At 50.4% G+C, this 57,671-nt stretch carries 52 protein-coding genes and 1 other RNA gene (1 of these 53 running past the window's edge); 34 read left to right on the top strand and 19 right to left on the bottom strand.

Annotated elements, in window-relative coordinates; all coding sequences use genetic code 11:
• On the top strand, positions 1 to 198 hold a 198-nt coding region (locus tag K3G39_RS12650; RefSeq protein ID WP_220626542.1), incomplete at its 5' end, for a hypothetical protein.
• Positions 199 to 211: 13 nt separating this feature from the next.
• Here the strand turns inward: K3G39_RS12650 and K3G39_RS12655 are convergent.
• A complete protein-coding gene (locus K3G39_RS12655) occupies positions 212 to 406 on the bottom strand; it encodes a hypothetical protein (protein ID WP_220626543.1) in 195 nt (64 codons plus the stop codon).
• Positions 407 to 812: 406 nt separating this feature from the next.
• Between K3G39_RS12655 and K3G39_RS12660 the strand changes: the two genes are divergently transcribed.
• From K3G39_RS12660 to K3G39_RS12670, 3 genes are all read left to right on the top strand, one after another.
• Complete coding sequence (locus tag K3G39_RS12660) at positions 813 to 1,085, top strand: helix-turn-helix domain-containing protein (protein WP_220626544.1); 273 nt, start codon at positions 813 to 815, stop codon at positions 1,083 to 1,085.
• Entirely contained in the window at positions 1,082 to 1,429 is a 348-nt protein-coding gene (locus K3G39_RS12665) for a hypothetical protein (RefSeq protein WP_220626545.1), read from the top strand. Before K3G39_RS12660 ends, K3G39_RS12665 begins: the two co-directional genes overlap by 4 nt.
• 265 nt (positions 1,430 to 1,694) lie before the next feature.
• Positions 1,695 to 2,168, top strand: coding sequence for a helix-turn-helix domain-containing protein (locus tag K3G39_RS12670; protein ID WP_370627259.1), 474 nt, complete (start codon positions 1,695 to 1,697; stop codon positions 2,166 to 2,168).
• Here the strand turns inward: K3G39_RS12670 and K3G39_RS12675 are convergent.
• The 6 genes from K3G39_RS12675 to ssrA all read right to left on the bottom strand — a co-directional run bounded on the left by K3G39_RS12675 (position 2,149) and on the right by ssrA (position 6,539).
• A complete protein-coding gene (locus tag K3G39_RS12675; RefSeq protein WP_220626546.1) occupies positions 2,149 to 2,325 on the bottom strand; it encodes a hypothetical protein in 177 nt (58 codons plus the stop codon). The genes K3G39_RS12670 and K3G39_RS12675 overlap by 20 nt on opposite strands.
• Before the next feature lie 20 nt (positions 2,326 to 2,345).
• Positions 2,346 to 3,221, bottom strand: a complete 876-nt coding sequence (locus K3G39_RS20890) for an ATP-binding protein (protein ID WP_255594290.1) — start codon at positions 3,219 to 3,221, stop codon at positions 2,346 to 2,348.
• Between the two features lie 8 nt (positions 3,222 to 3,229).
• A complete protein-coding gene (locus tag K3G39_RS20895) occupies positions 3,230 to 3,475 on the bottom strand; it encodes a hypothetical protein (protein ID WP_255594291.1) in 246 nt (81 codons plus the stop codon).
• Positions 3,476 to 3,507: 32 nt separating this feature from the next.
• Complete coding sequence (locus tag K3G39_RS20900; protein WP_255594292.1) at positions 3,508 to 4,155, bottom strand: helix-turn-helix domain-containing protein; 648 nt, start codon at positions 4,153 to 4,155, stop codon at positions 3,508 to 3,510.
• Positions 4,156 to 4,709: 554 nt separating this feature from the next.
• Entirely contained in the window at positions 4,710 to 5,924 is a 1,215-nt protein-coding gene (locus K3G39_RS12685; RefSeq protein WP_220626547.1) for a site-specific integrase, read from the bottom strand.
• A 245-nt stretch (positions 5,925 to 6,169) separates the two neighbouring features.
• Positions 6,170 to 6,539, bottom strand: a transfer-messenger RNA (tmRNA) gene (ssrA, locus tag K3G39_RS12690).
• Between the two features lie 305 nt (positions 6,540 to 6,844).
• On the opposite strand from ssrA, the gene cfa reads away from it, so the two are divergent.
• A complete protein-coding gene (gene cfa / locus K3G39_RS12695; protein WP_220626548.1) occupies positions 6,845 to 7,966 on the top strand; it encodes a cyclopropane fatty acyl phospholipid synthase in 1,122 nt (373 codons plus the stop codon).
• Between the two features lie 93 nt (positions 7,967 to 8,059).
• On the opposite strand, the gene K3G39_RS12700 is transcribed toward cfa, so the two are convergent.
• Positions 8,060 to 11,170: a T9SS-dependent M36 family metallopeptidase gene (locus K3G39_RS12700; protein WP_220626549.1), complete on the bottom strand. Its 3,111-nt coding sequence runs from the start codon at positions 11,168 to 11,170 to the stop codon at positions 8,060 to 8,062.
• A gap of 411 nt (positions 11,171 to 11,581) precedes the next feature.
• Positions 11,582 to 14,386: a T9SS-dependent M36 family metallopeptidase gene (locus tag K3G39_RS12705; protein ID WP_220626550.1), complete on the bottom strand. Its 2,805-nt coding sequence runs from the start codon at positions 14,384 to 14,386 to the stop codon at positions 11,582 to 11,584.
• 313 nt (positions 14,387 to 14,699) lie between these two features.
• Here K3G39_RS12705 and K3G39_RS12710 point away from each other — a divergent pair, with 313 nt between their 5' ends.
• The 5 genes from K3G39_RS12710 to K3G39_RS12730 all read left to right on the top strand — a co-directional run bounded on the left by K3G39_RS12710 (position 14,700) and on the right by K3G39_RS12730 (position 23,296).
• Positions 14,700 to 16,571, top strand: coding sequence for a DNA polymerase III subunit gamma/tau (locus K3G39_RS12710; protein ID WP_220626551.1), 1,872 nt, complete (start codon positions 14,700 to 14,702; stop codon positions 16,569 to 16,571).
• Between the two features lie 132 nt (positions 16,572 to 16,703).
• Positions 16,704 to 19,661 carry a pitrilysin family protein gene (locus K3G39_RS12715; protein ID WP_220626552.1) on the top strand — a complete coding sequence of 986 codons (2,958 nt, stop codon included), beginning with the start codon at positions 16,704 to 16,706 and terminating at the stop codon, positions 19,659 to 19,661.
• A gap of 386 nt (positions 19,662 to 20,047) precedes the next feature.
• Positions 20,048 to 21,022 carry an IS110 family transposase gene (locus K3G39_RS12720; protein ID WP_220626553.1) on the top strand — a complete coding sequence of 325 codons (975 nt, stop codon included), beginning with the start codon at positions 20,048 to 20,050 and terminating at the stop codon, positions 21,020 to 21,022.
• Between the two features lie 414 nt (positions 21,023 to 21,436).
• The gene (locus K3G39_RS12725) at positions 21,437 to 22,867 is read left to right on the top strand and encodes a DASS family sodium-coupled anion symporter (protein ID WP_220626554.1); all 1,431 of its coding nucleotides are present in this window, start codon (positions 21,437 to 21,439) and stop codon (positions 22,865 to 22,867) included.
• A gap of 219 nt (positions 22,868 to 23,086) precedes the next feature.
• Positions 23,087 to 23,296: a hypothetical protein gene (locus tag K3G39_RS12730; protein WP_220626555.1), complete on the top strand. Its 210-nt coding sequence runs from the start codon at positions 23,087 to 23,089 to the stop codon at positions 23,294 to 23,296.
• A 63-nt stretch (positions 23,297 to 23,359) separates the two neighbouring features.
• Here K3G39_RS12730 and K3G39_RS12735 read toward each other — a convergent pair whose 3' ends face one another.
• From K3G39_RS12735 to K3G39_RS12745, 3 genes are all read right to left on the bottom strand, one after another.
• The gene (locus K3G39_RS12735; RefSeq protein ID WP_220626556.1) at positions 23,360 to 24,004 is read right to left on the bottom strand and encodes a hypothetical protein; all 645 of its coding nucleotides are present in this window, start codon (positions 24,002 to 24,004) and stop codon (positions 23,360 to 23,362) included.
• A gap of 94 nt (positions 24,005 to 24,098) precedes the next feature.
• Positions 24,099 to 27,023 (bottom strand): DEAD/DEAH box helicase, encoded by a 2,925-nt coding sequence (locus K3G39_RS12740; RefSeq protein ID WP_220626557.1) that lies wholly within the window; start codon positions 27,021 to 27,023, stop codon positions 24,099 to 24,101.
• A gap of 127 nt (positions 27,024 to 27,150) precedes the next feature.
• On the bottom strand, positions 27,151 to 29,352 hold the full coding sequence (locus K3G39_RS12745; protein ID WP_220626558.1) for an NADP-dependent isocitrate dehydrogenase: 2,202 nt from the start codon (positions 29,350 to 29,352) through the stop codon (positions 27,151 to 27,153).
• Between the two features lie 398 nt (positions 29,353 to 29,750).
• On the opposite strand from K3G39_RS12745, the gene K3G39_RS12750 reads away from it, so the two are divergent.
• Positions 29,751 to 30,512 carry an SGNH/GDSL hydrolase family protein gene (locus tag K3G39_RS12750; protein WP_220626559.1) on the top strand — a complete coding sequence of 254 codons (762 nt, stop codon included), beginning with the start codon at positions 29,751 to 29,753 and terminating at the stop codon, positions 30,510 to 30,512.
• 6 nt (positions 30,513 to 30,518) lie between these two features.
• A complete protein-coding gene (locus K3G39_RS12755; protein ID WP_255594293.1) occupies positions 30,519 to 31,910 on the top strand; it encodes a GDSL-type esterase/lipase family protein in 1,392 nt (463 codons plus the stop codon).
• Between the two features lie 5 nt (positions 31,911 to 31,915).
• Here K3G39_RS12755 and K3G39_RS12760 read toward each other — a convergent pair whose 3' ends face one another.
• Positions 31,916 to 32,548 carry a phosphoribosyltransferase gene (locus tag K3G39_RS12760; RefSeq protein ID WP_220626560.1) on the bottom strand — a complete coding sequence of 211 codons (633 nt, stop codon included), beginning with the start codon at positions 32,546 to 32,548 and terminating at the stop codon, positions 31,916 to 31,918.
• A gap of 107 nt (positions 32,549 to 32,655) precedes the next feature.
• On the bottom strand, positions 32,656 to 33,333 hold the full coding sequence (locus tag K3G39_RS12765) for a dienelactone hydrolase family protein (protein ID WP_220626561.1): 678 nt from the start codon (positions 33,331 to 33,333) through the stop codon (positions 32,656 to 32,658).
• A gap of 147 nt (positions 33,334 to 33,480) precedes the next feature.
• On the opposite strand from K3G39_RS12765, the gene K3G39_RS20905 reads away from it, so the two are divergent.
• The 4 genes from K3G39_RS20905 to K3G39_RS12780 all read left to right on the top strand — a co-directional run bounded on the left by K3G39_RS20905 (position 33,481) and on the right by K3G39_RS12780 (position 36,086).
• Positions 33,481 to 33,762 carry a hypothetical protein gene (locus K3G39_RS20905; protein ID WP_255594294.1) on the top strand — a complete coding sequence of 94 codons (282 nt, stop codon included), beginning with the start codon at positions 33,481 to 33,483 and terminating at the stop codon, positions 33,760 to 33,762.
• Between the two features lie 23 nt (positions 33,763 to 33,785).
• Positions 33,786 to 34,169 carry a hypothetical protein gene (locus tag K3G39_RS20910; protein WP_255594295.1) on the top strand — a complete coding sequence of 128 codons (384 nt, stop codon included), beginning with the start codon at positions 33,786 to 33,788 and terminating at the stop codon, positions 34,167 to 34,169.
• Positions 34,170 to 34,358: 189 nt separating this feature from the next.
• Positions 34,359 to 35,045 carry a deoxyribonuclease V gene (gene nfi, locus K3G39_RS12775; protein WP_220626562.1) on the top strand — a complete coding sequence of 229 codons (687 nt, stop codon included), beginning with the start codon at positions 34,359 to 34,361 and terminating at the stop codon, positions 35,043 to 35,045.
• A gap of 66 nt (positions 35,046 to 35,111) precedes the next feature.
• Positions 35,112 to 36,086, top strand: coding sequence for a hypothetical protein (locus K3G39_RS12780; protein WP_220626563.1), 975 nt, complete (start codon positions 35,112 to 35,114; stop codon positions 36,084 to 36,086).
• Here K3G39_RS12780 and K3G39_RS12785 read toward each other — a convergent pair.
• Positions 36,083 to 36,223: a hypothetical protein gene (locus tag K3G39_RS12785; RefSeq protein ID WP_220626564.1), complete on the bottom strand. Its 141-nt coding sequence runs from the start codon at positions 36,221 to 36,223 to the stop codon at positions 36,083 to 36,085. The genes K3G39_RS12780 and K3G39_RS12785 overlap by 4 nt on opposite strands.
• 61 nt (positions 36,224 to 36,284) lie before the next feature.
• On the opposite strand from K3G39_RS12785, the gene clpB reads away from it, so the two are divergent.
• Positions 36,285 to 38,903, top strand: coding sequence for an ATP-dependent chaperone ClpB (gene clpB / locus K3G39_RS12790; RefSeq protein ID WP_220626565.1), 2,619 nt, complete (start codon positions 36,285 to 36,287; stop codon positions 38,901 to 38,903).
• A gap of 143 nt (positions 38,904 to 39,046) precedes the next feature.
• Complete coding sequence (locus K3G39_RS12795) at positions 39,047 to 39,484, top strand: nucleoside deaminase (protein ID WP_220626566.1); 438 nt, start codon at positions 39,047 to 39,049, stop codon at positions 39,482 to 39,484.
• Positions 39,485 to 39,602: 118 nt separating this feature from the next.
• On the opposite strand, the gene K3G39_RS12800 is transcribed toward K3G39_RS12795, so the two are convergent.
• Positions 39,603 to 39,971, bottom strand: a complete 369-nt coding sequence (locus K3G39_RS12800) for an STAS/SEC14 domain-containing protein (RefSeq protein WP_255594296.1) — start codon at positions 39,969 to 39,971, stop codon at positions 39,603 to 39,605.
• A 144-nt stretch (positions 39,972 to 40,115) separates the two neighbouring features.
• On the opposite strand from K3G39_RS12800, the gene K3G39_RS12805 reads away from it, so the two are divergent.
• Both K3G39_RS12805 and K3G39_RS12810 read left to right on the top strand, forming a co-directional pair.
• Positions 40,116 to 40,955, top strand: a complete 840-nt coding sequence (locus K3G39_RS12805) for an alpha/beta hydrolase family protein (RefSeq protein WP_220626567.1) — start codon at positions 40,116 to 40,118, stop codon at positions 40,953 to 40,955.
• 229 nt (positions 40,956 to 41,184) lie between these two features.
• Complete coding sequence (locus K3G39_RS12810; protein WP_220626568.1) at positions 41,185 to 41,979, top strand: IS5 family transposase; 795 nt, start codon at positions 41,185 to 41,187, stop codon at positions 41,977 to 41,979.
• A gap of 14 nt (positions 41,980 to 41,993) precedes the next feature.
• Here K3G39_RS12810 and K3G39_RS12815 read toward each other — a convergent pair whose 3' ends face one another.
• Positions 41,994 to 43,340 carry an NAD(P)/FAD-dependent oxidoreductase gene (locus K3G39_RS12815; protein WP_220626569.1) on the bottom strand — a complete coding sequence of 449 codons (1,347 nt, stop codon included), beginning with the start codon at positions 43,338 to 43,340 and terminating at the stop codon, positions 41,994 to 41,996.
• A gap of 213 nt (positions 43,341 to 43,553) precedes the next feature.
• A complete protein-coding gene (locus K3G39_RS12820; RefSeq protein ID WP_255594297.1) occupies positions 43,554 to 44,228 on the bottom strand; it encodes a carboxypeptidase-like regulatory domain-containing protein in 675 nt (224 codons plus the stop codon).
• A 73-nt stretch (positions 44,229 to 44,301) separates the two neighbouring features.
• Between K3G39_RS12820 and K3G39_RS12825 the strand changes: the two genes are divergently transcribed.
• The 13 genes from K3G39_RS12825 to K3G39_RS12885 all read left to right on the top strand — a co-directional run bounded on the left by K3G39_RS12825 (position 44,302) and on the right by K3G39_RS12885 (position 55,585).
• Positions 44,302 to 44,688, top strand: coding sequence for a metalloregulator ArsR/SmtB family transcription factor (locus tag K3G39_RS12825; protein ID WP_220626570.1), 387 nt, complete (start codon positions 44,302 to 44,304; stop codon positions 44,686 to 44,688).
• A 139-nt stretch (positions 44,689 to 44,827) separates the two neighbouring features.
• A complete protein-coding gene (locus tag K3G39_RS12830) occupies positions 44,828 to 45,529 on the top strand; it encodes a YjjG family noncanonical pyrimidine nucleotidase (protein ID WP_220626571.1) in 702 nt (233 codons plus the stop codon).
• 116 nt (positions 45,530 to 45,645) lie between these two features.
• Complete coding sequence (gene pruA / locus K3G39_RS12835; protein WP_220626572.1) at positions 45,646 to 47,280, top strand: L-glutamate gamma-semialdehyde dehydrogenase; 1,635 nt, start codon at positions 45,646 to 45,648, stop codon at positions 47,278 to 47,280.
• A 310-nt stretch (positions 47,281 to 47,590) separates the two neighbouring features.
• Complete coding sequence (locus tag K3G39_RS12840; RefSeq protein WP_188502241.1) at positions 47,591 to 47,965, top strand: NADH-quinone oxidoreductase subunit A; 375 nt, start codon at positions 47,591 to 47,593, stop codon at positions 47,963 to 47,965.
• An 80-nt stretch (positions 47,966 to 48,045) separates the two neighbouring features.
• Positions 48,046 to 48,600, top strand: coding sequence for an NADH-quinone oxidoreductase subunit B (locus K3G39_RS12845; protein ID WP_116545117.1), 555 nt, complete (start codon positions 48,046 to 48,048; stop codon positions 48,598 to 48,600).
• A 5-nt stretch (positions 48,601 to 48,605) separates the two neighbouring features.
• On the top strand, positions 48,606 to 49,112 hold the full coding sequence (locus K3G39_RS12850; RefSeq protein ID WP_220626573.1) for an NADH-quinone oxidoreductase subunit C: 507 nt from the start codon (positions 48,606 to 48,608) through the stop codon (positions 49,110 to 49,112).
• Between the two features lie 15 nt (positions 49,113 to 49,127).
• Entirely contained in the window at positions 49,128 to 50,378 is a 1,251-nt protein-coding gene (gene nuoD / locus K3G39_RS12855; protein ID WP_220626574.1) for an NADH dehydrogenase (quinone) subunit D, read from the top strand.
• 53 nt (positions 50,379 to 50,431) lie between these two features.
• Positions 50,432 to 50,965, top strand: a complete 534-nt coding sequence (nuoE, locus tag K3G39_RS12860; protein WP_220626575.1) for an NADH-quinone oxidoreductase subunit NuoE — start codon at positions 50,432 to 50,434, stop codon at positions 50,963 to 50,965.
• Between the two features lie 63 nt (positions 50,966 to 51,028).
• Positions 51,029 to 52,375 carry an NADH-quinone oxidoreductase subunit NuoF gene (nuoF, locus tag K3G39_RS12865; protein WP_220626576.1) on the top strand — a complete coding sequence of 449 codons (1,347 nt, stop codon included), beginning with the start codon at positions 51,029 to 51,031 and terminating at the stop codon, positions 52,373 to 52,375.
• Positions 52,376 to 52,433: 58 nt separating this feature from the next.
• Entirely contained in the window at positions 52,434 to 53,414 is a 981-nt protein-coding gene (locus tag K3G39_RS12870) for a 2Fe-2S iron-sulfur cluster-binding protein (protein ID WP_220626577.1), read from the top strand.
• Between the two features lie 3 nt (positions 53,415 to 53,417).
• Positions 53,418 to 54,479 (top strand): NADH-quinone oxidoreductase subunit NuoH, encoded by a 1,062-nt coding sequence (nuoH, locus tag K3G39_RS12875; protein ID WP_220626578.1) that lies wholly within the window; start codon positions 53,418 to 53,420, stop codon positions 54,477 to 54,479.
• Positions 54,480 to 54,552: 73 nt separating this feature from the next.
• Positions 54,553 to 55,062 (top strand): NADH-quinone oxidoreductase subunit I, encoded by a 510-nt coding sequence (locus tag K3G39_RS12880; protein ID WP_255594298.1) that lies wholly within the window; start codon positions 54,553 to 54,555, stop codon positions 55,060 to 55,062.
• 4 nt (positions 55,063 to 55,066) lie between these two features.
• Positions 55,067 to 55,585 (top strand): NADH-quinone oxidoreductase subunit J, encoded by a 519-nt coding sequence (locus tag K3G39_RS12885; RefSeq protein WP_220626579.1) that lies wholly within the window; start codon positions 55,067 to 55,069, stop codon positions 55,583 to 55,585.
• Between the two features lie 531 nt (positions 55,586 to 56,116).
• On the opposite strand, the gene K3G39_RS12890 is transcribed toward K3G39_RS12885, so the two are convergent.
• Complete coding sequence (locus K3G39_RS12890; RefSeq protein ID WP_255594299.1) at positions 56,117 to 57,169, bottom strand: hypothetical protein; 1,053 nt, start codon at positions 57,167 to 57,169, stop codon at positions 56,117 to 56,119.
• A 329-nt stretch (positions 57,170 to 57,498) separates the two neighbouring features.
• On the opposite strand from K3G39_RS12890, the gene nuoK reads away from it, so the two are divergent.
• Positions 57,499 to 57,671, top strand: the 5' portion of a protein-coding gene (nuoK, locus tag K3G39_RS12895) for an NADH-quinone oxidoreductase subunit NuoK (protein ID WP_188502252.1). 157 nt of this gene lie beyond the right edge of the window; 173 of the gene's 330 nt are visible here — the first part of the coding sequence; the start codon lies at positions 57,499 to 57,501; the stop codon falls past the right edge of the window.

Consider the following 57,671-nt stretch of genomic DNA (forward strand, 5'->3'; position numbering starts at 1 on the left):
GGCCTGGCGCAGCTATGCCCTTACCAGAGCAAATACCCTGAAAAGAGCGGCAATCCTCTCCCGGAAACAGCAGAAAGTATCGTTCAATACCCTTCCAGGCTCACCTCCGTTGGGCCAGCCCGCTACCTGAAAGCCCAAACAAGTAGTTCAGGGGCCAGCCTCTTCCGACTTAAAACCCATAACGGGTCGCACGGTTAGTGCAACCACGGCTTCATTGTCGGCACTCCGTACCCAACGAAGCCTTAGTTGTTGCTGCGCTGCTGAACATGCCTGCCTCGGGGACATGTTCCGAGAAGTGCAGCCGCCCGGCCTCATCGCGGAACAAGTAATACGTTTCTCTTTCCTCGTGTTCAGGGTTTTCGCCCTTGCCTTTCGGGGCATTCGATGCATTTGGATTGTTCTTCATTATAGGTGATTATTTATAGTTGAAAATCAGATAGGACGGCAAACAGGTAAACTTTAACTAGCATCCTTGCCGGTGGCAAAAGCCTGCAGTCCTTTGGCTTTGCTGGCGGCTTTTGCCTTGCTGGGTTCCTTTCAAAGGTGGGGAACAAAGACCGGGGGTATTCACAAGGCGGGGCCACTTGGGGAAATTATACCCAGGGAGCTCTGGGCGGGCCAGGGAGGCCGGGTAGCTGCTCTTGACGCGAAAACAGTCCGTTTACGGCGACTCCGATGGGCTGCGGGGCCTGAAGTGGGACATCCTGCTTGTTTTTTACCCGGAAAATTGTTTTTCACAAGTTGGGTTCAGCTTGTGAAAAGGGTGAAAGAAAACAGCGGATATTCGCTCTGCAACCATACAAGACAAGACAATGGCTGTAGAAATCATCACCAAGCAAGACCTGTTCGCTTTCCACCGGCAGCTGCTCGAGGACCTTTCCAAACTGATCGGCAAGCGGCAGGCCGAGGCGCCGAAAAAAGTACTCAAGTCGGCCGAGGTGCGGCGCCTGCTGCACATCTCCCCCTCCACGCTGCAGAAGCTGCGGGTGGAGGGCACGCTGCCCTCTGTCAAGGTGGGCGGCACGCACTACTACCGCGCCGAGGATATCGCCAGGCTGCTCAACGGAAAGGAGGTGCGGTCATGAACCTAAGTGTGCACCTGAAGGGCTTTTACAGGAAAGCGGGCCGTGACGGGCGCCTGAGACGCCCGCACCTGAGCCTCTACCTGGCCCTGCTGGTCCAGAGCCAGGGCGGCGGGGCCTTCCGGGTAAACAGGAGTGAGGCGATGGCCTGGGCGCGCATCGCCTCCCGCCCCACCTACCATCGTTGCATCTGGGAGCTGGACAAATGGGGCTACCTCTACTACCTGCCCTCCCACGACCCCGCCTCCAGAAGCCGGGTGTACATCAGGCCCCTGGCAAAGGAGGAAGCAGCCTCTGAACCTACAGAAAACGCTACTGCAATGAAACTGGGCTTTGCCAGCACCTGAACCAGGAACGGGCTAGCACCTCGTATTAAAATGCCTGCCTGAGGGATGAATGGAAGTTACCGCCTCCCTCTTCCAGAAAAAGGAAAGATTGAAAGCACCTTTTCTGGAAGAGGGAGGATTGGCAGGGATTGCCTTTTTGATATGCTCTGAATACCTCCTATCTTTATAGCGGTTGTTTAATACTGTGAGATCAGATCGGTTAGAGGTCAAGCTGAATTACGCCGACAGGTAAGGTGGTGCACTTGTGATAAACAATCTTTTGCTTGTGAAAAACAAGATTTTATCAATTGGTATTTTAAGAAGATATTCGTATATTAACCATATGGAAACAGCAGCCAGAAAACGACCGATCCACCTGGGCGACCACGTCCGCAGAATGCGCACCGCTTTGGGAGTGAAGCAAGCCGCTCTTGCCAGTGAACTGGGCACAACCCAACAGAACATCTCCCGCATTGAACAGGAAGAGGAGGTGGATGATGCGACTCTAGAGAAAATTGCGAATGTGCTGGGGGTACCGGCAGAAGCCATTAGGAATTTTACAGAAGAGGGTGCAGTTTTTCATATTCAAAATATGCAGGACCATGCTTCAGCGGGTAATTTTAATCAATGCTCCTTTAATCCACTCGATAAATTAATGGAGGTGGTGGACGAAAATAAGAAGCTATATGAGCGGATTTTACTTGCTGAACGTGAGAAAGTGGAATTATTAGAGAGAATGCTCAAGAACCAAAATCTGTAGAAACAGACCTATCCCATTGCCCGTTCAGGATCAGTGACAGGTGCTTGCGGCTGGTATCGGGTCCACAGGCAACTTCTGTTACAGTTTTGCCAATGCCGTAGATGTATTCGCAAAGTATCTCGCCGGGGTGGGGCGAGTTATACATCTCCTTGTTCAAAGCTTTGAGTTCTCAAATGATTAATCCGCCCTGTAAGCCTGCTCCGGGTGGTTTGGCATAGCTGGTTCCGTATACTGTAGCCTGCCTGCTTTCCGTAAGGGAGTAATATAATTTCTTAGTAAGTGTTTTTCATCTCTGTTCAGGATTGCAGCCAACTCTTTACTGTTTAAAGGCTTCCATTGGCAAAGATGAATGATTAGCCTATTGATCGCCTCTTTTGTATGCGTTCTTCTGCCTAGATCTTTGATCTCCCTTGCCAACTTTTCTGGTAACTCGTTTATGGAGGCATTCCCAACTGGTGCTATACTGTCCTGAGGTAGTGTGTTAAGCCCGCTAACTGGTGTGTTAAGCCTGGCAGGCAGGGTATTTCCGGAGATATAATAAGTTGCCCGCCCTTTGCCTTTCAGTTCAAGCAGCTTGTTGTCTCTAAGCGCTCTGAGTTCTGCACTTGCCTTGTTCCCATCAAGGCCGCCCAGTTGCCTAAAGGTAGCATTATCTATAGCGCCAACTTCCCTGACAAAGATCAAGGCTTTCTTTTGGTTTTCACTTAAATCAAATTGTTTGAACTGCTGCAGCCAGCGAAGATCCTCCTCGCTTAAAAAATGATGCAAAAGCAGTCTGGCGGTAAATTGGTTACTGCTATGGTTGGACTCATACGTGGGAGGCACCATCCCAGCTTGATCCATTAATTTCCGCATGGTCCTGATGCCGCTTCCCTTTGTCTCTGCCAGGTTAGTTTCATGGAAGATGGCGGCAATAAAAGGGTTTCGCTGCTCCGATCCGGGCTCCCCCAGGTGATCTTCTGGTTTAAGGGAAAAGCCAGGGTTGATGATCTCTATACGATTGCCATACCTGATAATCTGGGTGGGCTGGTTTACTCGGTATGAGCGGTGCATCAACGCATTTACCAGGGCCTCACGCAGTACGCGTCCGGGTAATCCGATAGACTCGGCCTGAAGCTGCCCTTCAGGAAGCAGGAAGCCTTTGGGCAGATCATCGGCATGGCATTGTAGGCTCGCTGTAGTAGTATAAGCAAGGGGCCACGCATGTCTATGGTGGTAAAACGATTGTCAGGGTCAGCCACCCATTCGTTACCAGGCACGCGGATATAATCCAAACGGACAGCAGGCAATAGCCTTCTTTGGGCCATCCTGCTTCCGAACACCAGCAATCCGGCATACGTCAGATGTGCTGTGCCCGCATTTTTTTTATACAACCCAAGGAAATCAGCAGCTCCTCATCTGCAAAGGTTAGTTCCTCGGCATAAGGGTTTACCCTGGCTCTCAGCGTCCTGTATGCCCTAATTGCATCTTCGTCGACATCTTCCCAGGTAGCATCTGTAACCAGAGCACTGTCAAATGTCTCGTTATGGTTAAAGAAGAGCAGCAAGTCATCTTCCGTGCAACGTTGGTCAGTTGGGCCTATTCTTCTGAAAGCTCCCCTGGGAAGGCCTTCATGCTTAAAATAAACCGGTTTCTGGGAGGCAGGGAGTTCAGGGACATAAATCTTGAGAACATTTAATCCACCAATGCTTTCCACAATAATCTCTGGTCTGATGGCCTGGTTAAAGCTCCCCGCACATTGAGAAGCCAGATCTGATTGTAGTTTGTCAGGGTTAGCGACACCAGTTACCTCGTAGGAAGGAAAGAGCGCACGTTCATCTCGCTCAACACCCAATACAATATAGCCACCATCCAGACCAGGCTCGTTAGAGAAGGCGCATACAGTTTCCATGATAGAACGGTCAATGGCGCTTCCTTTCTTGGCCTCTATCCGGGAGGTTTCATCTGAAGTATTCAACCGTTCAACTAGCTCCTTTCCTGAATTCATGATATGTGTCAAGTTCTCTATACTTTAAATTAGCTGAGCTTACAACCCAAGCACAGCCCCTCCAGTTTCACCCGAAACCGCTTCCTCCGGCTGGGCGCTTTCCTTACACTTAAACGGTCAGCAGCTTACTTTCTCTTCAAACGGAACACCGTTGTCTTCTTTGGCTTCGGAGCCCACATAGCAACCCGGCAAAAGCTGCATGGAGCTTTACAACCAGCCTACAATATAGGGATTCTGCTAAGCTATTTTAGCTTTTTCTCTATATCCTGCAGCACAGCATCGAAACGGCCGACTGCACTAACCCGTTTCGGTAAATTAAGATTAAGCCAGCCATCATCAGCATGATTCCTTCATGCGCGTTAAGCCAACTGTGCATCCTGTCGATTTGAGAATCGCTCCAAATATTGCTCATGTCCGGAATTGCTTGCATATTTGCTGATGCAGTCCCGGTCCTTCCTCTCCCAGATACATGATGCTGGTGAAGAAGCCGGGTTTTTTCTTTTACAGGCATTCTTCAAATCACCCTCTCTGGCAAAGCATCCCCTTGCCGTTGATCACTGCTTGAGTCGCTCTCTGAGCAGGCGCATGTCCTCCCCCACTTTCACATCCAGTATTTTGGCGTACTGCTGGGTGGTTCTCAGGCTGGTGTGGCCGAGCATTTTAGAGACGCTTTCCATTGGCACTCCGTTCAGAAGCGTTACAGTGGTGGCAAAAGTGTGGCGGGCAATATGGAAGGTGATAGGTTTTTCAATCCCGCACACATCGGCTATTTCCTTCAGGTAGGCGTTCATCTTTTGGTTGCTGAGCACAGGCAGCAACCTGTCCTCATACAGGCACTGTGGGTGATCCTGGTAACGCTCCAGAATAGTGAGAGCCTTCGGCAAGAGCGGTATGCGGGAAGGGGTGTCTGTCTTCTGCCTGTTCTTGAAGATCCACTGCTCCCCGTCTACTCCTATTCGGATATCCGCACGTTTTAACTGCTGCACGTCCACGTAGGCAAGGCCGGTGTAGCAGCTGAACAGGAAGATGTCTCGCACCTGTGTCAGGCGCTCGCTTACGAATATCTTTTCCGCCATTGCCTCTAGCTCCTCCTCTGTGAGGAACACCCTGTCCACCTTCCGTGTCTTGGCTTTATAATTCCGGAAGGGATCAGCTTCCAACCAGCCACTTGAAAGGCAGATACGGATTACTTTGCCAAAGTTCTTGATGTATTTAACAGCTGAATTGTTGTTGCACTTGCGCACGCTCCTGAGGTAGAAGTCATAGTCAGAGACAAAGGAATGGTCTACTTTCCGGATATCAATATCATCTACCCCATACTTCCAGCGCAGAAAGTTAGCCGTATGCTTTAGTGAGGTTTTGTAACGCTTTGACGTACCCTCTGAATATTCAGAGCCTATAAGTGCCTCAACCTTCCGGTTATGCTCCTTAAAAATCTCAATGAGCATTCTGGGCTTTTCCTCCTTGCCCAGAAATTTGCTCTTCATTCTGTCTGCCGTTACTGATTCACCGGCCTCTATCAGCTGCCGGTGCGCCTCATACACCTTGACCTGCAGTTTATCCAGGTACATGTTCAGGGACTTAATTTCCTCCCTGGTGCCAGAGGCACGACCTGCGGCAGTATTCCACCGCCCAGGTTCGCATTCCCTTCCCGTTGTAAGTTCAGCGCGCTTTCCCGCAACAGTGATTCGGATATAAATCGGAACAGGCCCGGAGATATAGTTTTTGGGTTTCTTGAGATAGAACAGGAGACTGAAATTAACGCTCATAAAAGTGACTTTTAAGGTTGAACAAAGATAGCTTTGCAGTCACTTCCAGGCAAGATGTAAATTAATTTTACATATTGACTATCAACGTTTTAAAATCATACTGGTGAGTAATTTATGTTGCCTAAGCTACTCACCGGATCACTCACTTAAAATGTATGAAAAGGTGTTAAATCTTAGTATGCCATAAACAAAAATAGCCCGTAAATTATTGATTTACAGGCTATTTGCAAGTTTTAATAATGAAAATGTGGAGTAGCAGGGATTCGAACCCTGGTCCAGACAAGGAAACCGACGGGCTTTCTACATGCTTAGACTTATTCGAATTGTCGGGAGCTTGCAAGTATAAGTCAAACTTATGCGCACTCCTTAGATGCTTTATTTCGCCTGTGCACCACACCTTTACACAGACTAGTCAATCGAGTCGAAGCCTCTGATGTGCAAGCAGATTCACGAAACCTGCACGAGACTATGGCTAGTGCTTAATACCTAGATTAAGCAGCCATGGCGTAGTTATATTCGCCAGTTATTGTTCGAACGGATTTTTAACAGGTGGTACGTTCATCACCCGACATGCTTACACGCAATCTGCACAAGCTGTCAATTCCAGTCTACCCCATAAGTTAAAGAACGAATTCTTGTATCCTATACTTCAAGAAGTATGCCACAAATCTACACTTTTTCGGGCGTATTCCTATCCGTTAGATGCCTATAAAACACGTAAACCACACGGATTAGTTTCTTTTTGCAGAAGCGCTGGTATAGTCATACAGCCAGGATTTGACCTTCTGAAATGCTAACCGCTGTCTGTCAACTCACTACCAAAATTTTACCGCTATACCTGAACTAAAAACCTAGCGGAGCAGCAGCCGTTACAAAGCCAATATAGTGCTTCTTCTATCCTTTAAAAACTCCACACCGCTATGGCAGAAAATAGTCTGGAGCAGCAGGTAACTGACATGTTGGCAACAGCTGGCATCCATGTAAACGGTCCCAACCCCTGGGATATTCAGGTCCATGACAACTGTTTTTATAAGCGTGTGCTCAGCCAGGGCTCGCTCGGGCTGGGTGAGTCGTACATGGATGGCTGGTGGGATTGCCACCGGATAGATGAGTTTGCGAACAAAGCCATACGGGCAGACTTGTACAGAAATGCCCGGTTCGGGTGGCGCACTGTGCTGGAGGTGCTCCTGGCTAAAGTAATTAATCTGCAACCCAAAGGCAAAGCGGCCCGCAACGCCCAGCGCCACTACGACATCGGCAATGGCCTGTACCAGCGCATGCTCGACAAGCGCCTGGTCTATAGCTGCGCCTACTGGAAAGATGCCGGCAACCTGGACCAGGCACAGGAGCACAAATTAGACCTGGTGTGCCGGAAACTACGTCTGCAACCTGGACAACGGGTGCTCGACATTGGCTGCGGCTGGGGGAGCTTTGCCAGGTATGCAGCTGAAAGGTATGGCGTTGAGGTCGTAGGTATAACAGTTTCAAAAGAACAGGCGGCACTGGCCCGTGAGCTTTGCAAAGGCCTGCCCATCGTGATCAGGCTGCAGGACTACCGAGACGTTCGCGAGCAGTTTGACCATGTGGTGTCGATCGGGATGGCAGAGCATGTGGGCTACCGCAACCACCGCACCTATATGCAAACGGCTGCCCGCTGCCTTAAAGACGACGGCCTGTTCCTGCTGCACACCATTGGCGTCAACTTTTCCAAAACCTCCCCTGATCCTTTCATCGACAAGTATATCTTTCCCAACTGCCTGATCCCTTCGCTGCGGCAGCTCACTACTGCCATGGAGCATGTTTTTGTGGTGGAAGACCTGCACAACTTCGGCCCTGACTATGACCGTACCCTAATGGCCTGGCACCAGAATTTCAACCGGCACTGGCCCGAACTGCAGGGGGAATACGGAGAGCGTTTCAACCGCATGTGGAATTACTATTTGCTTTCCAGTGCAGGTTCCTTCCGGTCACGCAACAACCAGCTGTGGCAGTTCGTGCTTTCCAAAAAAGGTATACCGGGCGGCTACGAAGCAGTGCGTTAGGTATAGCTAACAGGTATACGCTATACCTAAAAAAAAGCAAAGGCCGGTGAAATCAATCACCGGCCCCGCCTCGTTAGGATAGTTAAACACGCATTATTTCTGCATCACAATTCGGATGAAGGAAACACCTTCATCTGTCACCAGTCTGGCGATATACATGCCGTTTGACAGCCTGCCCTTCTCGAACTGATAAACTTTATGCTCTCCTGCTCTGCCATTGCCCTGTGCCAGCACAGTTACCACGGTACCGCGCATATCCAGCACTTCCAGTTTGTAGCTTCCATCCTGTGTCAGCGTGAAACCAATGTCCGTTCTGGCACCGAATGGGTTAGGAACAGCACGCAGAGCCATTTTCTCAGCGCTGATCTCAGCTTTGGCAGTTGCAGTAGCCGTAGCAGCCAGTCCGCAGTTACCCAGGGTTCCTTTGGCAGCTGTCAGCAGGTGTGGCACTGCATTCGGAGCTACGCACTCTGCCACCCCGTCTACACATACCAGCACTTTGCTTTTCTTCTTGCCATCGCCGCAGCGTACATCCACTACCGTAATCGTGATCGACTGATGTTTGATACAGCCATCGCCGTTTACAGCACGCACCGTGAAGGTATAGGTACCGGCCGCTTTTGGCGTGAAGATCACACTGGCGCCTGTCGTTGCGCTCAGGCCTTCTGCTCCGCTCCAGGTATAGTCGTTGTCAGCATCGCCGCCTGCCTGCAAGCGCACGTTCTGCGGACCGTAACCCAGGTATAGGTTAGAGGCTACACCACCTGTATAGACGTTAGAAGTTGTTATTGCCTCCAGGGTTAGTGGCGTAGTACAAGCGTAAGTTTCCGGCAGATCATTAGCCTCTACCTGGTCAAAGCGATTAAGATTAGAGCCTTGACTGGCACTGTAGCCCAAGCCTCTTCTGGCAAACACCTTCCAGATCAGCTCCTGGTTGGCACCCTCGTAGTTCTGGCGGTCAGCCAGCAGGATCGCATCACGACCATCTACAAAACCTGGGCGGCAGACCTGCAGTTTCAGACCGTCGATTACCAGCTGCATGGCCATGTTGTTGCCTCCTTTGCCATTGTACAGGTCTTCATCAAAACCATATTTATCGATCATGGCCCAGGTCAAATCCCAGAGCATGGCAGACCATACAAAGCCGATACCGTGTGGTTGGCTGATGGCCGCATTGTTGGTGGAAGCATAGGTATGGGGGTTGATGCCGAAATCAGTGGAGTAAGGTGCAGGGCGAATACCGTTTCCGTCTGTTGCCTGTCCTTGTGCATAGGTACCGATGCCGCGCTTTTTGCCACCTGTATCTCCTGGCTTCATGGTCATCATCAGGCCGAACCAGTCGCTCCAACCCTCGCCCATCTGCTCGGCATTGCTAAGGCAACCCGTTACGGTGCGACCACCTGTCAGCCGGTTAGAGATACCGTGACCATACTCATGCACAATAATGCCATTGTCGAAATCACCGTCCAGTTCTGGTCTTCCTTCGTCTTTAAGAGCAACAACTACGTCAGTGCCGGCAGTTAATTGTTCTCTGATAGCTGCACCTGTTACGTCGCTCACCATCAGGGAAGGTATAACGATTGGACTTGGCGTTGCGGCACCAGCTCCCATTGTGATCGGATCACCAGTTGTGTTATTGATAACAACTACTGCGACTGCGCCAGCAACCTGTGCATTGTATACCTTCAGGCTGAAATCACAATTGCCTCTGTATAAAACTGCGATGTTACCTGCTATGTCGGCTGCATTTGTCAGCGCGCCGCAGCCTTCTGCCGGATTGGTGGAAGTGCCTCCAACGCCATTGGCCAGCACCAGTTTGCCTGTTATAGGAGTAGCTGTCAGTCTTGGTCCGAACCCTGCCTGGATAGCTGGATAGGAGTTGGCTATGCTGCCTGGTGACGTCACCCGGAACATATCCGGATCAGGCGGGCTGCTCCACAGGTACATCTGCATGCGGGGAGCGAAGCCATCTGCTGGCGTAGAGAAGTTAGCGTTATTGCGGGAAGTTCCGTTGCGGTTGTCCTGCGCCTCTGCCAGCACCGGGTCACCCTGCGATCCGCCTTTGCCATAGTTATTGAGCTGGAAGTTACCGCTGGCCTCGTCAAAGCCATATTGGTACCATACATCATGCACCACGTTGTTCCAGTAAAACAGGTTGGTGATGGCAGCATCGCGATACGTTACCGGTTGCTGGTTAAAATCGATCGGGAAGTCAAAGCTCAGTTCAGAACCTCCGTCGGGGCTGTAGTTCGTGCTCCAATTGTTATTATTGTTCGGGTCTTCGTAGGCGTACACGTTGTTGCCGCGTGTTCTGGTTTCGGTGTGCCAGCCTTGTGGCGATGCCAGTTGATTGGCGGCTGAGGTGCTCACGATAGAACGCGGGCCATGGCTGGGACTCTCTACCGGCATGGCAAATACATTGTAGGCATTGGATACCCGAACAATGCTTGCCTGAGGTGCCGCTACATAAGGTGATGCGGTGCTGTGGCTGTGGTCATCGTGCATAAACTTGCCACCCGGACCATCGTTCTCAAACTGGCAGTGCACCACCATGTTGTCTTTGTCCAGCACAGCACCTGTAGTGGCATCCAGCCGGATGTTCCACCAGTTCTGAGCGTCCAGTTCATAGATCGATACTTCCCAGGCCAGGCGCAGGTTGCCGTCTTCCATGGGCTGATAGACCAGCTTGGCAGGTATAGGCTCCAGTGAGATGCCGGCTTTCGAGAAGACAACGGCTCTGTTGCGGCCATTGCCCCGCTCCTGTACCGTCAGCGGTTCTTTCATGGCTATACCTAAGTGCCGGGCTGCAGCGGCCACGGCTCCGGCGGCATCCATACCTGGCTGGTTCGATTTTGTCCGTTTGCCCACCTGCTTCTGCATGCGGTTGCCCATGGTGAGCACTCGGCCCTCTTTGCTCATGCTGATGTTGGTTACGGCGCCATGCACTTCAATCCCTCTGTAGAGTTGCTTGATGTACATATGCTTCATGCCGCTTTTGGGGCTTTCAGATTCGCTGGCCAGCTCGAGCTCAGCAACGTCATCGTCTTCTAATTCGAGCTGCTTTTTGTTTTTCTGAATGTGGTTCTGAGCAGCCTGCGGAACAGGCCTTTGGTCGGACCTACCTTGCCCGTAGGCGGTAAAAGTGCCGGACAGGAATACGACCAGCAGCAGGAGCTGCCAGTGGAGTTGTACACGTTTTTTCATGCGCTATGTTTTTAAGAGTTTGACAATCGCGGTTGGAAGGCACGGATTGCTGGAGCGGAGTAATTAACTTCTTAAAAGTAAGCACCTTATAGCATCAAAAACAGGAATAATTAAGAGCAGAAGTAACTATAAGATAACAATGATAAAACTTCATAAAAGCAAGAAATAAGCCTTTGCAGCGCAAGTTTCAATTCTGAATCAGTACCATTTAGTTTATATAGTTGTATTATTATATTCATATCTTACTTAAGAATTCGTGTCATTAATTTTAAATGAATAGACCCGGACTCATTAAATCAGCCAAGCGAATTACTTTGATAAGCTATCAATTTAAGAAGAACAGCTATAGCACAAAGCAAACAGGGCCGGTGAATCGCTTCACCGGCCCTGTTTTTTTCTTAGAAGTTATTGTTACTTCAGCAAGAGCATGGTCCCTGATCGGGTACTGCCGCCATTTACAATTCTATAGATGTACATACCGTTCTCACGGCTGGCCCCATTGAAAGTCTGCTTATAGGTTTCGCCCTGTTGTACATTACCTTCAAATAATGTCTCCACCTCACGGCCAGTGATGTCATATACCTTCAGGATGGTATAGCCCGTCTCTTTTGCCTTAAAGCTGATTGTGGTGCTTTCTGAGAAAGGGTTAGGATAGCTCAACAGAATCTCTCTGTCGTTCAGCTCAGAAGCCTGTAATGACTGGTTGGCTGTCACAGTCAGGTCTTCCGGTAAATCGTAAGCTTCCGTCTGGTCGAACCGGTAGTAGCTCAGGCCCTGGTCAGCGCTGAAGCCCAGGCCTCTTCTGGCGAAGGCCTTCCAAATGAGCTCTTTGTTGGTCCCGCCGTAGTTCAGCTCGTCAGCCAGCAGTATGGCATCGCGTCCGTCCACGAAACCTGGCATACACGGCTGCATCTTCAAACCGTCAATCACCAGTTGCATGGCGATGTTGTTACCGCCTTTTCCGTTGTAGAGGTCGTCGTCAAAGCCGTATACATCAATCAGGTCCCAGGTCATTTCCCAGAGAATGGAAGCCCAGACAAAACCAACTCCATGCGGTGCTGCAAGGCTCGGGTTGTTGGTGGCGCCATAGGTATAGTTGTTCACGCTGAAGTTGGTGGTGTAAGGAGCGGGTCTTATGCCTTGTCCCTCAACTCCCTCACCGCCTGCATACGTACCTATACCTCTGATTTTCTCACGGGTATCGCCTTTCTTCATGGTCATTATCAGGCCAAACCAGTCGCTCCAGCCCTCTCCCATCTGTTCAGTCGATAAAATCTGACCAGTTGTTGTTATTACTTGTGATGGCAGGCAAGAGGTGGTGTTCGGGCCTCCTGTTAGTCGATTGGAGATGCCATGGCCGTACTCGTGCACGATAATGCCGTTGTCGAAGTCGCCATCAAACTCTGGTCCGGATCCGTCGTCTTTCAGGCTGACCGTCACTACCTGGTCTGCATTAAGCAGGGCTCTGATATCAGCACCAACGACATCAGTAATCATAACAGAGGGGATGGTAATAAGCGCCTGATTAGTAGCACCAACCCCCATCACAGTAGGTGTGCCAGGTGCGTTGTTGATCACGATCACGGCGATGGCGCCAGCATTTTGCGCATTCAGTACTTTCAAACCGAATTCACAGTTTCCTCTGTACACCACGGCAATGTTCCCGGTAATCGCATCAGCATTTGTCAGTGCATCACAACCTTCAACCGGGTTGCCGCTTGAGGCCTCCGCTAATACAAGTTTGCCAGTGACAGGCGTGGAGTTAAGCCTTGGTCCGAACGCAGCCTGTACCGCCAGCGAGCTGCCTGCAATAGAAGCAGGCGAAACAACCTGGAACATGTCCTGGTCAGGTATACCGCTCCAGAGGTACATCTGCATTCTGGGGCGTTTGCCATCGACAGGTGTGGCAAAGTTGGCGTTGTTCCTGGTGGTGGAGATGTTTCTGCCATCCTGCGCCTCGGCCATCACATAGTCATTGTCGAGTCCTCCTTTGCCAAAGTTGGCGGCCTGGAAGTTGCCACTTTCTTCATCAAACCCATACTTGTACCATACGTCGTGGATGACGTTGTTCCAGTAGAACAGGTTGGTGATAGCGGCATCACGGTAGGCAGCGGGACCAGTTGTAAAATCGAACCCATATTTGAATACCCGCTGCGTGCCGCCGTCCGGGCTATACCCGTATACCACATCGGCACCGTTGTCTGCGTTGCTGGCAATAAAACCTGTATTGTCCGGGTCTTCATACGAATACACGTTGTTGCCTCTGGTAATGGTATAACTGGCTTTGTCAGTGGTGTGCCAACCAACAGGCGAAGCAACTCTATCTGCTGCCGCTGCTGCATTCACAGGCTTGCGGCTGCCGTGGTTGGGGCTCTCCACCGGCATGGGGTATACCTCATACAAGCCAGGGGCTTTTCCATTGTTCACAGGACCGGCCAGCGGTGCGTAAGGCGTCATATCGAGCGCCTCTTCCAGTTGTGTGGTTGCCGTGTGGCTGTGCGTTTCGTGCAGGAATCTGCCACCGGCGCCGTCATTCTCAAACTGGCAATGCACTACCATGTTGTCTTTGTCTAATAACTCACCCGTGGTGGCATCCATTCTTAAATTCCACCAGTTCTGGGCATCCAGTTCATAGATCGATACCTCCCAGGCTAGACGCAAGCTACCATCCAGCATGGGCTGATACACAAGTTTGGCAGGTATAGGCTCCAGCGATATACCTCCAGTGGATAGCAGCACCTCCTTGTTTTTAGCATTGGTACTTTCCAACACTGTTAAGGATTCTTTAACAGCTGTGCCCAAGTGACGGGCAGCCGCTGCTACAGCGCCATTTGCATCAAGAGCAGGCTGCTTTCCGTTGACTTTCTGGTTAATGTCTTCCTGGAATCGATTACCTACAGTCACCACATCGCCGCGGCTGTTCACACTTATGTTTGTAATTGCACCGTGAATCTCAATGCCATCAACCTGCTGTTTGATGTAGTAGTGCTTGACACCACTTTTTTTACTTTCAGATTCACTGCTTAACTCCAAATCAGCTACGTCTTTGTCTTTTACTTTTAGCTTCCCCTTGTTTTTGTTGATGTGATCAAGTGCTACCTGAGGAACCTGCTTTTTACCCGCCGGTCTCTTCCCCTGTGCAAAAGAAATGGTAGTTCCAGACAGCATAGCCACAATGAGGACTAGCTGCAAATACACGCGTAATGCTCTGGTCATAGTTAATATGTTTAGTTAGGAATAAAATAATAACAGATAGAACTTAAATACGCCTGTTTATTCTTATAGTTATATTATAATACTTTATTTTATTAAAAACTTTTTATCCATAAATTACTGACAAACAAAGTGTTATAGACCATACTATTATATATTCATATATATGGATTGGACCAGAACTTCTCCAAAAGACAAAAATTGCCGTCTATAAATACACCCTGTGTTATAAAGTATAATTTGTGGATAAACCCTGGGAAAACTACTGGATAAAAAGCTCTCCCATCTGAGCTACAGATTGATTATCTTTGTAGTAATGGAAAATTTTGTAGTATCAGCGCGTAAATACCGTCCGGCCACGTTCGACAGCGTGGTGGGGCAGCACCATATCACCAACACCCTCAAAAACGCCATCAGCAGCCACCATTTGGCACAGGCATTTTTGTTCTGTGGACCGCGTGGTGTGGGTAAGACAACCTGTGCCCGTATTCTGGCAAAAACCATTAACTGCCAGAACATCACTCCGGAAGTGGAGGCCTGTAACGAGTGCGAATCGTGCCGCAGCTTCAATAGCAACAGCTCGTTCAACATCCATGAGCTCGATGCTGCTTCCAACAACTCTGTGGAGGACATCCGCAACCTGGTGGAGCAGGTGCGCTATGCTCCGCAAACCGGCAAGTACAAGATCTACATCATAGATGAGGTGCACATGCTCTCGAACCAGGCCTTCAACGCTTTTCTGAAGACGCTGGAGGAGCCGCCTGCCTATGCCATTTTCATACTGGCCACCACCGAGCGGCACAAGATTATACCTACTATCCTGTCGCGCTGCCAGATTTTCGATTTCAACCGAATCCGGATCGAGGACATGGTGCGCCACCTGGGCAACATCGCCCAAAAGGAAAGCATACAGGCCGAGCCCGATGCCCTGCACCTGATTTCGCAGAAAGCTGACGGCGCCCTGCGCGATGCTTTGTCGATCTTCGACCAGATGGTGACCTTCTCAGGCCATAATGTGACCTATAAGGCCACAGTCGAGAACCTGCACATCCTGGACTACGACTATTACTTCCGACTGACAGACCACTTGCTGGAGCAGAATTTATCGGGCTCGCTTTTGCTGTTTGACGAGATTCTGAAGAATGGTTTTGATGCGCACAACTTCCTGATAGGTATAGGCGAGCACTTCCGCAGCCTTTTGGTCTGCAAAGACCCGCAGACAATACAATTGCTGGAGGTGTCGGATAACATCAAAGCCAGGTATGCGGAGCAGTCTCAGAAGTCCTCTGTTTCGTTTCTTTTATCAGGGCTGAACCTGGTGAGCACCTGTGATACCAATTACAAGAGCAGCAAAAACCAGCGCCTGCATGTGGAGCTGTGCCTGATGAAAATGGCCCACCTGAATGCTGCCTTTAGTTTCGCGCAGGGAGGACCTGAATTAAAAAAAGCTAAGGTAGCAGCCCCGGCACCAGCCGCTACCAAGTCAGTTGGTGCCCCGCTTATACCATCGGCAGCCATGCAGCAGCAAGGCGCGGCTATACCTTCAGAAAGTTTGCAACAGCACCACCAACAGGGTCATGTGCCTTCCGAAGAGTTGCAACAGCCACCTAAGCCACAGCACGTGACACCCGATGGCCGTTTATCGCCTCCGCAGGCACAGGTAACCCCTGCTCCCGCGCCAGTGCCCAAACGCCCGTCTATACCTGTGCCGCCTCAGAAAAAACTTGGTAAGCTGCCCAGCCTGAAAGACCTGCAAAATCCGCAGGCGGTTGTGGTGGAGACTGCCGTGGCCGAGGAAGAAGACGAAACAGCCTACGGAGCCGTCGCCCCACTCGACCAGGCCCGCCTGAATACGGTATGGCACGCCATCCTGCGTCGCAAAAAAGGCGAGAACATGATGGAGTATACCTTGCTCAACCGCCAGTTCCACATCGGGGAAGGCAACGAGATTGTGCTGCACCTGGAGAATCACGTGATGATGGACCAGTTCACGAGTCTGCGCCCGGAGATTCTGCGAGAACTTAAGCAAGAAACCGGCAACCGCAGCATCAAACTGAGAGCCGAGGTTATAGAGGTGCAGGAAGGAAATAAACTATACACTTCGCAGGATAAATTCAACTACCTGGCCGAGAAATACCCGGTGCTCGTCGATTTAAAGCAGCGCTTTGGGCTCGACACTGATTTCTAATTCAGAAATAATTTTATATTTGTAAAGTTCTAATTAAAACACAAGGTGAGTCACGAGGCTTTCTTCACGGAAGCTTCCTGACTTGGCCTTTTTTGTTTTGTTATACCTTATCCTATACCTAACATCACACCCATGAAAAAAGGATTATCGTTGTTACTGGTTGCGTCGGCGTTCACGCTCACGCAATGCAAGAACGAAACGTACCAAACAACTTCAGCTACTGAAAACGCGACAGCCTCTACGGCACAGAAGGAGTATAAGTACGAGACCGTTCCAAACGACCCGCTCAATGCGCGCGTCTATACCCTGGACAATGGCCTGAAGGTATACCTGTCGGACTATGAAGATGCGCCGCGTGTGCAGACTTACATTGCTGTGCGTGCCGGCTCTAAAAACGATCCGGCTGATGCCACCGGTCTGGCACACTACCTCGAGCACATGGTGTTCAAAGGCACAAGCCAGCTGGGTACGCAGGACTGGGCGAAAGAAAAAGCTGAGCTCGACAAGATTGAAGCCCTCTACGAAAAACACCGCAACACCACTGACCCTGCCCAACGCAAGCAAATCTACCACCAGATTGACTCTATCTCAGGCGTGGCCGCTAGCTATGCGGTAGCCAACGAGTACGATAAGATTCTGGGTGCCATCGGAGCCAAAGGAACCAATGCTTATACCTCGGTCGAGCAGACAGTATATACCAACGACGTGCCGAGCAACCAGCTGGACCGCTGGGCGGCATTGGAAGCGCATCGTTTTGGTGAGTTGGTACCACGCCTGTTCCACACAGAACTGGAAGCGGTATACGAAGAGAAAAACCGTACCCTCGACAACGATGGCTGGAAAGTGATGGAAACGCTCAATGCTGCCATGTTCCCGACGCACCAGTACGGTACGCAGTCTACTATCGGCACCATCGAGCACCTCAAAAATCCTTCTATCACCGAGATCCAGAAGTACTTTGATAAATATTATGTGCCAAACAACATGGCTGTAGCGCTGAGCGGCGACATCGACTTTGATGAAACCATCCGCATAATTGACGAACATTTTGGTAAGCTGAAGCCAAGTACAGCACCGACTTTCACGGTAGCCCAGGAGAAACCTATCGCGCAGCCAATTGTGAAGGAGGTGAGCGGGCCGAGTGCCGAGAATGTGTCACTTGCTTACCGTTTCCCGGGCATGAGCTCGCGCGATGCGCAGGTGCTGAGCATGATCAGCGCTATCCTCTACAACGGACAGGCCGGCCTGATTGACCTGAACCTGAACCAGCAGCAGAAAGTGTTGCAGGCTTACGGCTACGACAACCAGATGAAAGACTATTCGATTTTCCGTCTGGGTGGCTCGCCACGTCAGGGTCAGAGCCTGGAGGAAGTGAAAGACATGCTGTTGACACAAGTGGAACTCGTGAAGCAGGGCAAGTTTGACGACGACCTGATCCCGGCCATCATCAACGACAACAAGATCAGCCTGATGCGTGCTTACGAAAGCAACTCAAACCGCGCCGATGCTTTTGTAACCGCCTTTATTTACGACATTCCATGGACAGATTATGTGAAGCGTCCGGCGGATTTCGCTAAAATTACTAAGCAGGATGTAATGGAAGTTGCCAACAAGTACCTGAGCAACAACTATGTACTGGTTTACAAGCGCAACGACAAGAATGCCGTGGCCGAAAAGGTAGAGAAGCCAAGCATCACACCAGTGCCCGTTAACCGCGATGCGCAGTCTGCTTACTACAGTGCGTTTATGGCCAAGGAAGCTTCCGAACTGTCGCCTGTATTCGTGGACTACAAAGCCGATATCAAAGAAGCAACGCTGAAAAATAACATTCCCCTTCTCTATACAAAAAATACTGAAAACGGCCTGTTCCAGCTTTATTACATCCTGGACATGGGCACTAACAACGACCAGAAACTAGGTATGGCCGTGAACTACCTGCGCTTTTTGGGTACGGACAAGTATACGGCCGAAGAACTGAAGAAAGAGTTCTATAAGTTGGGCACTTCCTTTAACGTGTCTTCTTCCGGCGATCAGGTATACGTAACGCTTTCCGGCCTCGAAGAAAACTTTGAGCCGGCGCTGGCCCTGTTTGAGAGCGTGTTGCAGAACCCGCAGCCTAACCAGAAAGCCCTCGACGACATGGTACAAGGTATACTGAAGGCCCGTAACGATGCCAAGCTGAACAAAGGTGTTATTCTGAACCAGGCGCTGGTAAACTATGCGAAGTATGGACCGAAGAACCCGTTCACAACTGTATTGTCTGAGAAGGAACTGAAAGCTGTGAAGCCGCAGGAACTGGTGAACCTGATCAAGAGCATCCCGACTTACGAGCACCGTGTGCTGTACTATGGCCCACGTGAAACAGACAAACTGGTAGCGACACTCAATGCAGGTCATATTGTGCCAGCCAAACTGAAGCCGGTTCCGGCCGAGAAGGTATACGCCGAGCTTGACATCAAGCAGCCAGCAGTTTACTGGGTGGACTACAACATGGTGCAGGCTGAGCTGATTTTCCTAACCAAAGCGGAAGCCTTTAACAAAGCCATGGTGCCGACCATTCGTCTGTACAACCAGTACTTCGGTTCAGGTATGAGCTCGATTGTATTCCAGGAACTGCGCGAGTCGAAGGCCCTGGCCTACTCAGCGTACTCCAGCTACAGCACAGCTTCTAAAAAGGACCGCTCGAACTACATCCAATCCTACATCGGTACCCAGTCAGACAAGTTGCCGGAAGCGATGGCAGGTATGCAGGAACTTCTGACAAACATGCCGCTGGCCGATGAGAACTTCAACCTGGCGAAGGCGTCGCTGCGTAACAGCATATCATCGGAGCGCATCACCAAGTCGTCTATCCTGTTCGATTACGAGCGTGCCAAGCGCCTTGGCCTGGATTACGACATCCGCAAAGACGTGTACGAAAGCGCTAACAGTCTGACCTTCGACCAACTGCAAGCCTTCCAGAAGCAATTCGTGAGCGGCAAGCCACAGGCAATTCTGGTGATCGGCTCGAAAGACCGACTGAACTTTAAAGAACTGGAAAAATACGGCAAGGTACAGCAACTGACACTGGAGCAGGTATTCGGTTACTAAATCCGAGTGCTATACCTTAGAAACAAAAGCGGCAGCCTGATTGGGCTGCCGCTTTTGTTTTTATGTCCCCGATGATCTGTACTGTCAATTTAAATCCGGACTCAAACTGTCATCCTATCTTTGAAGCGTTGGCAGGGAGTACAATTTAGAGGACTTGCCAGTTGTAGGATGAAGTGGTAGTTTTAAAGCAAAAGAAGAAGGGGAAAAGAGCAAGGCAGCGATGATTCATGGGTCCCTTAAGAGACCGTTCGAGATGCTGGTCCCTTTTCCCCCTCCTCTCCACCAGAGCTTGAACAGTTCATTAGGCCTTAGGAGCCTGCATGTAGGATTGATAAGCCCCTTGGAGCAGGATTTCTTCTTTCACTCTCTTAAACTACAGGAAAGATATGGAATCTACGGCAAAAGCCAAACACTATGTGGGCATTGACATCTCCAAGGACTACTTCGATGTGGCCCTGCCCCAGCAAGAGAAGTACCGGCACCTGAAGCTAAGCAACAGCCTAAAGGGCTTTGGGAAGCTACTCGAGGCTATACAGGGGCTGGATGCCTGCTGTGTAATGGAAGCCTCAGGCCCTTATTACCTGCAGCTGGCCACCTACCTGCACGCCAAAGGGATAGAAGTAAGTGTAGTGAACCCACTCTCTATCCGCCGCTTCTGCCAGATGCGCCTCACCCGGGCCAAGACAGACAAGAAGGATGCCCAGATGATTGCCCGCTACGGCCTCTCCGAGCAGCCGGCCCTGTGGGAGCCGGAGGCGGGGCACCTGCTGGAGCTCCGGCAGCTGCAGATGGTGGCCGAAGGACTGGAGAAGAGCCTGCACCAGTACCGACGCCAGCTGGAGGCCCTCACAGCCGCCCCACAAGTGAATAGACAGGCCAGAAAGAGCCTGGAGCAGTCGCTACACTACATCGAAAAGCAGGTCGAGAAGGTAGAGGCCCAGATGCTAGCCCTCATCCAACAGCACCACCAGCAGCTCTTTGAACAGGTGACCAGCATTCCGGGTTTGGGCAAAAAGAGCGCCCTGCTGCTGGTGGTCATCACCGGGGGCTTCACCCGCTTTGCCCACTACAAGCAGCTGGTCAGCTACCTGGGCCTGAGCCCGAGGATCTACGAGTCGGGTACCAGCGTCAAGGGCCGGAGTCGGATCTGCAAGATGGGCATGAGCCGGGTCAGGGCGGTGCTGTACGTGTGTTCCTGGTCAGCCATCAAGGCCAACAAGGCCTGCCGGGAGCTTTATGAGCGGCTGCTGGCAAAGGGGAAGGCCAAGCGACTGGCTCTGATCGCGGTGGTAAACAAGCTCCTGCGCCAGGCCTTTGCCGAGGCCACCAAAGGGGAGTTCTACTTAGAAAAAACATATTAAATGCATTGCTTTTGAACACAGTTCATCTCGACGGTATGGAGAGATCTGGATTAGTCCATTGCGCACAATATGACAGATTTCTCCAAAGGTCGAAATGACACATGAAGCTTGCTCTAATGGATGCGTGTTGATTGTACTGCATTTCAAACTCTGTAGATCGGCTGCTCAGGTATAAAAACTAAACTGCTCTTTAGGGAATCTGTGCCTGAAAGAGCATGAGTATGTAAAAGACTGTGTCAAATGCTTTGCAGGTATAGCAGCTATATCTACCAGAAAGATATCTAAAATCAAGAGCCCATAAACTGCTTACACTTAAAGCAGAACCCAAAAAAGTATTCCAATACAAACCCTCCCGTATTTGGCTACATCTTTCGGAGATATTGGATATCTTTATCCAACTGCCCTGCTACAACCATGAATAGAAGAATAAAGCAACTGGCCCGCATCACCAACGAGTTGCAACTCCCCAGAACCAAACGCTTGCTAATGTTTTTCGGGATCGTGTTGATTGGTGTGCTGTCGAGTTGGCTCACCTTAGAGACAACGAACTATCCTCCGCAGGTAGCCTACATGACAGGTATTCTGGTAACAGCGGCTTTTCTTTGGGCCACCGAAATCATCCCGCTCTTTGCGACTTCCCTGCTCATCATAGGCGCTCAGATTATCCTGCTGGGCAACCCCGGAGAATGGGGATTTCTGCAGACGCCAGGTATAGCGGCCATACCTTACCAGAACTTTCTGGCCCCTTTGGCGGACCCCATTATTTATCTCTTTTTGGGTGGATTTATACTGGCCAAAGTCGGGGTGAAGGTGAACGTGGATGTATACCTGTCGAGCGCCATGCTGCGCATCTTCGGGTTGTCTGCCAAAAGCGCTTTGCTCGGCGTTATCGTGAGCACCACTGTTTTTGGTATGTGGATCAGCAACACGGCTACCACCGCCATGATGATTACGCTCACTGGCTCCCTGCTGGCTTTCGTGCCGGCAGGCAATTCGTTCCGGAAAGGACTTACGCTGGCTATACCCTTCTCGGCCAGCATCGGCGGCCTAATGACGCCCATCGGTTCTCCTCCCAACGCCATTGCGGTCGGGCTACTGGCAAACGAGGGCGTGCAAATCGACTTCCTGACCTGGATGATCATCATGTTCCCGCTCGTAGTCATTTTGCTGTTCATCTTATTCCAACTGCTTTGGCACAGGTATAAACCCGAAACGCCCTTGATGCTTAAACCTGTAGAAACCAAACCATTTGGCGGAGAAGGCATCTTTGTCATCGTCGTTTTCACGATCACGGTGCTCCTGTGGCTTACCGATAGTCTGCATGGCATCCCGTCGGCGGTAGTGGCCTTGTTCCCGGCCATCATGTTCACGGCCACGGGCTTGCTGTCTGTGAAAGAATTCAACAGAATTGAATGGAACATCCTGTTTGTGATTGCGGGCGGTCTGGCGCTGGGGCAGGGCATGAGCCTCACCGGTCTTGACAAAGTGATCGCCAGTTCGCTGCCGCTGGAGAGCGAATGGATTGTGCTGATTATCTTCACTGTCACGCTGCTTGTCGGTACGTTTATGTCCAACACCACAACGGCCATCCTGTTTATACCTATGGCCATGTCAATGGCGCATCAGATAGAGGGCGTGAATGTGAAGTTTATGGCACTCGGGCTGGCCATGATGGCCGGCAGCAGCATGGCGCTGCCTATCAGCACCCCACCCAACGCGATTGCCTACTCCACCAACGAGCTTACTTCAAAGGATTTTATCATCAACGGCTCCGTGATCGGTGTATGCAGCCTCTTCGTTACGTATGTTTACTTCTGGCTCCTCACTTACTTTGGCTTATGGTAGGTATAGCTTGTTTATAATCGGCTCAACCTCCAGATGCCTGGTAATTCAGGTATAGCCCACATCAGTTTTCCGGGAAAAACGGGTATTGGTCTGGTCTATTGCTTGGTTGGTATAAAAGTAAAAACCCACACTGCTTCATTTGCTATATTAGCATAGGCATCAGGCAGTTACCTACAGGTATAGCGCTTTTAAACAAGTGATCACTTAATGACTCAGAACATGGAAAACAAGATGAACTACACCAAAGCGATCATACTCCTTGTGTCAGGCATTCTGGCTATCGCAGCTTCGCGCTGGCTCGGTGCGGAAAGCGGGGCTTATGGTTTTCTGATCGGGTATGGTTATGCGGCGCTGGTTGGTGGTGTGCTAGGTATAGGGTATAGCTATTTTAAAATGCAAAAAGCAAAGAAGGGTGAAGTGACACAGTAAAATGTTACGGCTTCGATGGCTATTGCCGTTGCTTACCCTAATTGAGAAAGCACACGGCAATCATCAATACAGTGTTTTAAGCAGGCTAACGGTTTTATCAACTGACATATTGAGGGACTTTGTGCTCACTCCTGACTGAAGTTCGAATTCGGCAAACTGCCCGTCGTAATGCATGAAGCTGTATTCTATCTCCTGGTAATAACGGCGGGTACCTGCTGAGAGCGTACCGTCCACTTTTCCATTAACCTTGAAGCTGACCGCCTTGCCCTGCTGCAAATCAAACAGCTTGTGGTTGGCGCGCTCCGGCTGACCTACCTTAAAATAGTCCCACTCAAAAAAGACCTCCAGCACTTCCTGCCCATATCTGAATCCGAATACATCCCACCTGGAAGAATGCCTGGCACTAGGTAACAACATAAAGCTCGAGTTAACCTTTTGAGCCGGGGCTATACCTTCCTCAACACCTTCAGCATTAATCACCAGTTCATCAAGCAGCAGAATGCAGCCTGTCTGGTCCAACTGCTTTGCCTCGGCAACCTCCCTGGTCAGGTATAGCCGTTCCCCTTTCACGGTGCCGTTGTGCGACTCCAGCGCTTCAGCTATAGGTATAGCTGCGGTACGTTTATCGAACGCTTTAAGAGCCTTGCCATAGACAAGTTTCTTTTTGAACACCTGGATTACAGAAACGGGATGAAATAGCTGCTGCATGGCGAAGTAATTACAAATCGAATCTAGTCAAAATTGATGAAAGCCAGATACCCGGCTTGGTTGAGGCAGGGGATACAGGCACTTTTGGTTGCCCTTATTGACTGCTATTGTTACTCAGGTTAAGCCAATCGTCTTTGGTGAGTGACTTAAAGAAACTGTTGTCAGCTGTTACCAGATCGGTGGCTAACTTCGACTTGTTCTGCTGCAGAATTTGGATCTTCTCCTCCACCGTATTGGGGCAGATAAGCCGCACGGCAATCACTTTCTTCTCCTGACCTATTCTGTAGCTACGGTCGATGGCCTGGTTTTCCACGGCCGGGTTCCACCACGGGTCCACGATGAACACGTAATCAGCCGCTGTTAAATTAAGGCCTGTTCCCCCTGCTTTCAGGCTCACCAGAAACACGCGAATCTCCTCGTCCGACTGAAACTGATCCACAACCTCGCCCCTGTTACGGGTGCTGCCGGTCAGGTATGAGTACTTGATATTTCCCTTTACCAGTTCCGCTTTAATCAGGTCGAGCATACCTACAAACTGAGAGAACACCAGCACTTTGTGGTGATGCGTTACATTCTGGATCTGCTGCATTAGCACCTGAATCTTGGCAGAAGTATCCGAGAAAAGTTTGGTATCGCAGGTAAGTAACGGAGAGTTGCAGATTTGGCGCAGTTTAGTGATGCCGCGTAACACGTGCATCGGGTGCTTGGTCAGCTCCTCTTCTCCGCTGGCGTTAATGTAATCCCTGAACTCCTGCTCGGCGGTGTCGTATACCTTGCGCTGCTCCTCTCCCATTTCGCAGTACAGAATCATCTCTGTTTTGTCGGGCAATTCTTTGGCTACTTCGGCTTTTGTTCTTCTCAGCACAAACGGACCAATCTTCTCCTGCAGGGCCTGCGCACTTCTCCTGTCCTTAAACTTGTCGATGGGCATAGCATAGGTGTTCCGGAAGTAAGTTCTGGTACCCAACAGGCCGGGATTGACAAAGGAAAGCTGCGCATAAATATCGAAGGTGTTGTTCTCAAACGGCGTACCTGTCAGCACCACCTTGTTATAAGAATGCAGCAAACAGGCCGCTTTGTAGCGCTGTGAGTTCGGGTTCTTGATGTTCTGCGACTCATCCAGGAAGGTATAGCCGAAGGTATATTTCTTCAGAAAAACAATGTCAGCGAACAGGGTGTTGTAAGTTGTAATCACGACATCACAAACCTGAAAGGCATCTGTGGCCTTTGCTCTGTTCGGGCCGTGGTGTATGTGTACTTGGAGCGATGGGGCGAACCTTTGCAGTTCAGCTTGCCAGTTAGGTATAAGCGACGTCGGCACGACCAGCAGATGCGTTTGCCGCTCCCGTTTCTCACGCAGCATTAGCATAAAAGCTATAATTTGCACTGTTTTACCCAGCCCCATGTCGTCGGCGAGACAGCCGCCAAATTGCAGGTCGTCTAGAAAATTGAGCCACTTCAAGCCCTGCAACTGGTAAGGCCGCAAAGTGGTTTGTAGTCCGGCCGGTGCAGGTATAGGAGTGATGTTTTCCACGTTGCTCAACTGTGTCTGGTACCACCACAGCTCTTTGTGCACTTGCTCATCCAGCATATAATCTTCGAACAATTCTGTGAGCACAGCAAAGTTCGTTTTGGGAATCTGTAGCTGTTCCTCCTCTACTATACCTGTGTCGAAATAGACTTTTAGCTTCTGGAGCCACTCCTCAGGCATAATGCCCATGGTACCGTCGTCGAGCAGCACGTACTTGCTTTTGTTCACAACTGATTTTTTCAGCTGCTTGAGCGTAGCCTTCTTACGGCCGAATTTTACCTGCACCGTTACATTAAACCAGTTCAGGCCACTGTCTACCTGAATGGCCACCGCGGCTTTGTGCTGGTTGAGTTTGTTGCCCTGCAGGTCGTTGAAGCCGAGAATGGTCACTCCGTGCGCCGCCAGGTTATCGAAGGCATCTAGAAACCAGGCCTCATCCAGGAACCTGTCTTTGTGCAGGTAAAAATAGTCGAGCATGCTGTCGAGCTGCTCCCAGAAGTGCGGGTGCTGCTGTATCAGCAACTTTGTAAAAGCTGCTTCCGCCTCCGTGTTGCGCGCTACAAAGAAAGGCCTGCCCATGTTATCCTGGTCATAAATCAGCTTATTGGACAGCAGCGGAATTTCGATTTCGCCATACCGCATAAAAGGGTGCAGCAGCACATAATTCTCTGACTCGATCAGGTATAGCACCTTCTCCAGTTCATGGTTAAAGCCCCTGCTCCTCAATTGCGCTTTAGTGGCAGGCTTCAGGTAGGTATACTCCACGGGCACATGCGTGTCTATCCTGGACAGCACCTGCTGCTGAAACTGGAAGAAGGCATCGTGGGACAACTGCAGCTCCTGGTCGTGCTTTTTGAAATAGGCTATAACGGCAGGTAGGTGCGGATTAGGACACTGATACCAGGCGTCATCGGCCACCAGGAAATGCTCATACCTGACATGGATGCGGTTAAGGGGATAGTACGTACCGTTTATAAACAGATCGCTGGTGATGTTAAACACGTCGCTGTTCAGCCCGATGCGTACTTTAAAATCTATCTGCGGCTGCGTGACCTGAACAGGTGTAATGGAGCGCGGCGTTATTTTTTCGGATACTTCGCTGTCGTGCAGATAGAAGGTATAGCGCAGCGGATTGCGCACCAGCGCTTTAAAACTGGCTGCATCCGTAGCTGACTTTTCGTAGAAACTCTGGAAGCGGGCAACAGCGCTGTAGAACTTCAACTCGTCTGGCTGCTCCGTTCGCCATACCTGTTCGAGCGGATTTAGTACCGTAAATGGTGCTTTCAGTTCGCCAGTGCTGCTCAGGTTGCAGGATACCAATTGGGCACTAAACAAATTATAGTAGCGGTGCCGACCAATTACAACAATAGTTCTGGTATCGGATGCGGCTTTGGAGATTTGTGGTTGAGAAGCAAGGTATGCAGCAAAATTCGCCCCAGGGTCATCTGCGTTGTCAAAAGGTTCGAACGGTGGGTATTGCTCTTCCATTATTGCTTCTCAGGTAGCCGTTGTACTTATAAGGTTGGCTATGCCTAACTTCAAAGTTAATGGTTTAAAACAAAAAAGGCTGCCCGATCGCTCAGGCAGCCTTTCCATTTATACTTTATACCTCTGACTAGAAGTTAGCCAAAGCATTATTCAAGGTCTCACTCGGACGCATGGCTTTGCTGGTTTTCTCTTCGTTCGGATGGTAGTAACCGCCGATGTCAACTGGCTTGCCTTGTGCGGCGATCTGCTCGTCCACGATCTTTTGCTCGTTGTCCGTCAGTTCCTGTGCCAGCTTCGTGAAACGGTTTTTCAGCTCCTCATTCTTGGTCTGTTCGGCCAGTGCCTGAGCCCAGTACATGGCCAGGTAGAAGTGGCTGCCACGGTTGTCGATGCCACCTACTTTACGGGCCGGTGACTTATCTTTCTCCAGGAACTCAGCGTTCGCTTTGTTCAAGGCTTCAGCCAGTACTTCAGCTTTCTCGTTCTTGGTCTTGTAAGCCAGGTCTTCCAGCGATACGGCCAATGCTAAGAACTCACCCAGTGAATCCCAACGCAGGTAATTTTCTTCTACAAACTGCTCCACGTGCTTCGGTGCAGATCCACCGGCACCAGTCTCAAACAGGCCACCGCCATCCAGCAACGGAACGATTGAAAGCATCTTGGCACTTGTGCCCAGCTCGATGATCGGGAACAAGTCGGTCAGGTAGTCGCGCAGTACGTTGCCCGTTACCGAAATGGTGTCTTTGCCCGCTTTGGCACGCTCACAGGTATAGCGCATCGCCTCTACCGGCGACATAACTTTTATCTCAAGACCGTTGGTATCGTGGTCCTGCAGGTACTTCTCTACTTTCTGGATCAGGTTGGCGTCGTGCGCGCGCTGCGGGTCCAGCCAGAAAATAGCCGGTGTGTTCGTGATGCGGGCTCTTGTCACAGCTAGCTTCACCCAGTCCTGGATAGGCAGGTCTTTTGTCTGGCAGGCTCTGAAGATATCGCCTTCTTCTACTTTCTGCTCCATCAGCGTGTTACCGTCTGCATCAACAATGCGGATGGTACCAGCAGCTGACATTTCAAACGTTTTGTCGTGCGAGCCATACTCTTCTGCTTTCTGCGCCATCAGACCGATGTTCGGCACTGTGCCCATGGTGGTCGGGTCGAAAGCGCCATTCTCTTTGCAGAACTGGATTACTTCCTGGTAGATCTGCGCGTACGAGCGGTCAGGTATAATGGCTTTTGTGTCGTGCAGTTTACCATCAGCTCCCCACATCTGGCCAGACGAGCGGATTGCCGCCGGCATAGAGGCGTCGATGATCACGTCGCTTGGAACGTGCAGGTTGGTGATGCCTTTATCAGAGTTCACCATCGCCAGTTCCGGACGGTTTGCCATCTCAGCTTTCAAATCAGCTTCTATTTCAGCGCGCTGCGCTTCTGGCAGGTTTTGAATTTTAGCGTATACGTCGCCCAATCCGTTGTTCGGGTCAACGCCTAGTTCTTTGAACGTAGTTGCGTGCTTTGCAAAAGTATCTTTGAAGAACACCGTTACCGCATGGCCAAACATAATAGGGTCAGATACCTTCATCATGGTGGCCTTCAGGTGCAGCGACAGTAGGATGCCTTGCTCTTTGGCTTCTGCCACTTCTTTCTCCAGGAACGAACGCAGTGCATTGCGGCTCATCACAGACGAGTCCATTACCTCACCGGCCTTCAGGGCAACTTTGTCTTTCAGCACTCTGGTTTCGCCGTTGGCGCCTACAAACTCGATGCGCACATCCGTTGCTTTGTCAACCACCACCGACTGCTCGCTGCCATAGAAGTCGCCGCCGTTCATGTGGGCTACATGCGTTTTAGAATCGGAGGACCATTTGCCCATGGAGTGCGGGTGCTTCTTGGCGTATTGCTTCACGGCATCGGCCACACGGCGATCGGAGTTACCTTCGCGCAACACCGGGTTTACGGCGCTACCTAATATTTTTGCATAGCGTGTAGGTTCAGCCGAATAGTCAGGTATGTTGTAGCCCTGCGACTGCAATTCTTTGATCGCTTCTGTCAGCTGCGGTATAGAAGCGCTGATGTTTGGCAACTTGATGATGTTGGCTTCCGGCGTTTTGGCCAGGTCGCCCAGGTATGCGAGGTCGTCAGACTGCTTCTGCTCTTCAGAAAGATTCTCCGGGAAAGCCGCAATGATACGGCCAGCCAGCGAAATGTCTCTGGTTTCTACTTCGATGTCGGCGGCTTTGGTGAAGGCCTGCACAATTGGCAGGAAAGAGCGCGTTGCCAGAGCAGGCGCTTCATCTGTAATGGTATAGATGATTCTGGATGATTTTGTCGTCATGTAGGTCAGTTTTTAAAATTTAGTTTCAGGGACTCTGGTCTACCGCCTTTTATCAGCTGGCAAACCACTTTTCCCCCACGCTAGTTTAAGAAGCAAATATAAGAGTCTTTTTGATAAGGCTAAACCTTCCTGCAGTGTTTCGTCTGCACCGTACGGCCATGCTCCTTCTTCTTAAAATTGGACAAAAATCAGGACGTGCGCACAGCCTAAATGCAACCGAATTCTATACTTCTCGTTTCTAGCCACAGTGCCTACTTTATTAACATGTTGTAATACTTGCTATGTTTTTGAACCACACAGTCAACTTTAGATATCTATTATTTCTTTATTTTATTCTATTTTCAACAGCCTGTACAGACAGTGAGACCAAGGAAGAGATAGAGCCACAGCAGGAGGAGGTGACGCTCAGAATTATGCCTTTGGGTAATTCGATCACGCAGGGAGGAGAAGTTAACCCGAGCTACCGGTATGAACTCTGGAAAATGCTGGTAGATGCCGGTTTGAAGTTTGAGTTTGTGGGCTCGATGGATACCAACTGGTACCGGGAAGCTCCCAATACGGAGCATGGCGCTGATGTGGCCTCTCCGGTGATGGGGGAAACATACAAAGGGCAGACTTTCACGAACAAACACGAAGGACACTGGGGTTGGGCCACTACGGACCTCCTGAACGGCTACGAGAATCCGACCCAGTACAAGCGCGACAAAGGCAAGTTGAGTGACTGGCTGAAGGGCTATACCCCGGATGTGGTGATGATGCACCTGGGCACCAACGATATGATCCACAGCGAGCCAACGGACGGTACCATCAATAGAATAGAAGAGATCATCGGGCAGCTACGCGCCGACAACGAAAACGTCGCAATTCTGCTGGCCAAGATCACGCCTATACCTGAACAGTACGCCAATATTGATTCAACCCAATATTTTGTATCCCTTTTGCCAGCACTGGCATCCCGCCTTTCAACTCAAAAATCTCCAATTATTGTAGTTGATGTAAACTCCGGCTACAATCCGGCCACCTATACCTACGACGCACTGCACCCGAACACTGTCGGAGAAAAATTCATTGCAAAGCGTTGGTATGATGCCATCAGGGCAAACGAGGAGACATTGTACAATTTGGCAGCAAAACGCCACCGCAGAGAGTCAGGACAATAGCATCTGATGCCCCAAACTAAGCGCAACTCAATAGAGTTGCGCACGTTTTATGAGCTACTTAGTACCAATCACTTAGCTTACCGTTCTATGCTCTCCCCTTTCTCCCGCTACCGAAAACAAGCTTACACCTTCCTCCTTTCCCTGTTCATTATTTTCGAGGTATATCCCCAAGCTCAGCCAATCAGAATTATGCCGCTTGGTAATTCGATTACGCAGGGGAATATGGAATTTGTCAGCTACCGGTATCCGCTGTGGAAAAAACTGATCGATGCGGAAGTCAACTTTGAGTTTGTAGGTTCTCACACAACAAATAATGGAGGTACCCCTACTTTCCTGGACTACAATGGGCAATCATTTAGCAACAGAAACGAAGGCCACTGGGGCTGGACCACAGATCAGATACTTGCCAACATAGCACAGTGGGCAGGTACGTATAAACCGGATATTGTTTTGATGCATCTCGGCACAAACGATACGTTCATGAATCAAGGTATAGACAACACGGTGGATGAATTAAAAGCCGTTATAGCCGCAATTCACGACAACTCGCCTGGTGTCACCATATTGCTGGCTAAACTAATTCCAGCTGATGGACAGGTGGTTGGCACAGACCAAGCCCGAAACATCCAACTATTAAACCAGCGAATCGAGGCTTTGGTAGACGCACAACCTGCCGATGGACCACCCATTATATTAGTCGATCAAAATACCGGATTTGTTGCAATGGAAGGGAAAGACACTTATGACGGTATACACCCGGACTCAAGTGGTATGGAGAGAATGGCTCAGGTTTGGTTTGAGGCGATCATGAACGAAATAACCATTCCGCTGCCGGTGGAGCTGCACAGTTTTAAAGGTATAGCTACTCAAAGCGGGGTGCGATTGGAGTGGGAAACAGCTTCGGAACTGGATAACGAATTTTTTGAAGTACAACGTGGGCAATCCGTTACCGAGTTTGATTCCATTGGTCGCGTGGAAGGTGCAGGTACGACCTCCTTGCCTCAAAGCTATACCTACCAGGACAAAAAAGCTGGCAACGGCGTCAACTACTACCGCCTGCGCCAGGTGGACTTTGACGGTACAGCGAGCTACTCTCCAATAGTGGCAGTAAGCCTGATGCAGGCCACGACCGAAGATATGCGGGTATACCCGACCCGAACCAAAAGCAGCAATTCGGTTACGGTACAAATGCAGGCATTGCAGCCCCTGGAGAAGTTCAACATCTCTGTCTATACCCTGGAAGGAAAACTGATAAAGGAATTTGAAGCAGAAGCCGACAACCGGGGCAATTTTATACAGTTGCTCAACACAGCCGAGCTAAGTAACGGTAGTATGTATATGGTACGGGCTTCGCTTTCAGGCAGGGCTTTTATCCGCCACCTCATGATCGACCGTTAAGCCGCCTATACCTGACTATCGTATCGCTGCCTGAGCAGGTGTATTACTTCCGCATCGCTCACTTGCTCAAATTCCTCGTAAAATTGCCCCACCGCCTGAAACATGGGAGGCGCCAGCAGGTATACCACTTCATCTACAATAGCCTCAAACTGCTGAATGGCAGTCAGCGGGGCAACAGGTACTGCTACAATGATCTTGCGGGGTTGCTTGTTTCTGGCCATGTTCACAGTAGACAGCAGTGTTTTGCCTGTGGCGATGCCATCATCTACAATGATCACGATGCGATCACGCAGGTCAACAGGCTGGCGGTTGCCCATAAAGAGCCTGTATTGTTGGCACAGACTCTCCTTTAGCCGCTCTACTTCTGCCTGTATGTATGCCGCCGGCACATCTGCCCGTTTATCGACTTCCACATCTTCCAGACTTACCGCTCCTATCGCAAACTCCGGGTTAGCGGGGTGCCCGATTTTTTTTGAAACGATCACATCCAAAGGCATACTCAACCGCTGGGCAATCGGTGCAGCCACTGGCACCCCTCCCCTAGGTATAGCCAACACCACCCCCTTCTGCCCTTTGTAGTGCTCCAGCCTATCGGCCAGCATCTCTGCAGCAACTTGCCGGTTAGGTATCATTTCCATGGGCTTTAAATTATTGTGTGAATGAGTGAGTTGGTGGATGAGTGAATGTTAAATTGTTGATTATTGAGACACAAAATAATTCACTCCATCACCGACTTACTCATTCGCTAACTCTCCCTCAACGGGTGCTGCTTGCTGGGTTCCAGGTATTTCCGGAACCAGTCTGTAGCCAGTTGGGCTGCCATTTCCAGCGCTCCTGGTTCTTCGAACAAATGCGTGGCGTCGGGTACAAGCTCCAGATCTTTTAAGCATTGCAACCGGTCCTGTGCCCACCTGTTGAGATCGAGCACCTCTTCATCCAGGCCACCTACAATCAGCAGGGTCGGGCTTTGCACATCGGGGAGCACCTCACCGGCCAGGTCAGGTCGACCACCGCGGCTCACGACAGCATCAATGATATCACCGCCCAATGCGGCCGCGGCACTCAGCGCCGAAGCGGCTCCGGTACTCGCTCCGAACAGGCCGATGCGCAGGTCTTTGGTATAGTCGTTTTGCTGGATCGATGTCACCGCATCGATCAGGCGCGTGGTGAGCAGGGCTATGTCAAAGCGGTTTTCTTGTCGCTGGTCCTCCTCTTCGGTGAGCAGGTCGAACAGCAGGGTTGCAAAATGGGAACGCTGTAGGTGCTCCGCTACAAACCGATTGCGCGGGCTGAGGCGACTGCTCCCACTGCCATGCGAAAAAATAACCAGTCCCTTAGCATCCGCTGGCACTGCCAGGTCCCCGGTCAGCTGTGCGTTTCCAGCCTTAAACTGCAGGCTGTCGTTGAATATGAAATTTGTCATCAAGTTTGTTTTCGTCCGTTAAGTTTCTGTAAGATTAATTTACGTCTTGGTATAGTAATAGTTGAAATACGACAGGTATAGGTGCGCATCGGTATAAGCCCCACTTTCCAAAATCACGTATAGAAGCTATACCTAAAACCCAGGCGCATGCGCAACACCATCTTGACTTTACTGACCTGCCTAACACTCTTTTCAGGTATAACATCCTGCGGAGCAGGTGACCCGGAGCAAAGCATGGCAGCACAGCAAGCCGATGAGCACCAGCGCCTCGAAGAAGTGCAGGAGGAGCATATCCGCAGGGGAAGCGCTTCTAATCAGGACACTATACCTTTTGGACAGGCTTTCGCACGCTTCATGGCGGCCTTGCAAGCTTCTGATACACCACACTCAACCAGTTCATTCATCCGGACCACGGACTTTGGATTATAGAGCAGCCCGGCGCTATGCCCAGGATGACGCGAGTCACCGACATTCGGGATTTCAAGCGTGAGTTTCAGAACCGAACTTTCTTCACCATCCGGGAAGAAGTAAAAACCTGCGACCTGCGTGAGGAGACCTGGCCTTCTTTTGACTGCGCGGACCTGAACTACGACGTTGGTCAGTCGGGCTACAGCAAAGACGGTTGCTTTGTATCAGATCCTGCTAAGTTCCAACAGAGCGGTTACTGGGATTATGCCAGCCTTCCGGATGCAGAGATTAAGCAGATTAAGGCCACTTTGCCGCTTTTGCAAAAATCAGTTTTGCACACAACCACTTCTTTTGAGTTTCACTTCGGCTCAGTAGACGGCCAGTGGCGCTTGCTCTTCGCTAAATTGATCTCCCCTTGCAGTGCTTGAGCGAGCTCTGGAATGAGCGAATGGATAAATGAGCAATAAAGCAGAACTCCAGAGCTTGATGAGGTTGCTTCGGAGTGACAGCATAGGAAAACAAAGAATTAAACGTCCGGATATACTAAACGTAACCTCAATAAAAAATACCCACTCATTCATTCAGAACTCACTCAACTATAACTTACTCAATCAAAAATGGCTTATTACCGACGCTTCGATCAGCCTGCTCCCGATCCCGCCTTGCTTGCCCGCCTTACCGAACAGCAACGCGAAATGCAGGCGCGCATCATTATCCAAAAGCCAGACTTTGACCTGAAACTGATTGCCGGCTGCGATTCTTCATTTGTGGGGGAGGACCATATACTATCGGTTTTTGTGTTACTCTCATATCCGGAATTAGAGGTGCTGGAGAAGGTATGGCATTATGGTGAAGTGGAGCTGCCTTACGTACCGGGTTTCCTTTCTTTCCGTGAGGCTCCCAATCTGCTTAAGGCCTACGAGAAACTCCAGCAAAAGCCCGACCTGATCATGGTGGACGGCCACGGCATCTCCCACCCCCGCCGCTTAGGTATAGCCACACACTTGGGTCTGCAACTAAACAAACCGACCATGGGCGTCGCCAAAAAAGTGCTGGTGGGCAGGTATCAGGAACCCGATGTTTTGAAAGGCTCCATTTCACCATTAGAGCACAAAGGAGAACTTGTCGGGAACGTGCTGCGCACCAAGGATAATGTAAAGCCCGTCTTCGTCTCTGCTGGCCACCTGATGGATCTGGCTTCTGCTACGGAAATTGCGATGGCGTGCGCCGTGAAGCATAAACTACCGGAGCCAACCAGGCTGGCGGATCATTATGCGGCGGTGTTTAAGCGTGAGGTGAAATAAAATTCTATAGTATTTCGCTATCAGCTGGATAAGATTAGTTTTGCAGCTTATACCTTATCCCACTATATGAGACACTTATACCTCCTTACCACCCTTTTCTTCACCCTTATGTCGTGCCACCTGTTTGCGCAGCCCGACTCTACTGTATCCTTCGTGGCTTACTGGCATAAAGGGGAGACCCAGCAATATAAAATCATTAAAAAGAAGGTAAGGATCCAGAACGGCAAAGAAGTAGCGAATGAGTTAAAAAGCTATATCTCCAGTTTTACTGTTCTAGACTCTACAGACACCTCCTACCTAATCGAGTGGAAATACGAGAATAAACTTTTCGACAGCGCGCCGGAGATGGCAGCGCAATTCAAACAGCTTGACACCAAGTACCAGTACTTAACTATTAAGTATAGAACAGATGAGTACGGCGCTTTTGAAGGAATAGAAAACTGGAAAGAAGCCAGCCGAATGATGAAAGATATGTTCGACCTAACCGAAAAAAACTATAAGGGGGATAATCGTAAAGCGTTTTCGCAGGCTCTTCTCCCATTTCGGCAGGCTATGAGTTCAAAGGAAGGCTTGGAAAATGTGGTGTTTAAGGAGCTACGCTCCATCCACTCGCCTTATGGCGCCATATATAGCCTTACAGACACTGTACGTTACGAAGATCAACTCCCTAATTTTTTCGGAGGTGCTCCTATTAATGCAATTGCAAGCCTTTATTTCAATGAGGCAGATTTCGAAAACCTCACCTGTAGTTACATACACGAGGTAGTACCGACACCGGAGGACTCTAAAAGATTAGTGCAGGAAATGTTGGAGAAGATGGCCAGTAACATCTCCGATAAAACCTTGCGTGAACAAAGGAAGGCGGAGCTAAGTAAAGCATTTACTCAGATGAGCGTTACCATAAATGACATCACTACATACAGTTACGACCTTAATACTTCCTGGCCCATTTCTATTACTGTAAAGCGCACTGTCGAGGCAAATTCACCTGATGAAAAAGCCAGCAACCTAGAAGAAACGATCATTGAGAGAATTCATTAAATGAACCTTAAACAATAAAAGCTTTGCTGGCCAGCAAAGCTTTTATTGTTTATATCACCTGCCATTCTGACTGAAAAACGCTTAAAACACTTTTTAACTCCTGCCATAATTTCAGTAAAATCATCTTTAAATCCCATTGGCGTATCCTTTGCTGTGCAACTCGTAGAACTAAAACTAGGAGGAAAATAGTAGAGCGATATGAATTTTAATAACTATACCATCAAAGCCCAGGAGGCCATTCAGAAGGCCACTGAAATAGCAGGCGGCTTCCAGCAGCAGGCTATTGAGACCGGGCATATTTTAAAAGCAATTCTGGAGACGGACGAGAACGTCACCAGCTTTCTGCTGAAGAAACTCAACATCAACGGCAACATCCTGCACACCAAGCTGGATGAGGCAGTGGCGGCTTACCCCAAGGTGAGCGGCGGCAGTCCATACCTGGCGAATGATGCAGCAGCGGCGCTGCAAAAAGCTACTTCATACCTGAAAGAATTTGGGGATGAGTATGTAGCCATCGAGCACATGTTGCTGGGCATTATGGCGGGTCGCGATAAGGTGGCAGGCCTGATGAAAGATGTGGGCTTCAATGAAAAAGACCTCAAAAAAGCGATAAAAGAACTACGTGGCGGCACCAAAGTAACCGACCAGAATGCCGAGGCGAAGTATAATTCACTCAAGCGCTATGCCCGCGATCTGAACGAAATGGCCCGCAACGGCAAGATTGACCCGGTAATTGGTCGTGACGAAGAGATTCGCCGCGTGCTGCAGATCCTGAGCCGCCGCACCAAAAACAACCCGGTACTGCTTGGTGAGCCAGGTGTGGGTAAGACTGCCATTGTAGAAGGCCTAGCCCAGCGCATAGTGAGTGGTGATGTGCCGGAAAACCTGAAGAACAAAACCTTGATGAGCCTCGACATGGGCTTGCTCGTGGCAGGTGCCAAGTATAAGGGTGAGTTTGAGGAGCGTCTTAAGGCGGTGATCAAAGAAGTAGTAGATGCCGAGGGCGAGATCGTGCTTTTCATCGACGAGATCCATACCCTGATCGGGGCGGGTGCCGGCGGCGAGAGTGCCATGGACGCAGCCAACCTGCTTAAACCAGCTCTTGCACGTGGCGAGCTGCATGCCATTGGTGCAACTACTCTGAAGGAATATCAGAAATACATAGAGAAAGACAAAGCGCTGGAGCGTCGCTTCCAGGCGGTAATGGTGGATGAGCCGAGCGTGCCAGATGCCATTTCGATCCTGCGCGGTATCAAAGACAAGTATGAGGTGCACCACGGGGTGCGCATCAAAGATGATGCGATTATTGCGGCTGTGGAGCTATCGAACAGGTATATCACCGACCGCTTTTTGCCCGACAAGGCCATTGACCTGATGGACGAGGCGGCTGCCAAACTGCGTATCGAGATCGACTCGCTGCCTGTGGAACTGGACGAGATTCAACGCCGCATCATGCAACTTGAAATAGAGCGTGAGGCGATACGACGTGAGAATGACAAAGACAAAGAGACAGTGCTTTCCAAGGAAATCGCCGAGCTATCCACCAAGCGAGACGACCTGAAAGCCAAATGGCAGAACGAGAAGCAGGTTATCGAGGGCATCCAGAAAGCCAAGGAAAACATTGAGAATTATAAGCTGGAAGCGGAGCAGGCAGAGCGTGCTGGTGACTACGGCCGTGTGGCAGAGCTTCGCTACGGCAAGATTCAGGAAGCAGAGGCTCATCTGAAGCAGTTGCAAGAGCAGGTACACCAGATGCAGGGCGAAAACCCGATGCTGCAGGAGGAAGTAACTGCCGAAGACATTGGCGAAGTAGTAGCCAAATGGACAGGTATACCGGTGAGTAAAATGCTGCAAAGCGACCGCGAAAAACTGTTGCACCTCGAAGCCGAACTCGGCAAGCGTGTAGCCGGTCAGGAAGAAGCTATACAGGCCATTTCTGATGCTGTGCGCCGCAGCCGCGCTGGTCTGCAGGACCCGAAACGCCCGATCGGTTCGTTCATTTTCCTGGGTACAACCGGTGTAGGAAAAACCGAGCTGGCCAAGGCGCTGGCTGATTACCTCTTCAACGACGAAAACGCGATGGTGCGCATCGACATGAGTGAGTACCAGGAGCGCCACGCCGTAAGCCGTATGATTGGAGCGCCTCCGGGCTATGTGGGCTACGACGAAGGCGGTCAGCTGACTGAAGCTGTGCGTCGCAAGCCGTACTCGGTGGTGTTGCTCGACGAGATTGAGAAAGCGCACCCGGATGTATTCAACATCCTGCTGCAGGTGCTCGACGATGGTCGCCTGACCGATAGCAAAGGCCGTGTGGTGAACTTCAAGAATACGATCATCATCATGACCTCGAACATTGGTTCGCAGATTATCCAGGCCAATTTCGAGAAGATGACACCGTTCAACCAGGACGAAATGCTGGAGCAGACCAAGGACGAAGTGTTCGAATTACTGAAAAAATCCGTTCGCCCGGAGTTCCTCAACCGCATCGACGAGTTGGTAATGTTCCGTCCGCTGAGCCGTGGCGACATCCGCAAGATCGTTACCATCCAGTTTGCGCACATCCAGGATCGCCTGGACGAAGCAGGTATACGCCTGATTGCAACCGACGAGGTGCTCGATTATCTGGGCGAGCAGGGCTACGATCCGCAGTTCGGTGCCCGTCCGCTGAAGCGTGTGCTGCAGCGCCAGGTGCTCAACGAATTATCCAAGGAGATATTGGCCGGCCACATCAACAAAGATTCTGTGGTGGAGGCTGTACTAAGCGATGGACAGATTCGTTTCAACAATGTAGACATCGAATTGCCGACCGAAAAGTAAATTGATTGTGTATTAAAATTAAAGTTTAGTTGAGCAAAAGGCCTTCCCGCTTGGGGAGGCCTTTTTGTTTTTAGAACCGCAGATATAGCCCAGCCGTACGCAAAGCACAAACCTTTTTAACAACTTACCTAACTCCTATACTTATGAACGAATTCATGCAACTGGCTATTGACGAAGCGAAGAAAGGCCGCAGCGAAGGTGGAATACCTATTGGCTCGGTGCTGGTGAAAGACGGCAAAGTTGTCGCCACCGGGCACAACAAACGGGTACAGGAAAACAACCCCATCCTGCACGGCGAAATGGACTGCCTCAACAATGCCGGCCGCATCGGTTCCTATCGCAACACCGTAATCTACTCTACCCTGATGCCCTGCTACATGTGCGCAGGCACCATCGTGCAGTTCAAAATCCCGAAAGTGATCGTGGGTGAGTCCAAGACTTTTGATGGCGCCCGGGAGTTTATGGAGTCGCATGGCGTGGAGGTGGTGGACTTGAACCTGCCTGAGTGCATCGAGATGATGGAGGATTTCATCAAAGAGAAGCCGGAGCTTTGGAATGAGGATATTATGGAACTAGAGTAAAGAAATTATGGCGCAGGATTTTTCAGGTATGGTCATTTGAATCTGAGTAGCTATACCTGTAGCTTACTAAAAGTATTAAGTCTATTACCTAAAGCTCTTTCGTCAAGGTATAGAAAAGCTACTCCTCCCCTTCCAGCACATATTTCATCGCGTTCTCTTTTTCGGCCAGGTCATAATAGCGGATACCGTGCTTTTTTACGGTGCTGGCCAGCCTGGCAGACCACTCCTGCCACTTCTTCTCTCCCACCATGGCTACACGACCGTAATTGAGTCCGTGGATGACGTCGAACATACCATTCTCAATTGCCGCCACAGGGTTGATCCAGTCCACATCCACCATTTCGTAATAAATGTGCGTTTCCTTATTTTTGAGCATCAGGTCACGCACCATGTTGCGGTACTGGTCAAAATCAGGTATAGTCAGTTTGTCGCGCACCCGCACGGCCAGTATATTGTCACGGGTTTCGGGTAGTATTTCCAGCATCATTCCTCTTTTTGATTCCTCCTATACATACGCACCCTCGGCTGTAACTTTACAAACAGGTATAGCTGGTGCAGGAAAACAGCGACAATTTTGAGCTTTTTGCTCCCGAATGCCTATTTTGCAGGCCTAAGCCTCCCGAACAAAAAGATGATACTAGTACGCTATACCTTTGCCCTCCTCCTGACGCTCACCCTTTTTACAGCTCAGGCTAAAGTTGACACGTTGGTTATCCAAAGCCCTTCGATGCAGAAGACACTGAAGGCCGGTGTGGTGACACCTGAAAGTTACCAGAAGAAAAAGAGCGGCCCTTACCCGGTGCTATACCTATTGCATGGCTATGGTGGTAATTTCAGCAACTGGCTCCAGGTGCCGCCCCAGAAAAACCTGCTCCAAACCTTAGCTGACAAATACCAGCTGATCATCGTGACACCCGACGGCGGCTACGGCAGCTGGTACTACGACAGCCCAATTGACAAATCAAGCCAGTACGAAACATTCATCACAAGGGAACTGCGCCAGGAAATTGAGCGCAGGTATAAGGCTATACCTGAACGCAGCGGCCGTTTTATATCCGGCCTAAGCATGGGCGGGCATGGGGCGCTATACCTGTCAGCACGAAACCCGGAGCTATACCTGGCAGCCGGAAGTATGAGTGGTTCGCTTAACGTAGCAGGTATAGACCGCAAGAATCTGCTCCCCAGCATAGAGGCAGCCCTCGGCCCAAAAGCGGAAAATCAGCAGGTATACGAAGCCAACTCCATCGTGCATATGGTGCCGCAACTCAAGCAAAACGACGTGCACCTGATCATCGACTGTGGTGTGGACGATTTCCTGATGGAAGACAACCGCGAACTACACCGCCGCCTGGTCTACGAAAAGGTGCCGCACGACTATATAGAGCGCCCTGGCGCCCATAGCTGGGCTTACTGGAGCAATGCGCTGGAGTATCATTTGCTGTTTTTTCAGAAGGTGCGGGCCAACATATAAATACAAAAGCACAGCCCCAACAGGCTGTGCTTTTGTATTTATATGTTGGCCCCTCTGAGTTAGCCGTTCAAAAACGCTTCACGCCAAACAGCCACAAGTCCGGAAGCTTGCAACGGTCCGTACAGCCCATAAACCAACAATTTAACAATCAACAATTAAGAGGCTGTTTTGATTTGAATGAATAAAAAAGCAGGTGCCGGTTGTTTGAGTAAGAAAAGTTAGCAGACTTATGACTTACCCAAGCAGTTTAACCGACACCCAATGGCTTTTAATAGCGGAGATATTCGAGGAGCAGATGCTGCAGCGCAAGCGCCAGTGGCCGCTTCGCAGCATTCTGGACGCTATATTCTACGTGGTCAAGGGGGGCGTTCAGTGGCGCATGATGCCGCTAGACCTGCCCTGCTGGCAGACGGCCTACTACTATTACCGTAAATGGCGGCGGGATGGTTGCTGGGAAATGCTCCACGATTGTCTCTCAAAGCAGGTCAGGGGCCGCCATGGCAAGGCGGCCTCCCCGAGCGTGGGCATCCTCGACTCGCAGAGCGTGAAGACCGTGCAGCAGGGCGGGGAGCGGGGCTATGACGCGGCCAAGCGGGTGAAGGGGCGCAAGCGGCATCTGATGGTTGACACGCTGGGCCTGTTGATCGTGCTCATCGTCCACCGGGCAGACGTTGCCGAGCGGCAGGGAGCCCAGTGGCTGCTGCGCAGGGCGGCAGCTAAGATGGCGGATTTCGGCCGGGTGAGGCTCTTTTTTGCCGACCAGGGCTACGGCGGGCTTGCCATGTGGGAGTGGGTGAAAAACACGTTCCGCCACCTGAACTGGAGGCTGGAGATTGTGAAGAAGATCCACAAGAAAGCCTTTGAAGCTTTACCGAAGCGATGGATAGTGGAACGGACCTTCGGCTGGCTCAACCTTTACCGCAGGCTCTCCAAGGACTATGAGTACTCCACCAAATCGTCTGAGACGATGATAAAAGTGGCCATGATTCACATCATGCTTAACAAACTAAATAAAGGAAATTAAAACAGCCTCTAAGATTACTCCATATTATACTTATTGACAAAATCCTGCTTCGTCCGATCTCCTTTCCTTACAAAAGGCCGGATGATGAGGCGCGTACCGTTTTCGTAGGTAAAGAACTTGTAGATCCAGTTGCTGAGCACAACCAGTTTGTTCCGGAAGCCGATCAGGTACATGATGTGTACAAACAGCCAGGTTACCCAGGCAAAAAAGCCTCCGAGGTGGATGTTGCCAGGCAGGTCTGCCACTGCCCTGTTGCGACCGATAATCGCCAATGAGCCTTTGTCGAGGTACTCAAATTCCTCCATCTTATCTCCTTTGATGAGGCGCTTCAGGTTTTTAGCCAGCAGCTTGCCTTGTTGTATAGCGGGCTGTGCTACACCCGGGTGACCTTTCGGCCACTTATCAGTTCTCATCAGAGCAATGTCTCCGATCGCGAATATATCATCGTAGCCGAGCACCTGGTTGAAGCGGTTCACTAGTATGCGTCCTCTCTCCACAGCTTCGGCCGGCAGACCGTCTATTAACGCGCCCTGCACACCGGCAGCCCACACAAGGGTTTGAGCATGAATCTGCTCACCGCCTTTTATCGTGGCCACATACCCGTCGTACCCCTCTACCAATGCATTCAGTTTCACATTTATACCCAGGTCCTGCAGGTACTTGAGCGTTTTCTCGCTTGCTTCCGGCGACATGGGCGGCAGCACCCGGTCCATACCTTCCACCAGGTAAATGTTCATTCTGTTGAAGTCGACACCGGGGTAGTCGGTAGGCAGAATGTGCTTGCGCATTTCGGCGAGGGCACCGGCGGTTTCCACACCTGTTGGCCCACCTCCTACAATCACGAAGTTGAGCAGGCTTTGCTGCAATTCAAGATCTGCAGTCATACTGGCCTGTTCAAAACACTGGAACAAGTGGCTGCGCAGGTTCAGGGCGTGCGGTATCTGCTTCAGCGGGAAGGAATTTTTCTTTACCTCTTCGTTGCCGAAGTAGTTCGTTTTGGTACCGGTGGCAATGATCAGATAGTCGTAAGCCAGATCGCCCACCAAGGTATGGACGGTCTTCGCGATGGGGTTTACGCCATTCACTTTTACCAACCGGAAATGGAAGTCCTCGAACTCGTCGCTGCCAAACATCTTGCGGATGGGCTCGGCAATGGAGTCAGGTTCGAGACCAGCGGTGGCAACCTGGTAGAGCAGTGGCCAGAAACCATGGTAGTTCTGGCGGTCGATCATCACGACCTGAAAGTCTTTGCCTTTCAGTTTCTGCGCCACGTTTATTCCCCCAAAACCGGCGCCAATGATCACGACACGGGGTTTGGTAGTGTCAGGTATATTAAGCGATAATTTATCTACATCCAGCATAAAGTGATTTTTAATATGTTGAAAACATACGCGGCCAAAGCCGGTGCAAGGCCAATCTGTATACGTTTCTTTCTATATTGGGGACTAACGCAAGCTGTTGATGTTGGTTACTTTTAGTGCAATCCGGGGCAGTAAGCAGGTCCTGCAGGCCATAAAAAAGCCCGGCTCAGGTATAGCTATACCTGAGCCGGGCTTCTATCAATGTATTGTTGATTATTTCTTTTTGTTAAACTCCCCATTCCGGAGCATATCCAGCAGTTTGATGATTGCAAAGGGGCTGACCGTCGGGAACATATTGCGTTGCTCCTGCCGCTGCACCTGCTGCATGTTCCAGTTCCGGAAGTTAGCGCCGCCGTCCATCGGCGTCGTGCTGAAGAGCTCCTCCAGCCGTTTGGGGTCGAGGTTGCGCATGGCGATTGCCATACCATCGTCCGGTAGTTTCACGGCCAGCACAGCCTCCTTGAAATCGCGCTCCGTAGGCCACGGGAACACGGTTACCTCGGGCAGCTGCGTAGGATCTTCCTGCATCTGCATGATGATAGAGTAGCTCTGGCTCTGGTAGTTCTGCGGTATTTTCAGGTACTGCTTTTTGTAACCAATGGCACTGAACACCACGCTGTCGCCGGTGAGCACGGGCACGGAGAAGAAGCCATAGGCATTGGTCTGGGTGCCGCGGCTGGTTTTGGGCACAAACACGTTCACGCCGGCCACGCCGTAAAGGCTGTCGCCGATGGTAACGAAGCCAGTCAGCTGCACCACCCGTTTGTGGCCCTGGGCTGCCGCCTCGTTGGGCGTTCCCATCATCAGGAAAGCAAAAAGGGCCAGGGGCAACAGAAAGCCAAGGGCGCCTTTATTCGTAAGTAGTAGTCTTTGTAATTCGGGCATCATGTAGTACAATAATACTTCATATAATTTTATTATAGCAGCTTTTGGCTAATTTTGTTCCGATACGCTTTCAATTATGAGGCTCAAACATTTCAGTCTTACCTTTGGCGAACAGGTTTTAAAGGCGCTGGCAGACGACTCTCGGCTGCGTATGCTGCACCTGATCCTGCGCAACAAGGAGATGTGCACCTCGGACCTGGAGCATGTACTCGACTTCACCCAGACCAAAACATCACGCCACTTGGCCTACCTGCGCAATGCGGGCCTCGTAACGCCCCGCAAACTCGATCAGTGGGTGTACTACTCATTAAAGGAAGAAGCCTCTGATTTCGTTCAACAGATTTTCACATACCTGGAGCGCGATGTGCTGCTGCAAAAAGATCAGGAGACATACCGCATCCTGTACTCTAACCGCGAACTGGCCATTAATCGCATGCAAACCCGCCGCTGGACAGAGAGTTAACACATGTAAGACAGGTTTCTAATTCATTGGTTTAAACAGTGATATAGAACTTTTAGTATACAACAGCCTGTTGCCCTTGCAGATATTTTTTTAAACATACCGCCCACCAACCCGTTTCTTTGATAGCTAACACCCGATTATGAAGCCATACAAACATATATTTTTTGACCTCGACCACACCCTTTGGGATTTTGAGAAAAACTCTGAGGAAACCCTCTATACCTTGTACCACGAGTTTGGCCTGGCTTCTTTTGAAAAGTTCGATTGCGACTCCTTTTATAAAAAGTACAAGTTCGTGAACCACCTCCTTTGGGACCTTTACAACAAAGGCAAGATCGACCAGAAAGAATTACGTGAGGCGCGTTTTATCAAAACCCTGACCGGGCTCGGGCTAGAGCCGCACCAGGTGCCGGCAGGTATATCCGAAGCCTATACCGACCTTTGCCCGCAGAAGACAGCCGTGTTCCCTCATACCTTCGAAGTGCTCGACTACCTGAAACCGAAGTACGGCCTCCACATCATCACCAACGGGTTTAAAGATGTGCAGTACATCAAAATGAATGGCTCCAGGTTGACAGATTACTTTGGGGAGATCGTCACGTCGGAGTGCTGCGGGTATAAGAAGCCCGACAAGCGCATATTTGAGCACGCGCTGGACCGTATTCAGGTACGCTCCGAAGACTGTTTGATGATCGGTGACAACCTGGAGTGTGACATCGACGGAGCCCGGCTTGCAGGTATGGATCAGGTTTTCTTCAACCCCGAAAAGAGTAAAAGCAAGCTTTCGCCCAAACCCACTTACCACATCCACTGCCTGAGCGAACTGCAGGCCATGTTATAGCAAAGCTATACCTGCTGCAGGCCGGAAAATAAAATAATTCGCCTTACCTTTGTATAGAAGACTGCCCCGTGCTGTCTGTCGAATGTCTTATTCTGAATCTGTAAAATATCAAAAAGATGGCAACAGGATTTTTTAGAGTACCAACACCAGTAAACGAACCTGTAAAATCGTACGCACCGGGCTCGCCGGAACGCGAGGAACTGCAGCGCACTTATAAAGAACTTAAGTCGAAAGAGATCGACGTGCCGATGTACATTGGTGGCGACAAGGTATACACGGATAACAAGAAGCCGATGCTTCAGCCGCACGACCACCAGCATATCTTGGGTCACTTTAGCGAAGGCGATGCGTCCCACGTGGAACAGGCCATTAACGCAGCGCTTGCCGCACGCGAAGAGTGGGCTGCCATGGGCTGGGAGCACCGCTTGAGCATTTTCTTAAAGGCTGCTGAACTATTGGCTGGTCCATGGAGAGCCAGACTGAACGCCGCTACTATGCTGGGTCAGTCAAAGAACGCTTATCAGGCTGAGATCGACGCGGCCTGCGAACTGATCGACTTCCTGCGCTTCAATGTGCAGTATGCCACGGAGATCTACCACATGCAGCCGGAATCATCGCCGGGCGTATGGAACCGCATGGAGCACCGTCCGCTGGAGGGCTTCGTGTTCGCATTGACACCATTCAACTTTACGGCCATTGCCGGCAACCTGCCTTCCTGCGTAGCCATGATGGGCAACGTGGTGGTTTGGAAGCCTGCCAACACACAGGTATACGCTGCCCAGATGATCATGGAATTGTTCCGCGAAGCAGGTCTTCCGGATGGTGTGATCAACCTGGTGTATGTAGACGGCCCGACGGCTGGCGATGTGATTTTCAACCACGCTGATTTTGCAGGCATTCACTTCACAGGCAGCACAGGTGTGTTCCAGAACATCTGGAAAACAATCGGCAACAACATCCACAAATACAAAACATACCCGCGCATTGTGGGCGAAACAGGTGGCAAGGACTTTATCGTGGCGCACAGCTCGGCTGACGCCAAGCAGGTAGCGACCGGTATCGTGCGTGGCGCATTCGAGTACCAGGGCCAGAAATGCTCTGCCGCTTCGCGTGCCTATGTGCCAAGCAACCTGTGGGATGAAGTTAAGGAATATGTGATTGAAGACCTGAAGACCTTTAAAATGGGCCCGCCGGATGATTTCTCTAACTTCATCAACGCGGTGATCGATGAGAAGTCATTCGACAAAATTGCCAGGTACATCGACAACGCCAAGGAAAGCAACGAGGTAGAAATCATAGCCGGCGGCAACTACGACAAGTCGAAAGGTTACTTCGTAGAGCCGACTGTACTCCTGTCGCACAACCCGCAGTACATCACCATGTGCGAGGAGATCTTCGGACCAGTTATTTCGATCTACGTGTACGACGAGAACAACTTCGAAGAGACACTGGAACTGGTAAACTCAACTTCTCCTTACGCTTTGACAGGCGCTATCTTCAGCCGCGACCGTTATGCAGCTGAGTTTGCCACGAAGAAGCTGGTGAATGCTGCCGGTAACTTCTACATCAACGACAAGCCAACTGGTGCCGTGGTAGGACAGCAGCCATTCGGTGGTGCCCGTGCTTCCGGTACCAACGACAAGGCCGGTTCTATGCTGAACCTGTTGCGTTGGGTGTCCGCCCGCTCTATCAAAGAGACGTTCGTAACGCCAACAGACTACCGCTACCCGTTCCTGGGCGAGAATAAATAAGGTATAGCAATACCTGAAACAGGAAGCTCCACGCTCGAAAGGGCGTGGAGCTTCCTGTTTTTACACCTGTCCGAACCTACACTCCATGTTAAAACATCTATCCCGCTATACCTTATACCTAACCTACCGAACACCGCAATCCAAAATCACACAGGCGTTACAAGCGGCTTAAACCACCGGAATTGCATTCATACCGGCCGATAATACTTCAGAACAATTTTAAACGCTATTTCCATTGGATATAGTCTTTTGATTGTTGGCTATTTATACCTAATTTTGCTCCCAAATTTCAAGAAAGCATTACAGCAATATGGAAACTACTGGTACTCAGTATCTACCGTCGGATTACCTCCCTATTTTGATACAATTTGCGGCAGCGCTCGGCTTTGTTATTTTCGCGCTGGTCGTGACCCATTTATTGGGCCCGAAGAGAAAAAGCGAGGTAAAGGACAATCCTTGGGAAAGTGGTGTGGAGTCAGTGGGCGATGCACGCACGCCGATCTCTTACAAGTACTTCCTGACGGCCATCCTTTTCGTGCTGTTCGATATTGAAATTATCTTCATGTACCCCTGGGCAGTGAACTTCCGCGAATTCGGTCTGGAAGGCTTCCTGCCGATGATGTTGTTCCTGGGCGTTATCCTGACTGGCTTCTTCTACGAAATCAAAAAAGGGATTCTCAAGTAGTTCGGCACCATTAAACTTTTATAGGGTAAACGGTGTTTTTTCAGGGGTAAATGCAGATTAAAACCTAGAATTTAGAAGACATGAGCGATTTAAATAAAGATATAAACATGGCAGAGGCGCCAGAAGGCCATAGCGGTGCTGGTTTCTTTGCTACTTCCTTTGAGAAAGTGATTGGTCTGGCACGTGCGAACTCGCTTTGGCCATTGCCTTTTGCCACTTCTTGCTGCGGTATCGAATTTATGGCGACCATGGGCGCTACTTACGATATTTCTCGTTTCGGTTCGGAGCGCCCGAGCTTCTCGCCACGTCAGGCCGACATCCTGTTGGTGATGGGTACCATTGCCAAAAAGATGGGTCCTGTTGTGAAGCAGGTATACGAGCAGATGGCCGAGCCACGCTGGGTAGTAGCCGTTGGTGCCTGCGCGACTTCAGGCGGTATTTTCGACTCCTACTCTGTGCTGCAAGGTATAGACCGTGTGGTACCGGTTGACGTGTACGTGCCGGGCTGCCCGCCAAGACCAGAGCAGATTCTGGACGGACTGATGCGTGTGCAGGATTTGGCCAAGAACGAATCGCTGCGCCGCCGCAACTCACCTGAATACCAGGCACTTTTGGCTTCTTACAACATTAAATAAGCAGCATGGAGCTTACGAACGAAAACGTACTCGGTAAACTGATAGCCCAGTTCGGTGAAGAGAGCATCTTTGATGCCTATAACCCGGACGGAATCATGACCTTCACGACTACTCGTGAGAACATCATTGCCCTGATCCAATACCTGTATGACGACAAGGACCTGCAGGTGCAGTTCCTGACTACCATGGCAGGCATTCACTTCCCTGACCACAAAGGCAAGGAGTTGTGCATGATGTACCAGTTGCATAGCCTGCGTCACAATTATCGCCTGCGCATTAAGGTATTCATACCTGCAGAAGATCCGGTATTGCCGACGCTGACCAACATCTACGCGGCTGCCAACTGGATGGAGCGTGAGGCCTATGACTTTTACGGTTTCATCTTTACCGGTCACCCGAACCTGATCCGCATCCTCAACATCGAGGAGATGGAGTACCACCCGATGCTCAAACAGTATCCGTTGGAAGACCAGACAAGGGAAGACAAAATCGATACGTATTTTGGACGCTAAGCCAGATAAACCACTATGGCTACTGATAATAAAACAGCTGATACTGATCAGTTACAGGAATTCCGCGACAACCGCGACCTGAAACTGCAGGACAAGAAGAACGAGAACCTGACGACCCTTAACCTGGGTCCGACGCACCCGGCCACTCACGGTATCTTCCAGAACATCCTTCAGATGGACGGGGAAGTGATCATGGACGCCGTGCCGACCATCGGGTACATTCACCGTGCTTTCGAGAAGATTGCCGAACGCAGACCGTTCTACCAGATTACGCCGCTTACTGACCGCATGAACTACTGTTCGTCCCCTATCAACAACATGGGGTACCACATGACAGTGGAGAAGCTTCTGGGTATAGAGATCCCGAAGCGCGCGCAGTACATTCGCGTGATCATGATGGAGCTGGCCCGTATTTCCGACCACCTGATCTGTAACTCGATCCTGGGTGTGGACTCCGGCGCTTTCACCGGCTTCCTGTACGTGATGCAGGAACGCGAGCACATTTACGATATCTACGAAGAGGTATGCGGTGCCCGCCTGACGACTAACATGGGTCGTATCGGAGGCATGGAGCGCGACCTTTCTCCAAAGGCGCTGCACCTGATCGGTGAATTTCTGAAGCGCTTCCCGAAAGTATGGGCCGAGTTCGAGAAAATGCTGACACGCAACCGTATCTTCATCGACCGTACAGTTGGTGTGGGCGCCATTACGGCAGAACGTGCCCTGAGCTACGGCTTCACAGGTCCTAACCTGCGTGCCACCGGCGTGGACTACGACGTGCGCGTGATGAACCCTTACTCCTCCTACGACGATTTCGAGTTTGAAATTCCGATTGGTGCCAAGGGCGATACGTACGACCGCTACCTGGTGCGCAACGAAGAGGTATGGCAGAGCCTGAAGATCATCGAGCAGGCTTATAAAAACCTACCAGAAGGATCTTACCACGCCGACGCCCCACATTACTACCTGCCTCCAAAGCAGGAGGTATACACCAGCATGGAAGCGCTTATTTATCACTTCAAAATCGTGATGGGTGAGATTGACGCTCCGAAGGGCGAGGTATACCACTGTGTGGAAGGCGGCAACGGCGAGCTTGGCTTCTACCTGGTCAGCGACGGAGGCCGAACACCGTACCGTTTGCACTTCAGAAGACCTTGCTTCATCTATTACCAGGCTTATACCGAGATGATCAAAGGCGGTCAGCTGGCCGACGCCATCCTGACGCTGAGTAGCCTGAACGTGATTGCCGGCGAACTGGACGCATAACACATTATAATATATCATCTAACACCGGCTCTTGGTCGGTGACATTTACAAAGATGGCAGAGACTATAAACGCATTTAAGTTTTCTGATAAGGCCTTAGCTGAAATTCAGCGCTATATCAGCCATTACCCGGAAGGACGCCAGAAGTCTGCCCTGTTGCCAGCCCTGCACGTTGCACAGGCGGAAAACAACGGCTGGGTGAGCCCTGAAGCGATGGACGCGATTGCCGAAATCTTGAACATACAGCCAATCGAGGTATACGAAGTAGCTACTTTCTATACCATGTTCAACCTGAAGCCGGTTGGCAAGCACGTGCTGGAAGTGTGCCGTACAGGCCCTTGCTGCCTGCGTGGTGCCGACCAGATGATTGAGACATTCAAACAAAAGCTCAACATCGAGGAAGGTGAAACAACCGCTGACGGTATGTTTACCCTGAAGCCAGTGGAATGCCTTGCTTCGTGCGGTACAGGCCCGATGCTGCAGGTGCGCGAAACCTACTACGAGAATCTGGATAGCGAAGAAGCTGTGGACCAGTTCCTGGAGATGATGCGCAACAAAGAGGTGGAAACACCAGAGTGGGCGAAGTAATTCATTGATAAATCAGGCAGCTTGCCGTAACACAGCGACTGCCGAGCTATATATCCTGTCACAATGGGAATCAAGATATTAACCGAACATATTAACGTACCTGGTATCGAAACCCTGGAGGTGTATCGCAAGCATGGCGGCTACCGCTCGGTAGAAAAAGCCATCAAAACGATGACTCCGGACGAGGTAGTGGAAGAAGTGAAGACATCGGGCCTACGTGGTCGTGGTGGCGCTGGCTTCCCGGCCGGTATGAAATGGAGCTTTTTGGCGAAACCGGAAGGTGTTCCGCGTTACTTAGTTTGCAATGCCGACGAATCAGAGCCGGGCACTTTCAAGGACCGTGTGTTCATGGAGAAAAACCCGCATGCTCTTGTGGAAGGCATGATTACATCGAGCTATGCGCTGGGTGCGAACACATCTTACATCTACATCCGTGGCGAGTTGTTGTTTATCCTCCGCATTCTGGAGAAGGCAATTGCAGAAGCATATGCAGCTGGTTTGCTTGGCAAAAACATCCTGGGCTCAGGCTACGACCTGGACCTGCATGTGGCGCCGGGTGGTGGAGCGTATATCTGCGGTGAGGAAACAGCCCTGTTAGAATCATTGGAAGGCAAGCGTGGCAACCCGCGTAACAAGCCGCCATTCCCAGCGGTGAAAGGTCTGTTCCAGTCGCCAACAGTAGTAAACAACGTGGAGACTATCGCGTCTGTGCCATGGATTGTGAACAACTCTGGTGCCGAGTACGCCAAAATAGGTATAGGCCGTAGCACAGGTACCAAACTGATTTCTGCCAGCGGTAACATCAACCGTCCGGGCGTATACGAAATCGAGCTAGGTGTTCCGGTGGAGGAGTTTATCTACTCTGACGAATACTGCGGCGGCATCTGGAAAGGCAAGCAACTGAAGGCGGTAGTGCCGGGCGGTTCTTCTGTCCCGATTCTGCCAGCAAACCTGATTATGAAAACAGCTGCAGGCGAAGACCGCCTGATGACCTACGAATCGCTATCTGACGGTGGTTTTGTAAGCGGCTCTATGCTGGGTTCAGGTGCGTTTATTGTGTTTGATGAAGACCAGTGCATCGTGCGCAACACGTGGAACTATGCCCGTTTCTATCACCACGAGTCGTGCGGACAGTGCAGCCCTTGCCGTGAAGGTACAGGCTGGATGGAGCGTGTGTTGCACCGCATCGAGCACGGCCACGGCCATCAGCAGGACATCGACCTGTTGGTAAGCGTAGCCAAGCAGATTGAAGGTAACACGATTTGCCCACTGGGTGATGCAGCCGCCTGGCCGGTAGCCAGCGCGATCCGTCACTTCCGTGAGGAGTTCGAGTGGCACATCAAGCACCCGCAAGAAGCAATAGCTCCGGGCGCAGTGTACAGAGGACAGTTAGCGGCAACTACTGTATAATTTAAAGTTAAAAAACTGCACGCTATACCTTGGTTGGCGAGCTTTGAATAAAATTAAGATGGCTAAAATAACATTTGACGGCATCGAGGTAGAGGTTGAAGATGGAACCACCATCCTGCAGGCCGCCCGTAAAATCGGTGGTGATGTAGTGCCTCCTGCCATGTGTTTTTATACCCCGCTGAAAGGCAGTGGCGGTAAGTGCCGCGTGTGCCTGGTAAAGGTAACACAGGGCTCTGCCCGCGACCCACGCCCTATGCCGAAACTGGTGGCTTCATGCATCACGCCGGTTCAGGATGGTATGGTGGTGGAAAACACGACTAACGAAGACGTACTGAACGCCCGCAAAGGTATAGTGGAGATGCTGCTGATCAACCACCCGCTCGATTGCCCTGTGTGCGACCAGGCCGGTGAGTGTGACCTGCAGAACCTGTCCTACGAGCATGGAGTGAGCGCGACACGTTACGAGGAGCCACGCCGTACTTTTGATAAAGTAGATCTGGGCCCTTACATTCAGCTGCACATGACGCGCTGCATTCTGTGCTACCGCTGTGTATATACTGCCGACCAGATTACAGATAAACGCGTGCATGGCGTGCTAGGACGTGGCGACGCAGCTGAAATCGGTACTTACATCGAGAATGTGATCGACAACGATTTCTCTGGTAACGTGATCGACGTATGCCCGGTGGGTGCTCTGACAGACAAGACATGGCGCTTTAAGAACCGCGTATGGTTCACGAAGCCGATGAATGCACACCGCGACTGCCCTACCTGCAGCGGCAAAGTAACGCTTTGGGGACGTGGTGACACGGTACTTCGCGTGACCGCCCGCAAGGATGAGTACGCGGAAGTGGAGGAGTTCATCTGCAACACCTGTCGTTTCGACAAGAAGGAGATGAGCGACTGGACCATCGAAGGACCGCGCCACATCGACAGAGGTTCTGTAATTTCGGCCAACCACTACGAATTGCCTGTAGTGAACGTGCCGATTGTACCAAACCTGCCTAAATCTACTGTTAAAAAAATGCCAACGGAATAAAGCATGGATTCTGTAGTTCTCATATACAAGGGTATTTACATTCTGGCCATTTTCGGTATTTCGTTACTGATTGCAACCTACTCGACTTACTTTGAGCGTAAAATCGCCGCTTTCATTCAGGACCGTGTAGGCCCGAACAGAGCTGGTCCGATGGGTTTGCTGCAGCCGCTGGCTGACGCCGGTAAACTGTTCTTCAAAGAAGAATTTATACCTGCCAAAGCAAACAAAGTACTCTTCATCTTAGGTCCAGGTATAGCCATGCTGGTGGCAGCAATGACAAGTGCGGTTATTCCGTTCGGTGACACACTAATTTTAGGTGAGACATCGTTTGATCTGATTGCCATTGACGTAAACATCGGTATCCTCTACATTTTTGGTGTAGTGTCGCTTGGTGTGTATGGTCTGATGATCGGTGGCTGGGCTTCAAACAACAAGTTCTCGCTGCTGGGCGCCATTCGTGCCGCGTCGCAGAACATCTCGTATGAACTGGCCATGGGCCTGTCACTGATCGCGGTGCTGATGCTGAGTGGCTCTTTGTCGCTGAAAGTAATTGCAGAACAGCAAACCGGCTTTAACTGGAACATCTGGTACCAGCCACTGGGCTTCCTGATCTTCCTGATTTGTGCCTTTGCTGAGACGAACAGAACGCCATTCGACTTACCAGAATCGGAAGCCGAACTGATTGGCGGTTACCACACCGAGTATAGCTCGATGAAGCTAGGTATGTACCTGTTCGCGGAATATATCAATATCTTCGTAGTGTCGGCTGTGATGGCGACGCTGTACTTCGGCGCTTACAACTTCCCGTTCATGGAGAACCTGCGTAATGCGTTTGACGACCCTGTTTTGGGTAATAACGTGGTGACGATTATAGGTGTTGGTGTGATGTTCGCGAAGATTTTCGCTTTCATCTTCTTCTTCATGTGGGTACGCTGGACATTGCCGCGTTTCCGCTACGACCAGTTGATGAAGCTAGGCTGGAACATCCTGATCCCGCTGGCAATTCTGAATATCCTGCTTACGGGCGGTGGCATTCTGCTCTACGAATATTTTACAAAAGGATAACGACACTTGAATGCTGCCTTGCTAAGTCCTGTTATAGACAGACGATATAGACAGCAATCATAATCGAGATACAATGGAACCATTATCAAATAGAAGAAAGAACGTAACGCAGAAGGAGATGACGCTTTCTGAGCGCATGTACCTGCCTGCTATCGCGCAAGGTTTGGGCATTACGATAAAGCACTTCTTCAAGAAGAAGGCAACGATAAACTACCCGGAGGAAACACGACAGCGTAGCGACGTATGGCGCGGCTTGCACGTGCTGAAGCGCGACGAAAACGGTGCTGAGCGTTGCACGGCCTGTGGTCTTTGTGCCGTGGCCTGCCCTGCCGAAGCCATTACGATGACAGCTGGGGAGCGTAAAAAAGGCGAAGAGCACCTGTACCGTGAGGAAAAGTACGCTGTGACCTACGAAGTAAACATGTTGCGCTGCATCTTCTGCGGACTTTGCGAAGAGGCTTGCCCGAAGGCGGCGATCTTCCTGCAGGACGACAAACTTGCGCCAGCCCGTTACGAGCGCGAAGAATTTATTTACGGCAAAGACCGTCTGGTAGAACCGTTAAAAACCACTGAAACCAAATAATCTGATGACAGAAAGTCTGTTTTTCTTCTTTGCTTCGCTGACGCTGCTTTGCGCCATCATGGTTGTGATTTCAAAGAACCCCGTGTACAGCGTTATTTTCCTGATTTTAACATTTTTCACCATTTCAGCACATTACATCCTGCTGAATGCCCAGTTTTTGGCGGCAGTTAACATTATCGTGTATGCAGGTGCCATCATGGTACTCTTCCTGTTCGTACTGATGTTCATTAACACAGGCAAAAACGTGGAGGGAACAATTAAACGCAATGTACTGGCCAAAATAGCAGGTACAGTGGCGGGTGGTTTGTTATTTACGGTAGTAGTAGCTGCTCTGAAAGATGTAACGCTCGGTCACCCGGACCCTGCCATGTACAATTCGCAGGTAGGTATGGTGGAAAACCTGGGCAAAGTACTCTTCACAAAATACATGCTGCCGTTCCAGTTGGTAGCGGTGCTGTTTTTGGTATCCATGGTAGGTGCCGTGATGATCGGTAAGCGGGAGACCGGAGAACAGAACTTCTAATTGAGGTATACTTAATCAAGTATATAAAAAGCCAGCGCTGAGAAGTGCTGGCTTTTTTCGTCTGAATCAGGTTTTTAGGATTAGGAAGGATTTTGAGGATAAGTTACCTTATGCTAACCTTCACTAGAACTGAGGAATCTTCATGCATGATGAACATCCCCCTGCCCCTTCAAAGGGGGATGTTCCCGCCGTTGCCACTTTTTGTAGTTACTATCACAAACCATTGGCAGGTATAGAAAGACTAACCTGCCCCTTAAGCTATGAAACAGACAGACTTAGCCAAGTGCACCAAATGACTAACCACTGTTGGGGGTGAAGGGGTCCCCCTGTCAAGAGCGTTCAGCGAGTGGGGGTAGGGGCCCTCGATTTGGGGAGCCTTGACTTTTTTGCCTCCTTTTTGTGTCAAGACAAAAAGGAGGTGCCCGCCGCACAGGCGAAGCTATAAAACAAAGTAGGTTCCGCTAAGGTATAGCCACCGCTACGGCAGCAAGGTACAGATAGGTCCTAATCTTAAGGTGCAATAGCCTGAAACTACTCTTCACTCAACACCACCTCCAGCAACTCTGACCCACCCTTATCATCATCCGAAACCACCACTAACTTATACCTGCCCTTGCCCTCACGCTTCTGCACAACCAGCGATTCGGCTTTACCGGTATAGGGATTTCCATCTGCCTGCAAAATAAGTGTGGCGGGAACCTGTAACATATTTTGCTTGCCGACCCAAGAGAATGGGATATAACCGATGTAACTGCCGAGCACTTCACCATCACCGTAGGCGTCATTGGTATCTTCCAGTGAAGCGGTGAAGAAGAGTTTATCATCATACACATAGGCGCCTGAAAAACCTGCCTGCAGGTTGTTAAGGTCGGGCAGTCGAAAATAACTGAGTTCAGGGTGGGGCAGTGATGCAGCAGTTTTCTCTCCTAAGAGGTAAGGTATGAATTCCGACAGGTGATAAGAAATCAGTACATTCTGGCCTGTGCCGATGGCTCGCTGCAAAAGGTATAACTTCCCATGCCCTGCTGCTACGCCTTCAATGTTAAGCGAACTTCCGCCCAGAGTATCTGTTTTTTGTTCAAGCTGGCGGTAAAGTTCGTCCAGATCAACAGTTTTAGCGCCGTGCACCCCGGCTCCTTCCCGGCAGATGTCATCGCCGCAAATGTTGTACAAATAAGCTTTGCGGCGCGCAGGCGCTGAACCGGATCCTATCATCAAAAGGTAAGGCTTGCCTTGGTGCTGCAGGAGCGTCATACCTTCCAGGTCCGCTTTTTTGTCTTTGGCAATGCGGCCGTTCCCGAAACCCGTCGTGTCGAAGATAGCTTCCTGCGACTCTAACCCAAAATTTTTGTCGAGGCGATACAGGTAGGGCGAGTCATCTCCGACGACATAATAATGGTCGCCCAGCATTTCGAGGCCCGAAGCGGAAGGCAGGTTATCATAGTGCAGCGTTCGTGTAACAGTGGCTTTCATGTTGCTTTCAGGTATAGCCGGCCCGTTGCTTAATAATACAGCAGACTGCTGGCACGAGAGCGACGACAATGAGAGAAATGACAGGTATAGGAAAGCTAAAAAACGATTCATAGAAATTGAACGCAAAATAAGGTATAGCAACGGACAGGCTTGGTAGACTACATACCAGGTATAGGCCCTCCATCAGCCCTGCAAGTTGGCAAAAAACTAATTCTGCCAAGAGATTTATACCTACGCAAAAGCATGCGCAAGGTATAGAACAAGCTGTAACATAGAACGTCCTGCAGCTTTAAAAATATAAATCTTTCGGGAAGGCTGCAATTGGGTAAAACTGCTTAAGAAGATTAGAAATATGTTATGGATTTTACAAAAATGGGGATAACTTTGCGACTTGATTTCAGAATTGTAATTTACCAGTAATACGTTCAGCCACTCAGACGATGAACCAAATGCCTGATGTAATCAGAACCATCCCGCTAGAATTTTACCTCTACTTCAGCACAGCTCTGTTCGCCATTGGTGTGATCGGGGTTCTTACCAGACGAAACGCTATTGTCATTTTCATGTGTGTAGAGCTGATGCTCAATGCTGTGAACTTACTAATGGTCGCTTT

Source organism: Pontibacter sp. HSC-14F20 (assembly GCF_019599265.1).
GTDB lineage: Bacteria > Bacteroidota > Bacteroidia > Cytophagales > Hymenobacteraceae > Pontibacter.

Coding starts and splice junctions, on each gene's coding strand:
- K3G39_RS12655 (WP_220626543.1), bottom strand. CDS start 406: ATGAAGAACAATCCAAATGCATCGAATGCCCCGAAAGGCAAGGGCGAA.
- K3G39_RS12660 (WP_220626544.1), top strand. CDS start 813: ATGGCTGTAGAAATCATCACCAAGCAAGACCTGTTCGCTTTCCACCGG.
- K3G39_RS12665 (WP_220626545.1), top strand. CDS start 1,082: ATGAACCTAAGTGTGCACCTGAAGGGCTTTTACAGGAAAGCGGGCCGT.
- K3G39_RS20890 (WP_255594290.1), bottom strand. CDS start 3,221: ATGCACCGCTCATACCGAGTAAACCAGCCCACCCAGATTATCAGGTAT.
- K3G39_RS20895 (WP_255594291.1), bottom strand. CDS start 3,475: ATGGCCCAAAGAAGGCTATTGCCTGCTGTCCGTTTGGATTATATCCGC.
- K3G39_RS20900 (WP_255594292.1), bottom strand. CDS start 4,155: ATGAATTCAGGAAAGGAGCTAGTTGAACGGTTGAATACTTCAGATGAA.
- K3G39_RS12685 (WP_220626547.1), bottom strand. CDS start 5,924: ATGAGCGTTAATTTCAGTCTCCTGTTCTATCTCAAGAAACCCAAAAAC.
- cfa (WP_220626548.1), top strand. CDS start 6,845: ATGGCAGAAAATAGTCTGGAGCAGCAGGTAACTGACATGTTGGCAACA.
- K3G39_RS12700 (WP_220626549.1), bottom strand. CDS start 11,170: ATGAAAAAACGTGTACAACTCCACTGGCAGCTCCTGCTGCTGGTCGTA.
- K3G39_RS12705 (WP_220626550.1), bottom strand. CDS start 14,386: ATGACCAGAGCATTACGCGTGTATTTGCAGCTAGTCCTCATTGTGGCT.
- K3G39_RS12710 (WP_220626551.1), top strand. CDS start 14,700: ATGGAAAATTTTGTAGTATCAGCGCGTAAATACCGTCCGGCCACGTTC.
- K3G39_RS12715 (WP_220626552.1), top strand. CDS start 16,704: ATGAAAAAAGGATTATCGTTGTTACTGGTTGCGTCGGCGTTCACGCTC.
- K3G39_RS12720 (WP_220626553.1), top strand. CDS start 20,048: ATGGAATCTACGGCAAAAGCCAAACACTATGTGGGCATTGACATCTCC.
- K3G39_RS12725 (WP_220626554.1), top strand. CDS start 21,437: ATGAATAGAAGAATAAAGCAACTGGCCCGCATCACCAACGAGTTGCAA.
- K3G39_RS12730 (WP_220626555.1), top strand. CDS start 23,087: ATGGAAAACAAGATGAACTACACCAAAGCGATCATACTCCTTGTGTCA.
- K3G39_RS12735 (WP_220626556.1), bottom strand. CDS start 24,004: ATGCAGCAGCTATTTCATCCCGTTTCTGTAATCCAGGTGTTCAAAAAG.
- K3G39_RS12740 (WP_220626557.1), bottom strand. CDS start 27,023: ATGGAAGAGCAATACCCACCGTTCGAACCTTTTGACAACGCAGATGAC.
- K3G39_RS12745 (WP_220626558.1), bottom strand. CDS start 29,352: ATGACGACAAAATCATCCAGAATCATCTATACCATTACAGATGAAGCG.
- K3G39_RS12755 (WP_255594293.1), top strand. CDS start 30,519: ATGCCCCAAACTAAGCGCAACTCAATAGAGTTGCGCACGTTTTATGAG.
- K3G39_RS12760 (WP_220626560.1), bottom strand. CDS start 32,548: ATGGAAATGATACCTAACCGGCAAGTTGCTGCAGAGATGCTGGCCGAT.
- K3G39_RS12765 (WP_220626561.1), bottom strand. CDS start 33,333: ATGACAAATTTCATATTCAACGACAGCCTGCAGTTTAAGGCTGGAAAC.
- K3G39_RS20905 (WP_255594294.1), top strand. CDS start 33,481: ATGCGCAACACCATCTTGACTTTACTGACCTGCCTAACACTCTTTTCA.
- K3G39_RS20910 (WP_255594295.1), top strand. CDS start 33,786: ATGACGCGAGTCACCGACATTCGGGATTTCAAGCGTGAGTTTCAGAAC.
- nfi (WP_220626562.1), top strand. CDS start 34,359: ATGGCTTATTACCGACGCTTCGATCAGCCTGCTCCCGATCCCGCCTTG.
- K3G39_RS12780 (WP_220626563.1), top strand. CDS start 35,112: ATGAGACACTTATACCTCCTTACCACCCTTTTCTTCACCCTTATGTCG.
- K3G39_RS12785 (WP_220626564.1), bottom strand. CDS start 36,223: ATGGGATTTAAAGATGATTTTACTGAAATTATGGCAGGAGTTAAAAAG.
- clpB (WP_220626565.1), top strand. CDS start 36,285: ATGAATTTTAATAACTATACCATCAAAGCCCAGGAGGCCATTCAGAAG.
- K3G39_RS12795 (WP_220626566.1), top strand. CDS start 39,047: ATGAACGAATTCATGCAACTGGCTATTGACGAAGCGAAGAAAGGCCGC.
- K3G39_RS12800 (WP_255594296.1), bottom strand. CDS start 39,971: ATGATGCTGGAAATACTACCCGAAACCCGTGACAATATACTGGCCGTG.
- K3G39_RS12805 (WP_220626567.1), top strand. CDS start 40,116: ATGATACTAGTACGCTATACCTTTGCCCTCCTCCTGACGCTCACCCTT.
- K3G39_RS12810 (WP_220626568.1), top strand. CDS start 41,185: ATGACTTACCCAAGCAGTTTAACCGACACCCAATGGCTTTTAATAGCG.
- K3G39_RS12815 (WP_220626569.1), bottom strand. CDS start 43,340: ATGCTGGATGTAGATAAATTATCGCTTAATATACCTGACACTACCAAA.
- K3G39_RS12820 (WP_255594297.1), bottom strand. CDS start 44,228: ATGATGCCCGAATTACAAAGACTACTACTTACGAATAAAGGCGCCCTT.
- K3G39_RS12825 (WP_220626570.1), top strand. CDS start 44,302: ATGAGGCTCAAACATTTCAGTCTTACCTTTGGCGAACAGGTTTTAAAG.
- K3G39_RS12830 (WP_220626571.1), top strand. CDS start 44,828: ATGAAGCCATACAAACATATATTTTTTGACCTCGACCACACCCTTTGG.
- pruA (WP_220626572.1), top strand. CDS start 45,646: ATGGCAACAGGATTTTTTAGAGTACCAACACCAGTAAACGAACCTGTA.
- K3G39_RS12840 (WP_188502241.1), top strand. CDS start 47,591: ATGGAAACTACTGGTACTCAGTATCTACCGTCGGATTACCTCCCTATT.
- K3G39_RS12845 (WP_116545117.1), top strand. CDS start 48,046: ATGAGCGATTTAAATAAAGATATAAACATGGCAGAGGCGCCAGAAGGC.
- K3G39_RS12850 (WP_220626573.1), top strand. CDS start 48,606: ATGGAGCTTACGAACGAAAACGTACTCGGTAAACTGATAGCCCAGTTC.
- nuoD (WP_220626574.1), top strand. CDS start 49,128: ATGGCTACTGATAATAAAACAGCTGATACTGATCAGTTACAGGAATTC.
- nuoE (WP_220626575.1), top strand. CDS start 50,432: ATGGCAGAGACTATAAACGCATTTAAGTTTTCTGATAAGGCCTTAGCT.
- nuoF (WP_220626576.1), top strand. CDS start 51,029: ATGGGAATCAAGATATTAACCGAACATATTAACGTACCTGGTATCGAA.
- K3G39_RS12870 (WP_220626577.1), top strand. CDS start 52,434: ATGGCTAAAATAACATTTGACGGCATCGAGGTAGAGGTTGAAGATGGA.
- nuoH (WP_220626578.1), top strand. CDS start 53,418: ATGGATTCTGTAGTTCTCATATACAAGGGTATTTACATTCTGGCCATT.
- K3G39_RS12880 (WP_255594298.1), top strand. CDS start 54,553: ATGGAACCATTATCAAATAGAAGAAAGAACGTAACGCAGAAGGAGATG.
- K3G39_RS12885 (WP_220626579.1), top strand. CDS start 55,067: ATGACAGAAAGTCTGTTTTTCTTCTTTGCTTCGCTGACGCTGCTTTGC.
- K3G39_RS12890 (WP_255594299.1), bottom strand. CDS start 57,169: ATGAATCGTTTTTTAGCTTTCCTATACCTGTCATTTCTCTCATTGTCG.